69 protein-coding genes and 1 pseudogene (1 of these 70 running past the window's edge) are annotated in these 56633 nt (G+C 34.3%); 44 read left to right on the top strand and 26 right to left on the bottom strand.

The window, feature by feature from the left end; translation table 11 throughout:
* A protein-coding gene (locus KO515_RS11050; RefSeq protein WP_215936406.1) for a TolC family protein crosses the window boundary here: on the top strand, positions 1-643 show its 3' end. The gene continues 764 nt to the left of window position 1, outside the view; the window shows 643 of its 1407 coding nt (coding positions 765-1407); its start codon lies beyond the left edge, outside the window; it ends in the stop codon at positions 641-643.
* Between the two features lie 30 nt (positions 644-673).
* Entirely contained in the window at positions 674-2026 is a 1353-nt protein-coding gene (locus KO515_RS11045; RefSeq protein WP_215936405.1) for a UDP-N-acetylmuramate--L-alanine ligase, read from the top strand.
* Between the two features lie 7 nt (positions 2027-2033).
* On the opposite strand, the gene KO515_RS11040 is transcribed toward KO515_RS11045, so the two are convergent.
* The 16 genes from KO515_RS11040 to KO515_RS10965 form a co-directional block, all read right to left on the bottom strand.
* A complete protein-coding gene (locus KO515_RS11040) occupies positions 2034-2789 on the bottom strand; it encodes a LytR/AlgR family response regulator transcription factor (protein WP_215936404.1) in 756 nt (251 codons plus the stop codon).
* A complete protein-coding gene (locus KO515_RS11035; RefSeq protein ID WP_215936403.1) occupies positions 2789-3805 on the bottom strand; it encodes a sensor histidine kinase in 1017 nt (338 codons plus the stop codon). The genes KO515_RS11040 and KO515_RS11035 overlap by 1 nt, the downstream gene beginning before the upstream one ends.
* 11 nt (positions 3806-3816) lie before the next feature.
* Entirely contained in the window at positions 3817-4719 is a 903-nt protein-coding gene (locus tag KO515_RS11030) for a CPBP family intramembrane glutamic endopeptidase (RefSeq protein WP_215936402.1), read from the bottom strand.
* Between the two features lie 211 nt (positions 4720-4930).
* Entirely contained in the window at positions 4931-5620 is a 690-nt protein-coding gene (locus tag KO515_RS11025) for a haloacid dehalogenase type II (protein ID WP_215936401.1), read from the bottom strand.
* Between the two features lie 156 nt (positions 5621-5776).
* Complete coding sequence (locus KO515_RS11020) at positions 5777-6433, bottom strand: DsbA family oxidoreductase (RefSeq protein ID WP_215936400.1); 657 nt, start codon at positions 6431-6433, stop codon at positions 5777-5779.
* A gap of 1 nt (position 6434) precedes the next feature.
* Entirely contained in the window at positions 6435-6749 is a 315-nt protein-coding gene (locus tag KO515_RS11015) for an EthD family reductase (protein ID WP_215936399.1), read from the bottom strand.
* 84 nt (positions 6750-6833) lie between these two features.
* Positions 6834-7397 (bottom strand): carboxymuconolactone decarboxylase family protein, encoded by a 564-nt coding sequence (locus tag KO515_RS11010; protein WP_215936398.1) that lies wholly within the window; start codon positions 7395-7397, stop codon positions 6834-6836.
* A 75-nt stretch (positions 7398-7472) separates the two neighbouring features.
* A complete protein-coding gene (locus tag KO515_RS11005; RefSeq protein WP_215936397.1) occupies positions 7473-8036 on the bottom strand; it encodes a TetR/AcrR family transcriptional regulator in 564 nt (187 codons plus the stop codon).
* Positions 8037-8193: 157 nt separating this feature from the next.
* On the bottom strand, positions 8194-8496 hold the full coding sequence (locus tag KO515_RS11000; RefSeq protein WP_215936396.1) for an immunity 53 family protein: 303 nt from the start codon (positions 8494-8496) through the stop codon (positions 8194-8196).
* A gap of 129 nt (positions 8497-8625) precedes the next feature.
* Positions 8626-10470, bottom strand: coding sequence for a cystathionine beta-synthase (locus KO515_RS10995; protein WP_215936395.1), 1845 nt, complete (start codon positions 10468-10470; stop codon positions 8626-8628).
* Positions 10471-10605: 135 nt separating this feature from the next.
* On the bottom strand, positions 10606-11730 hold the full coding sequence (locus KO515_RS10990) for a Fic family protein (protein WP_215936394.1): 1125 nt from the start codon (positions 11728-11730) through the stop codon (positions 10606-10608).
* A 240-nt stretch (positions 11731-11970) separates the two neighbouring features.
* On the bottom strand, positions 11971-12414 hold the full coding sequence (locus KO515_RS10985; RefSeq protein WP_215936393.1) for a hypothetical protein: 444 nt from the start codon (positions 12412-12414) through the stop codon (positions 11971-11973).
* Positions 12411-12551 (bottom strand): hypothetical protein, encoded by a 141-nt coding sequence (locus tag KO515_RS10980; RefSeq protein ID WP_215936392.1) that lies wholly within the window; start codon positions 12549-12551, stop codon positions 12411-12413. The genes KO515_RS10985 and KO515_RS10980 overlap by 4 nt, the downstream gene beginning before the upstream one ends.
* Before the next feature lie 20 nt (positions 12552-12571).
* Positions 12572-15817, bottom strand: a complete 3246-nt coding sequence (locus KO515_RS10975) for a T9SS type B sorting domain-containing protein (RefSeq protein ID WP_252723845.1) — start codon at positions 15815-15817, stop codon at positions 12572-12574.
* Positions 15818-16001: 184 nt separating this feature from the next.
* On the bottom strand, positions 16002-16445 hold the full coding sequence (locus tag KO515_RS10970; RefSeq protein WP_215936391.1) for a hypothetical protein: 444 nt from the start codon (positions 16443-16445) through the stop codon (positions 16002-16004).
* Positions 16442-17002 (bottom strand): hypothetical protein, encoded by a 561-nt coding sequence (locus KO515_RS10965; RefSeq protein WP_215936390.1) that lies wholly within the window; start codon positions 17000-17002, stop codon positions 16442-16444. Before KO515_RS10965 ends, KO515_RS10970 begins: the two co-directional genes overlap by 4 nt.
* A 246-nt stretch (positions 17003-17248) precedes the next feature.
* Between KO515_RS10965 and KO515_RS10960 the strand changes: the two genes are divergently transcribed.
* Entirely contained in the window at positions 17249-18400 is a 1152-nt protein-coding gene (locus KO515_RS10960) for an MFS transporter (RefSeq protein WP_215936389.1), read from the top strand.
* A gap of 35 nt (positions 18401-18435) precedes the next feature.
* Positions 18436-19197, top strand: coding sequence for a helix-turn-helix domain-containing protein (locus KO515_RS10955; protein WP_215936388.1), 762 nt, complete (start codon positions 18436-18438; stop codon positions 19195-19197).
* Between the two features lie 45 nt (positions 19198-19242).
* Here KO515_RS10955 and KO515_RS10950 read toward each other — a convergent pair whose 3' ends face one another.
* The gene (locus KO515_RS10950; RefSeq protein WP_215936387.1) at positions 19243-21444 is read right to left on the bottom strand and encodes a B12-binding domain-containing radical SAM protein; all 2202 of its coding nucleotides are present in this window, start codon (positions 21442-21444) and stop codon (positions 19243-19245) included.
* Positions 21445-21647: 203 nt separating this feature from the next.
* Entirely contained in the window at positions 21648-22592 is a 945-nt protein-coding gene (locus KO515_RS10945) for a tRNA dihydrouridine synthase (RefSeq protein ID WP_215936386.1), read from the bottom strand.
* 175 nt (positions 22593-22767) lie between these two features.
* Between KO515_RS10945 and KO515_RS10940 the strand changes: the two genes are divergently transcribed.
* On the top strand, positions 22768-23412 hold the full coding sequence (locus tag KO515_RS10940) for a hypothetical protein (protein ID WP_215936385.1): 645 nt from the start codon (positions 22768-22770) through the stop codon (positions 23410-23412).
* A 175-nt stretch (positions 23413-23587) separates the two neighbouring features.
* Here KO515_RS10940 and KO515_RS10935 read toward each other — a convergent pair.
* The 4 genes and pseudogenes from KO515_RS10935 to KO515_RS10920 all read right to left on the bottom strand — a co-directional run.
* Positions 23588-23761: pseudogene (locus KO515_RS10935) on the bottom strand (tRNA-dihydrouridine synthase family protein); the annotation flags it as partial.
* Between the two features lie 86 nt (positions 23762-23847).
* The gene (locus KO515_RS10930) at positions 23848-24735 is read right to left on the bottom strand and encodes a dienelactone hydrolase family protein (protein WP_215936384.1); all 888 of its coding nucleotides are present in this window, start codon (positions 24733-24735) and stop codon (positions 23848-23850) included.
* A gap of 77 nt (positions 24736-24812) precedes the next feature.
* Entirely contained in the window at positions 24813-25220 is a 408-nt protein-coding gene (locus KO515_RS10925) for a hypothetical protein (protein ID WP_215936383.1), read from the bottom strand.
* A gap of 9 nt (positions 25221-25229) precedes the next feature.
* Positions 25230-25820: an FMN-binding negative transcriptional regulator gene (locus tag KO515_RS10920; protein ID WP_215936382.1), complete on the bottom strand. Its 591-nt coding sequence runs from the start codon at positions 25818-25820 to the stop codon at positions 25230-25232.
* Between the two features lie 87 nt (positions 25821-25907).
* Between KO515_RS10920 and radC the strand changes: the two genes are divergently transcribed.
* From radC to KO515_RS10900, 4 genes are all read left to right on the top strand, one after another.
* Positions 25908-26609, top strand: coding sequence for a RadC family protein (gene radC, locus KO515_RS10915; RefSeq protein WP_215936381.1), 702 nt, complete (start codon positions 25908-25910; stop codon positions 26607-26609).
* A gap of 65 nt (positions 26610-26674) precedes the next feature.
* A complete protein-coding gene (locus KO515_RS10910) occupies positions 26675-28012 on the top strand; it encodes a polysaccharide deacetylase family protein (protein ID WP_436800009.1) in 1338 nt (445 codons plus the stop codon).
* Positions 28009-28695, top strand: a complete 687-nt coding sequence (locus KO515_RS10905) for a YjjG family noncanonical pyrimidine nucleotidase (protein ID WP_215936380.1) — start codon at positions 28009-28011, stop codon at positions 28693-28695. The genes KO515_RS10910 and KO515_RS10905 overlap by 4 nt, the downstream gene beginning before the upstream one ends.
* 10 nt (positions 28696-28705) lie before the next feature.
* Positions 28706-29518 (top strand): hypothetical protein, encoded by an 813-nt coding sequence (locus tag KO515_RS10900; protein WP_215936379.1) that lies wholly within the window; start codon positions 28706-28708, stop codon positions 29516-29518.
* Between the two features lie 41 nt (positions 29519-29559).
* On the opposite strand, the gene KO515_RS10895 is transcribed toward KO515_RS10900, so the two are convergent.
* The gene (locus KO515_RS10895) at positions 29560-30837 is read right to left on the bottom strand and encodes a replication-associated recombination protein A (protein ID WP_215936378.1); all 1278 of its coding nucleotides are present in this window, start codon (positions 30835-30837) and stop codon (positions 29560-29562) included.
* A gap of 153 nt (positions 30838-30990) precedes the next feature.
* Between KO515_RS10895 and KO515_RS10890 the strand changes: the two genes are divergently transcribed.
* Positions 30991-31746 carry a rhomboid family intramembrane serine protease gene (locus tag KO515_RS10890; protein WP_215936377.1) on the top strand — a complete coding sequence of 252 codons (756 nt, stop codon included), beginning with the start codon at positions 30991-30993 and terminating at the stop codon, positions 31744-31746.
* 43 nt (positions 31747-31789) lie between these two features.
* On the opposite strand, the gene rlmB is transcribed toward KO515_RS10890, so the two are convergent.
* From rlmB to KO515_RS10875, 3 genes are all read right to left on the bottom strand, one after another.
* Positions 31790-32524 (bottom strand): 23S rRNA (guanosine(2251)-2'-O)-methyltransferase RlmB, encoded by a 735-nt coding sequence (gene rlmB / locus KO515_RS10885; protein ID WP_215936376.1) that lies wholly within the window; start codon positions 32522-32524, stop codon positions 31790-31792.
* Between the two features lie 132 nt (positions 32525-32656).
* On the bottom strand, positions 32657-34288 hold the full coding sequence (locus KO515_RS10880; RefSeq protein ID WP_215936375.1) for an aryl-sulfate sulfotransferase: 1632 nt from the start codon (positions 34286-34288) through the stop codon (positions 32657-32659).
* Between the two features lie 49 nt (positions 34289-34337).
* Positions 34338-35966: a POTRA domain-containing protein gene (locus KO515_RS10875; RefSeq protein ID WP_215936374.1), complete on the bottom strand. Its 1629-nt coding sequence runs from the start codon at positions 35964-35966 to the stop codon at positions 34338-34340.
* Between the two features lie 237 nt (positions 35967-36203).
* Here KO515_RS10875 and rpsL point away from each other — a divergent pair, with 237 nt between their 5' ends.
* The 34 genes from rpsL to eno all read left to right on the top strand — a co-directional run bounded on the left by rpsL (position 36204) and on the right by eno (position 56522).
* Positions 36204-36578, top strand: coding sequence for a 30S ribosomal protein S12 (rpsL, locus tag KO515_RS10870; protein ID WP_019386263.1), 375 nt, complete (start codon positions 36204-36206; stop codon positions 36576-36578).
* Between the two features lie 22 nt (positions 36579-36600).
* Positions 36601-37077 (top strand): 30S ribosomal protein S7, encoded by a 477-nt coding sequence (gene rpsG, locus KO515_RS10865; RefSeq protein WP_178984421.1) that lies wholly within the window; start codon positions 36601-36603, stop codon positions 37075-37077.
* Between the two features lie 3 nt (positions 37078-37080).
* Positions 37081-39207 (top strand): elongation factor G, encoded by a 2127-nt coding sequence (fusA, locus tag KO515_RS10860; RefSeq protein ID WP_215936373.1) that lies wholly within the window; start codon positions 37081-37083, stop codon positions 39205-39207.
* 11 nt (positions 39208-39218) lie between these two features.
* Entirely contained in the window at positions 39219-39524 is a 306-nt protein-coding gene (rpsJ, locus tag KO515_RS10855) for a 30S ribosomal protein S10 (protein WP_007650482.1), read from the top strand.
* A gap of 173 nt (positions 39525-39697) precedes the next feature.
* Positions 39698-40315, top strand: a complete 618-nt coding sequence (rplC, locus tag KO515_RS10850; RefSeq protein ID WP_115818556.1) for a 50S ribosomal protein L3 — start codon at positions 39698-39700, stop codon at positions 40313-40315.
* Positions 40315-40944 carry a 50S ribosomal protein L4 gene (rplD, locus tag KO515_RS10845; protein WP_215936372.1) on the top strand — a complete coding sequence of 210 codons (630 nt, stop codon included), beginning with the start codon at positions 40315-40317 and terminating at the stop codon, positions 40942-40944. Before rplC ends, rplD begins: the two co-directional genes overlap by 1 nt.
* A 5-nt stretch (positions 40945-40949) precedes the next feature.
* Positions 40950-41240 carry a 50S ribosomal protein L23 gene (gene rplW, locus KO515_RS10840; RefSeq protein WP_215936371.1) on the top strand — a complete coding sequence of 97 codons (291 nt, stop codon included), beginning with the start codon at positions 40950-40952 and terminating at the stop codon, positions 41238-41240.
* A gap of 12 nt (positions 41241-41252) precedes the next feature.
* The gene (gene rplB / locus KO515_RS10835) at positions 41253-42080 is read left to right on the top strand and encodes a 50S ribosomal protein L2 (RefSeq protein WP_215936370.1); all 828 of its coding nucleotides are present in this window, start codon (positions 41253-41255) and stop codon (positions 42078-42080) included.
* Between the two features lie 10 nt (positions 42081-42090).
* Positions 42091-42369 carry a 30S ribosomal protein S19 gene (rpsS, locus tag KO515_RS10830; protein ID WP_020897652.1) on the top strand — a complete coding sequence of 93 codons (279 nt, stop codon included), beginning with the start codon at positions 42091-42093 and terminating at the stop codon, positions 42367-42369.
* Between the two features lie 5 nt (positions 42370-42374).
* Entirely contained in the window at positions 42375-42782 is a 408-nt protein-coding gene (gene rplV, locus KO515_RS10825; protein WP_178984427.1) for a 50S ribosomal protein L22, read from the top strand.
* Positions 42783-42791: 9 nt separating this feature from the next.
* Positions 42792-43511, top strand: coding sequence for a 30S ribosomal protein S3 (gene rpsC / locus KO515_RS10820; RefSeq protein ID WP_092469496.1), 720 nt, complete (start codon positions 42792-42794; stop codon positions 43509-43511).
* Between the two features lie 20 nt (positions 43512-43531).
* Positions 43532-43951 (top strand): 50S ribosomal protein L16, encoded by a 420-nt coding sequence (rplP, locus tag KO515_RS10815; RefSeq protein WP_195871643.1) that lies wholly within the window; start codon positions 43532-43534, stop codon positions 43949-43951.
* A 12-nt stretch (positions 43952-43963) separates the two neighbouring features.
* A complete protein-coding gene (rpmC, locus tag KO515_RS10810; protein ID WP_215936369.1) occupies positions 43964-44155 on the top strand; it encodes a 50S ribosomal protein L29 in 192 nt (63 codons plus the stop codon).
* Positions 44156-44172: 17 nt separating this feature from the next.
* On the top strand, positions 44173-44430 hold the full coding sequence (gene rpsQ / locus KO515_RS10805) for a 30S ribosomal protein S17 (protein ID WP_040756784.1): 258 nt from the start codon (positions 44173-44175) through the stop codon (positions 44428-44430).
* Between the two features lie 2 nt (positions 44431-44432).
* Positions 44433-44801 (top strand): 50S ribosomal protein L14, encoded by a 369-nt coding sequence (gene rplN / locus KO515_RS10800; protein ID WP_092446808.1) that lies wholly within the window; start codon positions 44433-44435, stop codon positions 44799-44801.
* A gap of 12 nt (positions 44802-44813) precedes the next feature.
* Positions 44814-45125 carry a 50S ribosomal protein L24 gene (gene rplX, locus KO515_RS10795; RefSeq protein ID WP_092469505.1) on the top strand — a complete coding sequence of 104 codons (312 nt, stop codon included), beginning with the start codon at positions 44814-44816 and terminating at the stop codon, positions 45123-45125.
* 2 nt (positions 45126-45127) lie between these two features.
* Positions 45128-45679 carry a 50S ribosomal protein L5 gene (gene rplE, locus KO515_RS10790; RefSeq protein WP_092469507.1) on the top strand — a complete coding sequence of 184 codons (552 nt, stop codon included), beginning with the start codon at positions 45128-45130 and terminating at the stop codon, positions 45677-45679.
* Between the two features lie 3 nt (positions 45680-45682).
* On the top strand, positions 45683-45952 hold the full coding sequence (gene rpsN, locus KO515_RS10785) for a 30S ribosomal protein S14 (RefSeq protein ID WP_020897643.1): 270 nt from the start codon (positions 45683-45685) through the stop codon (positions 45950-45952).
* A 62-nt stretch (positions 45953-46014) separates the two neighbouring features.
* On the top strand, positions 46015-46413 hold the full coding sequence (gene rpsH, locus KO515_RS10780) for a 30S ribosomal protein S8 (RefSeq protein WP_215936368.1): 399 nt from the start codon (positions 46015-46017) through the stop codon (positions 46411-46413).
* Between the two features lie 12 nt (positions 46414-46425).
* A complete protein-coding gene (gene rplF / locus KO515_RS10775; protein ID WP_215936367.1) occupies positions 46426-46968 on the top strand; it encodes a 50S ribosomal protein L6 in 543 nt (180 codons plus the stop codon).
* A gap of 10 nt (positions 46969-46978) precedes the next feature.
* A complete protein-coding gene (gene rplR, locus KO515_RS10770) occupies positions 46979-47335 on the top strand; it encodes a 50S ribosomal protein L18 (RefSeq protein WP_215936366.1) in 357 nt (118 codons plus the stop codon).
* 6 nt (positions 47336-47341) lie between these two features.
* The gene (gene rpsE, locus KO515_RS10765; protein WP_215936365.1) at positions 47342-47866 is read left to right on the top strand and encodes a 30S ribosomal protein S5; all 525 of its coding nucleotides are present in this window, start codon (positions 47342-47344) and stop codon (positions 47864-47866) included.
* Between the two features lie 11 nt (positions 47867-47877).
* Positions 47878-48057 carry a 50S ribosomal protein L30 gene (gene rpmD, locus KO515_RS10760; RefSeq protein ID WP_215936364.1) on the top strand — a complete coding sequence of 60 codons (180 nt, stop codon included), beginning with the start codon at positions 47878-47880 and terminating at the stop codon, positions 48055-48057.
* Between the two features lie 15 nt (positions 48058-48072).
* Positions 48073-48525, top strand: a complete 453-nt coding sequence (rplO, locus tag KO515_RS10755) for a 50S ribosomal protein L15 (RefSeq protein ID WP_215936363.1) — start codon at positions 48073-48075, stop codon at positions 48523-48525.
* Positions 48526-48534: 9 nt separating this feature from the next.
* A complete protein-coding gene (gene secY / locus KO515_RS10750) occupies positions 48535-49896 on the top strand; it encodes a preprotein translocase subunit SecY (RefSeq protein WP_215936362.1) in 1362 nt (453 codons plus the stop codon).
* A gap of 9 nt (positions 49897-49905) precedes the next feature.
* Positions 49906-50121 carry a translation initiation factor IF-1 gene (infA, locus tag KO515_RS10745; protein ID WP_007094967.1) on the top strand — a complete coding sequence of 72 codons (216 nt, stop codon included), beginning with the start codon at positions 49906-49908 and terminating at the stop codon, positions 50119-50121.
* Positions 50122-50125: 4 nt separating this feature from the next.
* Positions 50126-50242: a type B 50S ribosomal protein L36 gene (gene ykgO, locus KO515_RS10740; RefSeq protein ID WP_008269159.1), complete on the top strand. Its 117-nt coding sequence runs from the start codon at positions 50126-50128 to the stop codon at positions 50240-50242.
* Positions 50243-50244: 2 nt separating this feature from the next.
* Entirely contained in the window at positions 50245-50619 is a 375-nt protein-coding gene (rpsM, locus tag KO515_RS10735) for a 30S ribosomal protein S13 (RefSeq protein ID WP_092446818.1), read from the top strand.
* 101 nt (positions 50620-50720) lie between these two features.
* Positions 50721-51104 (top strand): 30S ribosomal protein S11, encoded by a 384-nt coding sequence (gene rpsK / locus KO515_RS10730; protein ID WP_020897634.1) that lies wholly within the window; start codon positions 50721-50723, stop codon positions 51102-51104.
* Between the two features lie 216 nt (positions 51105-51320).
* Entirely contained in the window at positions 51321-51926 is a 606-nt protein-coding gene (rpsD, locus tag KO515_RS10725) for a 30S ribosomal protein S4 (RefSeq protein ID WP_215936361.1), read from the top strand.
* Positions 51927-52019: 93 nt separating this feature from the next.
* Positions 52020-53012 (top strand): DNA-directed RNA polymerase subunit alpha, encoded by a 993-nt coding sequence (locus KO515_RS10720; RefSeq protein ID WP_215936360.1) that lies wholly within the window; start codon positions 52020-52022, stop codon positions 53010-53012.
* A 116-nt stretch (positions 53013-53128) separates the two neighbouring features.
* Positions 53129-53608, top strand: a complete 480-nt coding sequence (gene rplQ / locus KO515_RS10715; protein WP_215936359.1) for a 50S ribosomal protein L17 — start codon at positions 53129-53131, stop codon at positions 53606-53608.
* Between the two features lie 328 nt (positions 53609-53936).
* Positions 53937-55040 (top strand): glutamine-hydrolyzing carbamoyl-phosphate synthase small subunit, encoded by a 1104-nt coding sequence (carA, locus tag KO515_RS10710; RefSeq protein ID WP_215936358.1) that lies wholly within the window; start codon positions 53937-53939, stop codon positions 55038-55040.
* A 186-nt stretch (positions 55041-55226) separates the two neighbouring features.
* Complete coding sequence (gene eno / locus KO515_RS10705; protein WP_215936357.1) at positions 55227-56522, top strand: phosphopyruvate hydratase; 1296 nt, start codon at positions 55227-55229, stop codon at positions 56520-56522.
* Positions 56523-56633: the final 111 nt, after the last annotated feature.

Below are 56633 nucleotides of genomic sequence, written 5' to 3'. Positions count from 1 at the left end.
TGTGGAGTTACAACCCAATATGATTCCGGATGTGAATACAGCACCAATAGTGAATGCTACTTTTAATATCAATCAATTACGGACTGCTGATATGCTATTAGAAACACATCCTAAAATGATGTCTTTAACCTATAAACGAGAAGGTTTAGAAGTGGATACTAAATTGAAAGCGAATAAATTGCTGCCAAAAATTAATGCGGAATATAATTTCTTAACCGAAGCACCCGATGTTGCAAGAACTTTTAATACTGCAGAATACAAAGGGGGATTAAATGTGAGTTTCCCCTTATTTTTAAGAAAAGAACGCGGTGATTTAAAATTGGCAAAATTAAAACAGCAAGATGTGGAGTTTGAGATTGATGCCACACGTGTTAATCTTCAAAATAAAATTTCAGCCTTAAAACAAGAATTAGAATCCTACAGCATTCAAACTGAAATTACTGTAGACATGGTTTCAGATTATCAGCTTATGTTGCAAGCTGAGGAACGTAAATTTCAACTTGGAGAAAGCTCGTTATTTCTTGTCAATTCAAGAGAGTCTAAACTTATTGATGGTCAGTTAAAAGCTATAGAAATTCAGAATAAATTCTTCAAGACAAAAGCAAAGCTTTTTAATAGTTTGGCTGTAAATCCTGAATTATAAATAGTATTTTTACGGTATACAAATTATACAATGAACGTACATTTTATAGCAATTGGTGGTGCGGCAATGCACAATTTAGCCTTGGCACTTCACAATAAAGGATATAAGGTCACAGGAAGTGATGATACCATTTTTGAACCTTCAAAATCGAGACTCGATGCTAAAGGGTTGTTGCCTGAGGCTTTTGGTTGGTATCCTGAAAAGATTACTTCAGATTTAGATGCTATCGTTTTAGGAATGCATGCCAAAGCTGATAATCCAGAATTGTTAAAAGCCCAAGAACTCGGTTTAAAAATCTACAGTTATCCTGAATTTTTATACGAACAAGCTAAAAACAAAACACGTGTGGTTATTGGAGGAAGTCATGGAAAGACGACGATTACCTCTATGATTTTACATGTAATGCATTACCACGATCGTGATGTGGATTATATGGTTGGCGCACAATTAGAAGGGTTTGATGTAATGGTAAAACTCACCGATGAGAATGATTTTATGGTGTTAGAAGGTGATGAATATTTGAGTTCACCGATTGACTTGCGACCAAAATTTCATTTGTATAAACCTAATATTGCCTTGTTAAGTGGCATTGCTTGGGATCATATTAATGTGTTTCCTACCTATGAAAATTATGTAGAACAGTTTAGCATTTTCGTTGATTCTATAGTTAGAGGCGGAAGTATCAATTATAACGAAGAAGATCCGGAAGTTAAACGTGTAGTGGAAGCTTCAGAAAATCAAATCAGAAAAATAGCCTATAAAACTCCTGAATATACAGTAGAAGACGGAGAAACGTTGTTGGAAACTCCAGAAGGGCCAATGCCAATTGAAGTCTTTGGAGCTCACAACTTAAATAACTTAGCTGGTGCCAAATGGATTTGCCAACATATGGGCATTGATGAAGATGATTTCTATGAAGCTATTTCTACGTTTAAAGGAGCCAGCAAACGTTTAGAGAAAATTGCGGAATCTAAGACAAGCGTCGCGTATAAAGATTTTGCACATTCGCCGAGTAAAGTAGAAGCGACGACCAAAGCGGTAAAAGAACAATACAGCGACAGAACTTTAGTCGCCTGTTTAGAATTACATACCTATAGCAGCTTAAATGCCGAATTCCTTAAAGAGTATAAAGGAGCTTTGGATGCCGCAGATGTCGCTGTGGTGTTTTATTCTCCACATGCTGTAGAAATTAAGAAACTAGAGGAAGTTACAAAAGACCAAATTGCTAATGCTTTTGAGCGCGATGATTTAATTATTTATACCAATCCAGAGGAGTTCAAAGATTTCTTGTTCAAACAGAATTTTGACAACAAGTCATTGTTATTGATGAGTTCAGGTAATTATGGTGGTTTGGATTTTGATGAGGTGAAAGCACTTTTTTAGAACATAGTTATCTATCCATCCAACTTTTAAAGTGTGCAGACTTTTCTCTACTCACAAAAACATCATCATTAAATTTTGGTGTGAGTTGTAATTTTAATTTCCCTTTAAACCAAAGTGTGATTTTAGATATGGCATTTATACTGACAATAATTTGACGATTAATTCTATAGAATTTTACAGGATTTAATAACTCAATAAGTTGCTCTAATGTAAATTTTATAGGGTAGCGATTGCCATTCTCTAATACAATATATGTATCGTTGTCTTTATAGAAATAAGAAATGTCCGTGGTTAAAATGATAACTAACTCATCTCCTTTATTAACTAAAAAGCGCTCTTTGTAATTGGGTGTATTGGAGATGTTTTTTAAATCCTCAATCAGTTTATCATAAGGATTTGAATTGCTCTTTATACGCGTATTAAACTTAGCCAAAGACGTTTCTATATTCTTTTGGGTAATTGGTTTTAGTACGTAATCAATACTATTTAATTCGAATGCTTTTATGGCAAATTCATCAAACGCAGTTGTAAATATTATAGGGCAAGACACTTGTACGGATTCAAAAATTTTAAAGCTTAAATCATCACTTAAATGAATGTCTAAAAAGATGAGGTCTGGGGACGTATTAGAATTAAACCATTCGATAGATTGCTCAACACTTTGCAACCACGAGACAATGTTGATGGATGGATCAATTTCTAATAAAATGTGCTTCAAGTTTTTATAAGCACGTTCTTCATCTTCTATTATGAGTACAGTCATCATTTAATTTTTAATAATGGTAACTTAACTAAAAATACATTGTTTGTGTTACAGATGTTAATTGTTCGCTTTGTGAGAAACTTATATTGCTCTGCTAAAATATGCAATCCTTTATTTGTGGAATCGACATTACTTTTTAAGTTGATTTTATTTTCAACACATAACCAATCTTCGGTTTGCTTAATCGTAAAGTTCATGGGGTGAGTATCATCAATCCTATTATGCTTTACAATGTTTTCTAACAATAAATGTAAAGAGACTGGAGGAAGCATATAATTTAAATCATTGACTTCGATTGCATATTTAAAATTTTTACCAAAGCGTTTTTTTAGTAAATAACTATAGTTATTAGCAAATTGAATCTCATCGTTTAGTGGCACAACTTCTTTGTCGGTTGTTTTTAAGATGTACCGATACATGTCAGACATTTCTTTGAGAAAATCATTTGCGATGGATTGATCTTCTTGTATTAGGCCAGATAATGTGTTTAAGTTATTAAATAAAAAATGAGGGTTCAGTTGACTTTTTAAAGCTCTATTTTCAAGTTCTAGCTCATTTCTTTTTAAGCGTTCGTTTTCTTGATATTCAATTTTCCAACGTTTAAAAAAATTAAGACTAAACAACATACTAAGGATTATAATTCCTTTTAAAAACCCTTCGAGCGTACTTAGAGAAAGCATAAATGTGCTGAATATTGGGAATTCAGGAAAATAAAAAGAAACATAAATAGTTCTTAGTAAAAAGTAAAGACAGTTGTTTAAAATTACGATAGCAAGGACTCCGAAAATAAATAATTTCAGATTCATTTGCCAACCTTTTTTTAGAAGGCTGTTAAGCGAGAATTGTGCAATTAACCAGATTATGCCAAATTGAATCGAGATTATTAATACAACAAACCAATCGAAACCATAGCTTGAATCCATCGTTTTACTCATCATATAAAACGTAGCGTAGTAGATTAACCCTATTAATGGTATAAAAAATAAAGGATAAATTCTGAGTACATTATTCTTCATGATACGGAAAGTTACTTTAATGTATTCGGAATTTCATTTGTTTTAGGAAAATGTTTTCTAAAGAAGCCTTTCTTCTTTAAAAATAGTACTAATAGTAAAAATGTAATATAAATAAATACATTCACATATTCAACGATCCAATTTGCAACATCAGAGATTGCGATGTTACAAAGTGTTCCTAGTTCCCAATTTGTTCCAAAAAATGAAAATCCTACCCAATTAGTTCCACTATGTATTCCAACGACTAACCAAATAGAACCGGAGTAATAATATAGTAATGAAAAAATGTATGAAGTCATAAAGAGACTTATGAAATAACCTATGCTGAAATCATGTAAGAAAAAGTGAAAAACAGTGAATATAAGTCCCATGATTGTGAAAACAATATGTGGATTCATATGTTTTTTTAATTTTTGAATAGGATATGCGCGCATTCCTAATTCTTCAATAAATGAATTCCAAAAAATAAAACCGAAGAAGAAATATAAATAGTATCCTATATAGGTAATTAGTGATACATCTTCTGGAATAACGCTAGTATAGTTGACGTTCTCTGCGTTTACTATGAGTATAAAATATCTTGTAGCGGCTAATGTGACTCCGATTATGAAGCCGATTAAGGATGGTAACCAGATTTTCCTTTGTAAACCAAGTTCAGATAATGGTTTTTTATGAATGTATTTTTGTGCTAACCAAATGATGGAGATAGAACATACACCAAATAAAAAGAAAAAGAAGACATTACCGAATTCAACTTTGGAATTTAAACCTGCATTCTCCCTAATATTGATTCCAAATAATTCAGCAATCTTTACTAAGGGCAACATTATAGCTACCGATAATAATACGATTATAATTACGGTTACTATTTTTAACCATAAATGCTTTTCATATAATTTTCTGAATTTTCCCATTATTATCTTGAATTTTAAATACAATTCTAGATGAATTTTAATTCAGAAAAAGGTAAAAAATACTGAAGCAGTATTAATTGAGTTTGAAGCTGTAATAAATGAAGCTAAAAACGTTTTAGGAATTGGGAAGGTTAAGATTTATAAGCAACAAAGGAGCTTAATTGAAGCTCCTTTGTCATTTAGTCTATATTTTTCTTTTTCAATTCATGCTTTATTTATAAGTCACCAAAATATCAGCCACCTTTTGTAAATCTGATTCTATAATTTCTGTTTTTGGTGCTAATGGAAATAACTGTTGACCAGGTCTGCTGATAAAGGCAGCTCTCCATCCTGCCCACATAGCACCAGCCACATCCCAACCATGTGCGGCGATGAGCATACAGTCTTCTGGTTTTGTATTCAATTTGCGAGCAGCCCAAGCGTAGGCGTCGGTAAAGGGTTTGAATTTACCAACATCTTCTATACTTAAACGTTCATCAAAAAATGAGGTTAATCCAGCACTTTCAAATTGTTGTTTCACTCCTGCGTTAGATGAATTGGTGAACGACACCAATGTATAGCCTTCCGCTTTTAATTGTGTTAAGGCAACTTTAACTTCAGGATGTGCAGGTAAACCTCTTAATGAATTTACAATGACGTCTCTAGCTTCATCTTCCGAAATTGAAATGCCATTATTAGCGACTACCATTTGTAATGCTGCAGCTCCTATATGTCCAAAGTGTTCATAGTGTCCACTAGCTGTGGTGACTAAAGAATATTGTAACATCGTTGTAAACCAAAGCGATAATAAATCTTCTCGTCCGTTTAATGCTTTCCCAACTTGTTTTTTCATTTTAGTGAGATCCAAAAGGGTTTCGTTAACATCAAAAAATAAGACTTTAGGTCGTGTTGTGTTTGTCATAATAGTGTTGTTTTTTTTTGTTTCCTAAAACTAAATTCGGCATTAATAATTCGGAAGTTGCTTTAGTGCCTATATGCTAATGATATTTTTGCTGTTGTATGTCATTATAAAACTTTAGACTGTCTATAGCATAAGTTGAGCATTCTAATAGCTGAATTATAGGTCTGGTTGTTCTGCTATTAATTCAGAAAGCACTTGCTTAAAAGTATCCACAGGTTGCGCTCCAGTAACGGCACTTTTTCGATTAAATATTATCGTAGGAACCGAGTTTACACCCATGTGTTTCCAGTAATCTTGTTGACGTCTTACAGCGTCACGTGTCTCTTTATCGTCTAATGTCTTTAAGGCATCATCTGCATTTAAGCCAACTTCTAAAAGGGCTTCTTTTAAAACTGATTTTTTAGAGACGTCTTTACGGTCACTAAAAAAGGCTTTAGTCAATGCCATTTTTAGTTCCGTTTGCTTGTTGAATTCTTTAGCATATTCTAATAATACATGAGCATCAAAAGTATTCACCATACGCATGTCATCAAAATAATCGAATTTAAAACCGAGTTCTGCACCTGCATCAGTCATCATTTGTTGTGATTGCTTTTGCTGTTCTAATGTAGAACCGTATTTTTCAGTAATATGCTCGGTAACATTCTGGCCTTCGGTTGGCATATTTGGGTTTAACTCAAAAGGTTGCCATTCTATATTAATTTGGTCTTCTAGGCCTAATTCTGAAATTGCCTTTTCTAGACGTTTGTAACCAATGGTACACCATGGACATACGACATCTGAAACAATATCAATTTTTAGTTTCTCTTTCATATTAAAAGGGTATTAATTCGCTCATTTGTAATTCTGCCTGCACATTACTGTAGTTTTTTACATCTTCAGCAAAGGTCGCTGCGTGTGGACCAAATGCTTCTTGAAATGAAGCAACATCGTCAAATACTAAATGCGCAATGGCGACATAAGGTGCAGATTTATCAGGCACTTTACTTGCCATACCTAAATCTAATTCTAATCGTTTTAAGGCGCTACCAACGAGTTTTGCTACCATTGGTAAATGCTTATTCTGATAATAATGTGTATCAAACTGTACATCTTTGCCGTTCGGATACATTACAGATACTTTAATCACAATTCTAAATTTTTAAAGTTAATAAACCTTCCGAAAAAACGGAAGGTTTATTGCTATCAATCAATATGTGGTTTTTTATAGGGATTATTTTACCACATTCTCTTTAGACCATTCAAATTTTTGGAATGGCGCGTCAACAGGTGTATGTGCAATATGGTTGACATAGTTACTTATTGTTTTTTGAGATAAGCCTAAGATGATTTCTAAGACTTGTGCTTCACCATAACCGGCAGCATAAAATGCATCAAGATCATCTTGTGTTACATTACCGCGATTTCTAACAATAGTTAATGTCATCGTACGTAATGCTTCTAATTTTGAGTTTTCAAGGGGCTCCTCGTTACGCAAGGCTTCTGTAATGGCATCATCAACTTTCATCATTTTGGCAATACCTGTATGTGCAGGTACACAATAATGACAAGCGTGTTCTACATTAATGGTTTGCCATACGACTGTTAATTCGTCTTCGTTAAATGACGAGTCTACAAATAATTGGTGTAAAGTTTGGTACGCCTCTAATATTTTTGGTGCTCCAGCTAAAACTCCATGTAATCCTGGTATCATACCAAATGATTTTTGAGAGTTTTCTAAAAGTGATTTGCTCCCTTCTGGTGCAGATTCAATGTCGTGAATTTTTAAAGTTGTCATATATTTTGTTTTTAATTATGATTAAATGTTAATTATTTCTAAACGTTCGTTTAGTTATTGTGTAAAAAAATAGGGTTATAAATTTTTGAAGGTCATTTCAATATAATCTTCAATTTCTTCTGCTGTATTAATACGAGAAGCAGCTGCTAAGCCATGCTTTGCTAATAATAAATAATTGGCTTGTTTCATTATGGTGGCGTCGTCTTTTGATGGATCCATTTTGAGCTTCTCGATAATAATGGATTTTAAATTGTTCATAAAAGCATCCATCTGTTCTTTGATGAGTTGGTCTTCATGTTCCGAAAATTCGTTATACGTGTTGGTTACAAAACAGCCTTTTTGACTACCAGGTTTAAAATTTGAATTTACAGAGTCGTAAAAAAACTGCTTAATGTCTTCAACTCCTTGTGTGCCGTTTTTAAATTTTTCTAACGTAGCCTGTATATTAGACTTGTACTGCTTTAAACTTTCAAGAAACAGTCCGTGTTTATTGCCAAAACTAGAATATATCGAAAACTTATTTATGCCCATTTCTTTTTCGAGCATTTGCATAGACGTCGTTTCATAACCATTTTTCCAAAAAAGGTTCATAGCTTTTTCTACGACCTCGTCTTCGTTATATTGTTTTTTACGTGCCATTACATCTAATTACAATACAAAACTAAACAATCGGTTAGAAACTAAAAAATTTTTAACGTTTTATTAGAATTAGTATATCGTATTTCACAAGGTTATTTTGCTTGTATGACTTTGAAAAACAGTTGGAAACGGGGAGTGGTAGTCTTTAGTTTATGAACTACTCATTCTCAATTTTATCAATCATTTCTCTAAAAAGATTCAAGAGAAACGTTAATTTACTTGCATCACCAGCAGCTCTAAACCGTTGATTTTGAATTTTTACACCATACCAATCTTTTTTCCCGTTTTCGTTGAGAATCCATTTGATATCGAGATTAGCGATAGATGTTTTTGAAATATCAATTTCAACATCCCAACCCAACGGACTGTCAATAGTGGTAATTTGAATGGCATCCCCTTTTTCCCATTCGCCATCGGCATTCTCTGCAAGCCAATCTTGTATCCATTCTAAAATTTCCATTGTGTTAGCTTATTATATGATGTCATTCTGAGAGCAGCGAAGAATCTCAATGATCTAAAGTATTTTGAATACATATAGATTCTTCGGTCATGCTTCCCTCAGAATGACAACTGGTAAATTATTAAAATTTTAAATCTCAGAAACAAATTCCAAAAACACCGCTTTATGCTTTTCTAAATCCATGTCTGGAGATAACGAAACTCGTGCAATATAATCTTTATCTCCTTCTTTTGTGGTGCCTTGTGTTGAGGTTGCAGGAATCGTCCAATAACAGCCTTTTAATTGGCCGTAACTCACGCAATACTTGCTTTCATTAGGGATTTCGGTAATCATTAAATTAATTAATCTATGATTTAAAGCACGTTTGTAGGTTTCTTTCTCTTCAGGAGTATTTCCTTTTGTAGGAAGATCTAATGAAAATACCGAAGGTGTAAATCCTTGAGCAGCTAATTCTTCAGATACAAAATTGATTTTTGCTTCTGGTAAAGTGTCATGAATAAAATTCACAAACTCACGTGTATTTTTATACGCCTCCGCAATACGTTGATTCATAGAAGGCAATTGCTTGGCCAAAATCTCATATTGAAGCGCCGTCGCTTCGTTATCGCAAAGCGTCAAATGCAATGCTATTTTGCTCATTAAAGCATCTGCTTTTGCATTTCCTGCAATATAACCCGCTGTACATTTTCCTCCACTCGGGAATTTAGAACCACTAGCATAAGAGATGGTTCGCATAGTAGATAATATTTCACCATCTCCTAAAAAGTGCACATTAGGACAAAAGGTTTGATCTAATATAAACACAGGATCTATCGCGATGTCTCCAGAAGCCGTTTTACGTTCTTCGCTTAAGGCATCTTTTAATTTTTGTAAATCCGGAACTTCAACGCGTGGATTGGTTGGGATTTCAGCAATGATATAAGGAATGGCATCGTCGTGCGCAATTTTGTCTAAAACGGTATGGATACTTTGCACCATATCATTATCACCATCTACAGGTAAATCTACCACTTCCACATTCTCTAAACAAGCCGCCGCACGTCTGGCTTGGTCATTAGTGCCGCCATAACAATTTGGAGGTACCACAAATTTAATCGCTTTGCCTTTATGGTGTTCTAAGGCATAGTCCACCAAGCCCATCATAATAGCATACTGAACCGATAATCCGCTAGAACCCACTAAAGGCTGAGACGTTGTGCCATTAATCTCCTTAATGGAGTTTAAAACACTTGCTTTATTGGCTTCAAAATGACTATCTATATTAGTAGTCGGAGTATGTTCTGTTAACGCTTTTAAAGCGATTAAACAATTCGATGGAGTCATCGCAATCGTTTCACGACGTCTCACATGCTGAATGTCTGAAATATAATGATCGTTGTGACTGCCATTAACGATAAGTACACTCCCAAGGTGTCCATGAAGATTGATATAAAAATCAATATTGACATTGTCCTCGAGATGTGAAATGTCTTCTTGCTGCGAGATAAAAACGGTACTGCCATTAAACTCTAAAATAGCATCTGCATTATCCACTTTAATTAAATCGAAATCATAACCATAGACCTGCTTGATGATCTCAGCATCGAAAAATTCTGGAAGGTCTCCTGTATATACAATTTGGGTCTTTTTGTTTTCTAATAAATTAGTTCTTAAAATAGACAATACAGGAACTGTTTGTGACGAAAAACTAATCACGTTGTCTGCTTTAATATCATTTAAATTCGCAATTCCCCATTCTAAAATACAAGATAACGGATGCCCTAAACGAATATAATCGTAAGCGGTTGGTAATTCGCTTAATGCTGAAGGATCTGAATTATTGTTTTTATATAGGTTCTCAAACGCATCTAAAAACTGTGTTTTAGCTAACTTTTCGGTGTAAATATCTAAACGATGTGTGGTTAGGTTTAACCAGTCTTTAGGCCTATTTTTTAGAACGTCTTTTATATAATTTAGGGTTTTATTGTTTTGCATGATTCTCAATTTTCAATATGCAAAAATATGGATTAATTGGATGGATGAAGAAGGTTTAACATGACGTTTTGATATGGCGTTTTAAAGTTATATTAAGTTTTTGTGAGATGATTCTTTTCAAGTGTTTGCATGAGATTACTTAAATAGTTTTGTGTATTCTCTGAACAAATATATCTTTCCTCTTTTAGCACCAGTGATTTCAGTTAATATTTCAAGCTTTTCAAGTGCTTCAATTAACTTATAAACGGAAGGGGAAGACAAGCCAGTTAATTCTTTAGCTTTTTGAGCATCTACAATTGGTTTTTGAAAAAGATGATTTAAAATTAATTGTGCATTGTTTGAACGACTTCCCAGTGTTTGTAATTTTACTTCAACTTCTTTTTGTAATTTTAAAATACTATCAAATGTGTTTATTCCATTTTTTGCAGTTTCTATAACTCCAACTAAAAAGAATTTTAACCATTGGTTTAAATCGCTTTTTTCTCTAACTCTTGTTAGATTGTCATAGTATAACGTTCTGTTTCTTTCAAAAAAATCAGAAAGATAAAGTATAGGTTTTTTTAATATTCCTTTTTCTACCAAATACAATGTAATCATAAGCCTACCAACTCTTCCATTTCCATCAAGAAAAGGGTGAACTGTTTCAAATTGATAATGTATTAATGCAATTTTAAGCAAGTCAGGGAAAAAGGCTTCTGTGTTATGGGCGAAATTCTCTAAGTCTCCCATATATTCGTTAACACTTGTGTGAATAGGGGGAATAAATGTGGCATCATTAATGCTCGCTCCGCCTATCCAGTTTTGACTACTTCTGAACTCTCCAGGCAGTTTATGTTTTCCTCTTACTCCTTGTAGTAATATTTTATGAGTTTCTCTTATCAGCCGCGAAGAGAAAGGTAACTTTTCTAAACTTTTGATAGCAGAGTTTAAAGCTTCTATATAATTTTGTACTTCTTCCCAATCATCCTTTTTTTCATCATTTACATCTTCTTTGTCTAATAAAGCATCTTCTATATTTGTCTTTGTTCCCTCTATTTTACTTGATTGTGTTGCTTCTTTTAACACGTGCATACTGATAAATAAATCAATGTTTGGAATGTACTCTGAATACATATCAAGTCTTCCAAGTTGTCTGTCTGCTTGACTTAAAAGACTTAATACCTCCATGTCTTCAATTGCCCATTTTTGATTTATTTTGGTGGGTTGAAAACTTTTATAAGTTCCTTGATTTATATAATTACCAGCGTTGAATGCTTTCATTTCTTTTAATATTCTTAAACAAAAGTACTCCTTATTTAAGAATATTGAAAAAAAATTAATTAAGGATGTTGTTAAATTAAATATATATATGAAATCTTAATTAGTAAAGATTGCTGTTTAATGTGATTTAACTCAATTATATAAAGACCTATATCCTATATATGAGATTCTCTTAAAATTTTTAGAAAGTCAAACCTTACAACAATTAATGTAAGATTTTAATATATAGAGATTTAAGTCCTATTTTCCAGAGCCAAAAACCTTTTCCCAAACCAAAACAACCTTACTCCTAATTTTAGCAGAATTCGATACCACAAAAGCAAAACCCATAGTAGTAACCAAAGCAATAAACGCAAGTGCGCCAAGTGCACCTCCATAACCATCAAAGACATGGCTTTTCGTAATGTAAATCCCAGTAAATAGCGTTCCTGCTATGGCAAGCAAGGTGTAGCTTTTCAAGGTTTTAGCAGAGACCATCCCAATAAACGAGGTGCCAACAAATACAATAGGGAGATGTTCGGTTAAATAGCCATTGAGTACGTTAGGAAAGGCATAAAAAAATAATCCTACAATAAGCGATAGTAACGCAGAGGCTTTTACAGCGCCAAAGCGTAAGTGTTCGCTAACAAAGTGGGTGAGTGTGGCGCCTAAAATTCCGGTGATGATGAGGATACATGTATTCATACCAATAACGCATACATTAGAGTTGCTGTGATGACACCTGCAAATGCCATGGTGCCTAATTTTCCGCCAACACCAAGAAATAAGTTTTTAAGAGGTAAATTGTAGCGCGCAAATTTAGAATTAAAGGTAACTAACATACATAATGTTTACTCTGTTGTTAGCGCTTTAAAGAAAAATGACCTGTAAAAGTTTTACCATTACCTAGATGAGCGATAAACCAATAATCGCTAGTTGGTAATGCTTTTCTATTATATGTTCCATCCCAACCAGATTCATTTGCAGATAGTTGTGTTAATAATTTACCGTATCTATTATAGATTAAGACTTTAGCATTGGGGTAATTATTAATACCTTTTATTTGCCAATAGTCGTTTTTTGTATCGTGATTAGGGGTAAAGAACTTAGGGTAATCGATTATGGTTACATTTTGTGAATCTGCACCACATCCTTCCTTTTCTCTGACATAGACAGTATATGTTCCTCCTGTTACATTAGGGAAATAATTACTGTCTTGGTAGTTTATTTCATCTATAGAATATTCAAAGTTACCATCACCTGAAGCTATGATTTCAATAAAATTATTACCAAGTTCGCCATATTTTACGTCTTCAATCTCAGGTAATTCAGAACGTATTAAATAAAAAGAATAAGTGTTTTCGCAGCTTATACCATTTTCTAATTTAGTTATGGTTAAGGTGTACTGACCTTCATCTATGACTAGAGCATTATACGAGGTTGAAATTATCGTGCCATCCTCATAGGTCCACGTGTAAGCGTTAAAGTTATTGGGCACTGATAAATTAAGATGTGGTTCTAAATCACACAAGGTATAGGTATCTTCCAAATCAACCTCAGGTAATGGATTTACAATTAAATTAAAGGAGGTTTCAGAATAACATAAAGGGTTTGATGAGTCTTCAACCGTAACATTAATGGTTTGCGAGAAAGGATTTGTATTTTGGAGTAAAGCCGGTAAAGGACTAGGAAGTGAATTACCATTGGTGTCAAAATATAATACTGTTAACCCTGTCTGATTTCCTATCAGTTGTGTTTCGATATCAGAAGTGTCAAATTCGGAATAACCATCTCCTTGGTCGCAGGCATATAAATTAAGAGGTTGGCTAATATTTGGTTGTGTTATTGTTTGTAATTGCAAAACTGTTTCAGCATAACAACGTGTTCCCGTATCAGTAACTCTTACTGTTATATTTTGATTGAAAGGCTCTGTGTTTGTCAAGGGGTTAGGCAATGGACTCAGTAATTCAAATCCGTTTTCGGTATAATAAGTAATGCTCATACCAGATTGAGCACCTAAAACTTGATTCTCGATATTAGAGGTTTCAAAATATTCTGAAAAACCATCATTGTTATCATCACAGCCGTATAGGATTTGTAACTGGTTGGCTATAGGATTTTCATTGACTAAAATAGTAATAGTCTTTTCAGAATAACAACCCGTTACTGAATTGGTTAATACAGCTGTAATATAATCTTGTTGAGGTGTTAGATTTGTGAAGCTAGAATAATCAGAAGTTGATATTGAAATATTTTGACTGTCAAATAATTCAACGGTTACATCAGGTTGACCATTGATAATAGTATTAGGTATATTACTTATATCAAAAGTGCTATAACCATTACTTGTTTCACTACAAGAAATGAGGTCTTCAACGTCATTAATTTGAGGAGAAGGTAATACTATAATATCAAAAGAAGCTTCGGAATAGCAACAAGGTGTATCTTCATGTGCAACTCTTACAATTATAGTTTCTATATCTCTTATAGTGTTTGTGAAAGGATTCGGTAATTGGGTATATTCATTATAACTCCCATCAATATAAGTGATTATTTTATCGGTTTGCCCACCTAAAACCTGTTGTGTAATCATAGATACATCAATAGAAGATGAAATACCTGAATCAAAAACATCTTCGCATGCGTAAATATTATTTATAGCATAAGCCGTTGGTGGTTCATTGACATCTATCGTTTCACTTAGAGTTTCAACACTCCCATTATTAGTAGTAACGGTAGCAGTTATGGTATAGATTCCGTCTTCTGAAAAATCATGAAAAGGTGATGTGTCTAAAGAGGTGTTTTCAATACCTGAAGCAGGATCTCCAAAATCCCAGATTACAGATGTTATATTTGTATCGTTTTCAATACTAAATTCCTTTAGAAATTCGGAACAAATATTTGAAATATTCATTGAATAGTTATTAGTAAGATGGTTTACGTTACCAGTTACGTTGATATAGAAATTAGCATCTGGCCTCCCTAAATCTACGGTAGAAACATATTCATCAGATCCATATGAAGGACCGCCTGCTAAATTTGTACAACCTCTTTGCCAAGACAAATCATTATCATAGGTTGAGCCAGAGATAAAAGCTAAAGCACTTCCGTAAGCAATACCTTTGTGGACTTCTACCAATATTCTTTCCACATCAGCCGGTATTACTACAGGCGTGTTAAAGTCTATTTGAATAATTTCAGAGTCATCATTAATAACAGCATTAAGCTGTTGGTATTGACTACTTCCAATAAGATTTGTTTCTGAGAACGAATCTGGAAAATTATCGTCTATTTCGTAAATGTTAAAGCTTATTTCTGGTGACCAACCGACATTATTAATACCGACTTGACCAGAAGTAATGACAAACTCTTCGTTAGTTGAAATACCAAAGTTTGCGAGTGTAAATGTTCTTGCCCAATAGATATAAGATGAGCTACAGGAATGTATATCTGTTTGAATAATATCATCGCAAACATTGTGAGACAATCGCGTTGTAGATCCTGAACTTTGAATGTTAAGAACATCTCCTGTTACATTTATGTAAAAATTTGCATTAGGTACAGGAGTTGTTAAATTTGTAGTGGGGGTAATGCCGAAGTTGTCTTGACATCCTGAATAATATGACACCCCAGTGTCATTTGCAGTACCAGCAATGTAAACCTCTGCAGATGCGGGGTTATAGATTTCTACAGTTTTCTGAACTGTAACTAAGATTCTTTCAGTGCCTGCTGGGACTATTATTGGGTTTTCAAAGTCTGTTTGTATAATCTCAGGTGCACCATTAATAATTGGAGATTGCCCAATACCTCGTCGACCTAATAAATGAAAATTATCATCAATATTCATAACTCTAAATTCTAAAATTGCACCATCACTAGATTGACTAAATGCAACTTGACCTGATCTTATAATAAATTGTTCATTAGCTGCAATTCCAAAATCAGCGAGATTAAAAATACGTGACCATGTTTCAAAATCTTCACAAGAAAACATGTCTGTTTCAATCGGTGTAGTGCCTATATTATGAGATAAAGTAATTTGAGCATTGGAGTAATGATTCCAATTTAAAAATAGAATAAGTAATGTTAATCGTTGTAGGTTTTTCATTTCTATATCAGGTCTTTATCGAAGGGTATTTAATATAGGGAAAACGAAGAACGGTGAAATAATTTAAAAATTCAAATCTTTCAATAGATAATACATTGTTTTTTAAAAGAGTATAATAATAACACTAATAAGTCAGAATCTCTCAAAAGATTTATCGGTCTAATACCCCAAAACAATCAAAACCCTATTCCCCAATACCAAAAACCGTCTGACAAACCAAAACAACCTTACGCCTAATTTTAGCAGAATTCGATACCACAAAAGCAAAACCCATAGTGGTCACTAAAGCAATAAACGCAAGTGCTCCAAGTGCACCTCCATAACCATCAAAGACATGGCTTTTCGTAATGTAAATCCCAGTAAATAGCGCTCCTGCTATGGCAAGCAAGGGGTAACTTTTTAAGGTTTTAGCAGAGACCATCCCAATAAACGAGGTACCAACAAATACAATAGGGAGGTGTTCGGTTAAATAGCCATTGAGTACGTTAGGAAAGGCATAACAAAACAAACCGACTATTAGCGATAGTAACGCAGAGGCTTTTACAGCGCCAAGGCGTAAGTATTCGCTAACAAAGTGGGTGACTGTGGCGCCTAAAATTCCGGTGATAATGAGTATAAATGGATTCATACTAATAACGCATACATTAGAGTTGCTGTGATGACACCTGCAAATGCCATGGTGCCTAATTTTCCGCCAACACCAAGAAATAAGTTTTTAGACATCATAAAAAACAGACCTGCAAGTGTGCCTGCAGCAAGTGCAAAACCTAGGGAAGGGCTAGTTTCTGCACTAGACATGCCAACAAAAGCACCACAATAAATGCTTGCTGGTAGTTGTTGTAAGTAATTCGATTTTTTATTTGAAGATGGTAAAAATGACGCTAATGTTCCCACAATGCCCATGGCTAAAATGGGGCCTAAACCACCAGGAACATTTAAGAGGTAACACAATACGGCTCCAATTGGCACCCAAATCACGACGGATATTTTTTCGTAGGCGTAATCTTCGTGGTGTAAATCTAAGTAGCGATAGCCAAAAACGATGGTAAGTATAATAACAAGTGCGGCTATAATTATGGCTGCGTTGGTTTCGTAATGCGCGTTTACAATCATGGTTAAAAAGGTAACCTGCGTAAATAAAACAGTAGCGACCATTAAAAATCGAATGGCTTTATGTTTTCTCATTAAGAAATTTTTGAAGTTTTGCCTTTGGCTGGGTATAATCACTCAGTTTTAGATCTTACAAAGGTCTAAGAAAATTTTTAAGCGGCAAATTGTAGGGTGGAAATTTAGAACAGCTTACCCATTTAAATCCAGATGATCATCATCTAAACCTTAATCGCAAATTAAAAACGAACCGATTTCCATTTTTGCACAGTTTTTTAGAAAACGCGTTATTACATTTTGAGAGATTAGTTTGAATTTTGCAGTATGAAACACATCTCAAAGTTCGGAATTTTCACATTGCTATTGGTGAGCAGTTTAACCATCATGGTTGGGACTGTTATCGCTCCGTCATTATCAAGCATCGTTGCACATAACGATTTAGGCTTTTCGCCCAGTTGGTTAATTACGCTACCTTCATTAGGTGTCGTGCTTTTTGCTCCTTTAATTGGTCGTTTGTTACATAAACTTGGAACGCTAAAATTACTAAGTTTAGGTCTTGTGCCTTATGCTGTTTTGGGTGTAGTCGGAGCTTTTATATCCAATGATGTGTTTTTAATTTTAGACCGGATTTTATTAGGAGCCGCAACAGTTGCTATTCAGGTGTCGGTGACGGCTTATATTGCGGAATTTTTTGTTGGTGAAGATCGAATGAAAATGATTGCCTATCAAGGTATGTCCATAGAATTAGGTGGAGTTGTCTTTTTGGCTATTGGTGGTATTTTGGGTGAATTGCATTGGCAATTTCCATTTTATATTTATTTGGTCGCTTTATTGTGTTTGTTGTTAGTGGCAAAAACCTTACCCAAACCAGAAAAGAAAGAGACGACGGAAGCACAGGCAACTTCCGAAAATGACAAAAGCAAAACCAAGGTAAGGCTCATTTTTATAGCATCGCTATTTGCCATGATGTTGTTTTTTGTAGGATTTGTAACCTTGCCAATATACTTACCTGAAACCTTTGGTTTTAGTGAATCGCAAACCGGATATTTAATGGCGTTTATATCTTTGATTGCGATTATAACCGCGAGTCAGATGCCAAAAATGGTGAAGCTTTTGGGTGATGGGAAAACCGTTGCTCTCGGATTTCTATTTTTTATGTTGGGTTATTTGGTGTTGGCAATTACAGCGAGTTTACCGTTCTTGGTCCTCACAGCGATTTTTATAGGCATTGGTTTTGGATTTACCATTCCGTTGTTAAACCACATGATGCTTGAAGCAAGTACACCGCAAAACCAAGGAAAAAATTTAGGCTTGTTTTCTATGGCTGTTTTCGGTGGTCAGTTTTTATCTACGTTTATTGAGTTTATTTCTAAAAATCATATGGCTATTTATGCGATTGCTTCGGGTTTAGCTTTAGTGATTGGAGCTGTACTTTATGTTCGTTTTCAAAAGTTGACTAAGAATGAACTTGACTAAATTCTTCTTACTTTTGAGGGAGACCTTAAAAGACGATGCACAGAACAGATTGGAAACATAAATTTCAAATTAGTAATAATTTTGAAACTATTGAAGGAATACTCTCTGGTAATTCTATGGGCATTTGCTTTGAATTTAAGCAAGATGCTAGTTTATGTGTTCATTTTAAACCTTTGAATGAAACGTTTAAAGTCGATATCCATAAGCTTGAAAACGCGACCTTATTAAATTTTGAACGCGATCTTATTGACGAAGACGATATTGAGTATGCGTTGGATATTATGACGCTGTTTAATAAATATCCACAATGGGTTGTAACAAACACGTCGGAAATTGAGCAACTAAAAAAAGTCATTCATTTACTTGAAGACGAGTACCAAAGTGACGCAGCATCGTATATTATGCTCAAAACGTTGTTGAAGGTTTTGATGTTGCATCTAATCCGTTATCAAAACGATGGATTTTTAGAACAAGATTTAAATCAGAAGCGTGTCTTTCAGTTTTTAGAATTAATGGAAACACATTTTCTAAACGAAACGAATAGCAGCTTTTATGCGGAAACTATCGGTGTGAGTTCGAAACGTTTGAATCAAATTTTAAAAGAAAAACTCAATTTAACAGCGAAACAGATTATTCAACAACGCCAAATCACCGAAGCCAAAAGACGACTTGTTAGAAGTGAAATTTCTCCAAAAGAATTGGCTTTTGAGCTTGGTTTTGATTCTCAAAGTAGCTTTTCACGGTTTTTTAAAAAGAATGTCGGAGTGAGTCCTTCAACATTTAAGAAACATCACTGATTTTTGGTGTTTAGTGTCGTTTGATTCGTGCTAAGGCGCTAGATATTATAATACTAGTAAACCAGAACCTCTCAAAATATCAATAGGTTTCGAATGCCAAAACACTTCAAAATCTTCAAAATGAGTTTCAAAACTGGTTTTTAATTGCTTAAATGATTGTGGCTTGTGTTGCGGTGATATTTGTTCCAAGCAATCTAAAAGCCAAAGGCCTTTTTCTTTTTCTAGTGTAATCTGAAAGCTGTCTGCCGTATCATGAAAGGTGAATTCTAAGAAGTCTTTAGTGGTTCCTTTTTTCGTTTTAGAAAATTCAGCCACCAAAGGCATGCTGCCTAACCACACAATTTTTGCGGTTGGTTTAATGTTGAAAACAGGTTCTTGTGCTAAGGAATTATAGATAAAATCAGGATCGATTTCGGTGTCAGGAATATCAAAGTCGAACCAATCTTGTAAAGGACTATCAAACCCAATACCATGCATAAAATTGAAAAGTGATTTTTTTAACCCGTAACTAAATTGCGAATGGTCAATACCAGTTGAATCCGTAAAATCAACATCATTATTGGCAAAACTTATGTTTTTATAATTTGGAGTAATGCCATAATCACTAGGATTTAATCCCACAGGACTGTGCGCTGTTAAAGCAAATTGATGCCAAAAGCCCGATTGTAACACACCAACTTCAAATAGCTGACGTACCATTTCTAAACTATCTATCGTTTCTTGAACCGTTTGGGTTGGGTAACCATACATTAAGTACGAATGCACCATAATATTCGCTTCGGTAAAATTGCGAGTCACTTGCGCCACTTGCTCAACGGTGACACCTTTGTCAATCAATTTTAACAAACGATCTGACGCGACTTCCAGTCCACCAGAAACGGCAATACAACCAGAGGCCTTTAATAAAATACAAAGATCTTGAGTAAAGTTTTTCTCGAATCTAATATTGGTCCACCAAGTGACGCTGAGGTTACGTTTTAGGATTTCGAGCGCTAAAGCTTTCATCAACGATGGAGGAGCGGCTTCATCGACATAGTGAAACCCAGTTTCGCCAGTTTGCGCAATGAGTGTTTCCATGCGGTCGACTAAAAGCGATGCCGCAACAGGCTCATAAATTTTTATATAGTCTAAGGATATATCGCAAAAGGTGCATTTTCCCCAATAACAACCGTGCGCCATGGTGAGTTTGTTCCATCTGCCATCGCTCCATAAACTGTGCATAGGGTTGGCGATCTCTATAACAGAGATATATTGATCTAATAATAAATCTGAATAATCTGGCGTACCAACATCGGCTTGTTTGTAATCTGGAGAGCTGCTGTTATTTTTATAGACGATGGTTCCGTTTTCTAGGACAAAGGTGCGTTTGTATTCCATTTCTGAGATTCTTCGCTTTGGCTCAGAATGACAAACGTTTTCATAGAGTAACTCAATTGGTAATTCGCCATCATCTAAAGTGATAAAATCGAAAAATTCAAAAACCCTGACATCTGTAACAGACCGTAATTCGGTATTTGGAAATCCACCACCCATCGCGATTTTTATCTCAGGATAATTGGCTTTTATAAATTGTGCACAACGAAAAGCACTGTATAAATTTCCAGGAAACGGTACCGAAAAGCAAATGAGTTTGGGTTGTGTGTCTTTAATCCGAGTCTCTAATAATTCTAATGTGATTTGATCGATGTAGGTTTCATCATCTTGAAGCTGTGCATAAAGTTCATCAAAGGAGTTGGCACTTTGCCCTAAACGTTCCGCATACCGACTGAATCCAAAATCGGGATCAATACATTCGACGATGAAATCGGATAAATCTTCAATATAAAGTGTGGCTAAATGTTTGGCTTTGTCTTGCATTCCCATGGCACCAAATGCAAAATCCATATCGTCTAATTGTGCAAAACGCGAGGCTTGCGGCAAAAAGTTGGTGGTGCAAATCTGTCTGGCAAAGGTTTGATTTTTGCCTTGAAGAAATAAGATGATATCATCTAAAGATTTTAAATAATGTTCTTTCAAAGCATAAATACGTTCACAGTTTTCAGTTTGAATACGATCGTTTTCAAAAGCCAATTGAAAAATTTCTTCGAAGGTTTCTTTTTTGAACAACTCTAAAATCACTTCAATACCCAAATCCATTTGAAACGCGTCAATCCCTTTGGTATTCAAAAAACCTTTAAGATAGGCGGTTCCAGGATACGGAGTGTTTAATTGGGTAAATGGAGGTGTTATGAGTAAGAGGTCTTTCACTGGTTGAAGTTGAAAATGAAAATGAAATTGATGATTGCAAATATAGTTGTAAAATGATTGGTTTTTTGAGATTCTTCGGTCATGCTTCACTCAGAATGACAGTTCGGTTTGTCATTCTGAACAAGGTACGAAGTGAAGAATCTTTTAACTAATAATTACTTTTTTTTAGAGATTCTTCGCATTGCTCAGAATGACAATAAGTTTTACCCATTCCTCAAAATCTCAGTAACCGCTTGCTGATATGCTCTTGGATTGTTGGCCTTTTTAATTTTCTTAAAGGTCTTCCGTGGATCTGAAAACGACTGTGCAAAGTATTCCCAAAAGCCTTGCATTTTCATTTTTATCGGAGTTGGTCCAGATAAGGCTTCATCGTACTGCTGATAAATGGTATCATGGAATTCTCTAAAAATGTCCCATCGGTTTTTTGGATAGTCTGTCGTGTTGTTTTTAATCATGCTTGGTAAAAACGGATCTGCAATGAGTCCTCTACCAATCATAAAATGATCAATACTTGGAAAACGCGTTTGCATTTCTTTCAACTTTGTAACAGAAGTAATATCACCGTTGTAATACAATTTGTGTTTGGTGCTTTCTATACATTTTTCAAAAGCATCAAGATTTACTCCGCCTTTGTACAATTGTTTTCCAATACGTGCGTGAATGGCAATATTTTTAAGCGGATAAGCGTCTAGAATAGGGAAAGTGTCTAAAATTTCTTCTGGGTTTTCGTAACCCATGCGCATTTTCATAGACACCACAATGTCCGTTTCTTTATGAACGCGCTCTAAAATATGATTGATTTTTTCCGGATCGCAAATGAGTCCAGAACCCATACCACGATTCGTCACCATGGGATAGGGACAACCTAAATTCCAGTTCAACTCTTTATAACCTAATTCTTGGATATAATCGACTACGAATAAAAACTCATCAGCGCTATTGGTCATGATTTGTGGAATGACTTCTAATGTTGAATTGTTTTCGAGCTGTAAATCGAGTTTATAAGAATTTTTAATAATCAACTTATTATTAAATCGAATGTAAGGAGCATAAAACGTGTCAATGCCACCAAAATAGTGGTTAAACGTATTCCGAAATCGGAAATCGGTAAACCCTTGTAATGGTGATGATAAAAGTGTAATTGGCATTTCGTTTTATGTTTTATAAGTCCTATAAAACGAAGGTGGTATATTTTTTTAAGAAAGTCAAATCTTATGGGTTGAATATAATATATTATATATTTAATCGTTAAAGGAATAACCAACCAAAACCACAATACATAAAGCATAATTACATTTCAATTATTAATCAATCTCAAAAATTATGAAACGAATTATTTATGTATGCTTTATTGCCATGTTATTATCATCTTGTACAACTTCAGATAATAACCAAGATCTAGATTCTAATTTTTATGCACTTACTGTAGGTAATCAGTGGCACTATAGGTGGTATAGTGTTAATAATGAAGGAGTCGAAAGCCCAAGGGACGTACAGGAGTCTATTTCTATTGTTGGAACAGAAGAAATAAATGGGAGTATATATTATAGATTTAACCGAATCATTTCTGGGAATGAAAATGGGAATTATTTATTTGCACCAGAGAATGGCGAACATTTTGAATACTATAGGGATTCATTGGGCTATTTAGTTAACCAAGATGGATATATTAAATTTTCTAATAATTCAGATGAACCATTCTTTATTGGTAGTATTGATATTAGTGAATTTGAAGTTACAATGTTAGGTGAACTTCAAAGTGAAAATCTTTTTTACTCTACAGAAGCGGGTTCATTTGATTGTTTGGAAGTAATTGCCACCTACACGCGTGAAGATGGATATATTTATCTTGCAACTAATAATTCTTACTATTCCGATGGTATTGGATTAATAAAAGACGAACAAGTTCTTTTAGCATCTGAAAACGCTGGTTATCTTAGGAAATTAATATCTTATAATGTTCAATAGGCTAGAAGAAGTATAATTAAATGACTAATCTAAAACTCACTACTATATAAAACAGAGTCAGATTTGAATTATTTACTTAACACGTTTGAGAATAATAGAATTATCTCCAAACTCAGTAGGTCTTTCATCATCAAAATTTAAAATATTCTTATCTGTAAATGCTGTGAAACCAATAATTTTCTTCGAGTTGTAAATCGAGTTTATAAGAGTTTTTAATAATCAACTTATTATTAAACCGAATGTATGGAGCATAAAACGTATCAATGCCACCAAAATAGTGGTTAAACGCATTCCGAAATCGGAAATCGGTAAACCCTTGTAATGGCGGTGATAACAGCGTAATTGGCATTTCGTTTTAAGTTTTTATGTTGATTTTTTTGCAACCGCTAAATAACAAAAAACTAATGTATTATTCTGATGAATGAGTAGGGATTGTTATTTTAAATGTTTCTTAAAAAAAGCAATAGTGCGTTCCCATGATAGCGTGGCTGCCGCTTTATCATATCGTGGTGTGGTATTATTGTGAAAACCATGATTCACTTCAGGATAAATATAAGCTGTATATTCTATATTATTAGCTTTCAGAATTTTTTCAAATGCTGGCCAACCAGCATTGACTCTTGTGTCTAATTCACCATATTGGAGTAGAAGAGGTGCTTTAATTTTTACAGCATCTTCAGCTTCTGGTTGTCTGCCGTAATAAGGTACTGCGGCTCCTAAATCTGGTAAACGCACAGCCATCATATTAGAAATCCAGCCTCCAAAGCAGAAACCAACGACGCCAACATTTCCATCGCAGTTCTCGTGATTTTTGAGATGATGGTAAGCGGCAATAAAATCTTCGAGCATTTCTTGTTGGTTACGCTCTTTTTGCATCGTTCTACCGTCGTCATCATTACCTGGATAACCACCCAATGGACTTAAGGCATCTGGTGCTAAAGAAATAAAACCTTCTTTTGCTGTGCGTCGTCCGACATCTTCAATATAAGGATTTAAACCTCTATTTTCATGTACTACAATAACTCCAGGTAATTTGGTTTTGTTGTCCTTAGGTTGGGATAATAGCCCATTTATGGTGCCACCTCCTTTTGGAGATTCATAAGTAATATAATCTGAATCTAAGGTTGGGTCATCTGGTTTAACCATTAAATTGGTAATGTAATCAGGTGACATAAAACTCATTAAAGAAGACAATGTGATACCACCAACAGCATAGACTCCAAGTTTCTCTACAAACTGTCTTCTGTTAAGTTTGTTGTGCGCATAGTCATCGTATAAATCAAAAACTTCTTGTTTAATATCTTCTTTTTTTAAGTCTTTCATTACTGTCAGGTTTTAGTGATTAAAAAATCTAATGCGTTAAGTTATAAATAATAATAAAGTAAATTTTAAATTTATAATTATTTAACACGTTCTAGTAAAATGGTATGATCACCAAATTCGGTTGGTCGTTTGGCATCAAAATCCAATGCAAATCTCATGGTGTCGTTATCTATGAATTCTGCGATGCCTAATATTTTTTTCGATTCTTTAGATGCTATTTTTGTAACAATGAAGTCTACTTCTATTGGTGTTGTGTCATAGTTAATAGAATAAGACATTTTGCCTTTTTTGCCATTCATTGTAAATTCTTTTCCACCTATAATTTGTCCTTGTATTTCAAAAGTAGCGTAGCCTTCATTATCGAAAGTGATATAACCGATTTCACTTTGGTCGTCTCCTTTCCATTTGCCTAAGACATCTTCTTTTTTAGGATTTGAAGTGAATACAAATAGCGGAATGATAAAAAGTGTCATTAAATGTTTCATACGTTTTATTTAAAATATTTGGTCTAAAAAATGAGTAATACGCTGTGTGTTCGCTTTCATTAATTCTTTACGAGCCGCTTTAATATCACTTGGTTTTTTGTCTTGTGATAATTTGAATTTGCCTACCCAATCTGTAATAGTGATTTCAAACATTTCAATATACCCTAAGTTTTTATCTAAACGCGGATTGTCTGACTCTAACGTATAGTTATGATCAGGCGCTTCTAAAAATTCAGTCATTGTAATTAAGGATTGCTTTAAAGCTGCTTTACTTTCAATGGCCTTTACTGTTCCTTTGAGATGCACTTTAACATAATTCCAAGTTGGTAATTGCGTGGTGGAATAAATGCTTGGTGAAATATAACATTCTGGGCCTGCAAAAATAAGAGTAACATCCTTATTATCTTTTAACAATTCAGCTTGCGGATTGTGTTTATCAATATGACCAATCAGTTTTCCATTCTCGTAAATTAACGGTAGATGTGTTATTAAGGGCTGATTATGATGTACAGAAATTACAGTCGCTAAAGGATACGTTTTTATCACTTCAATTAAATGATTTTTATCGTTATCTTGATGGTGCTGTGGAGGGTAATTCATTTATTATTAACCTAATTGGGTTCGGGTATTACTAATTTAATGCCAATTTAATGACCCTCTAAATTTACAATTTTTTATCTTTAGAGCATGGCAGACAAACCAACTTCATTTTCAATTAAAAATTGGTCACAAGATGATCAGCCACGAGAAAAACTAAGAGACAAAGGAAAAACGACCCTTAGTGATGCTGAATTAATAGCTATTTTAATCGGCTCAGGCAATAGAGATGAAAGTGCTGTGGCCCTCTGTAAGCGTATCTTTGGGAGTGTTGATCACAATTTAAATGCTCTTGGAAAATTGACTATCGCACAATTAATGGAGTTTAAAGGCATTGGTGAAGCTAAGGCAATATCAATTGTTGCTGCTTTAGAGTTGGGACGTCGAAGACGGTTAGAAGATGCCCTACAGTTAGATAAAATTACATCGAGTCGTTCGGTGTTTAACGTTATGCAACCGATTATTGGAGATTTGCCACATGAAGAGTTTTGGATATTATATCTTAACAATTCCAATAAAGTCATTAAGAAAAACCAATTGAGTAAAGGTGGCATTACAGGGACTTTAGTCGATGTGCGTTTGGTGCTAAAAAACGCCTTAGAAGTTGGAGCGATTGCGTTGATCTTATGTCACAATCACCCATCAGGAACTTTAAAACCTAGCCAAGCCGATAAGGACATTACTAAAAAATTAAAAGTTGCTGCTCAGAGTTTAGATATTTCTGTTTTAGATCATCTCATTATTACAGAAAATGCATATTTCAGTTTTGCGGACGAAAACCTCATGGGTTAATTTCTAAAAATTCAAAACCCATAAAATTCAATAGATAACTACTCCTAGAATTTGAGCTTTTACAGTTGGAATTTGTTATTTTTAACTTTTCGGAACTTAACGAACAGATGCTATTAGTTTATACACATAAAATCACACCACGCGTTACCTACACGTTTAGGCATATATGCAAACGTATTTTGGGGATCGAGGTTCGTTTTACTTCTAAAGTTGAAGATTTTATTGCACACGATAGTCTTAAAATGTCTTATGCGAAACAACCTTTAAGTAATGAGTTATTTATAAGAAGTAACGAGCTATTGTTTGAAACCGGTTTGTCCGATATTGATATTAACGTGCAGGGATGGGAAGATACCAAAGGGTTTTTTGCAACTGGAGAACGCAGTGATTTACCCTTCGATATATTTGCTTCATCTTTTTATTTACTGAGTAGATATGAAGAGTATTTGCCACATGTAAAGGATGATTATGGACGATTTTTGGCATCCGAAAGTATAGCCTTTGAAAATGATTTTTTACAACAACCCGTTGTGGATATTTGGGCATACAAACTTAAAAATGTATTAGCAGAACGCTTTCCTAATTATGAGTTTCCGATTAGAAATTATAGTATTCAACCGGTCATAGATGTGCCAATGGCATATTACTTCAAAAACAAAGGATTTTTAAGAACGATAGGAGGGACATTAAATGATCTGAGACGTCTGCGATTAAAACAATTATATTTTAGATATTCCGTGCTTTTTGGGTTTAAACGCGATCCGTATGATACGTTTAAATGGATCATCAGAAAACAAAAACAAAACAAATTTAAATTTGTAGTACTGTTCTTAATAGGGGATTATTCAACCTATGATAAAAATATAAATACAAATAAAAAGGACTTTATTTCACTTATAAAGTCCGTAGCCGATTATTGTGATGTGGGCTTAAAAGCATCCTACTTTTCCTTAAGTGATATAACTATTCTCAAAAAGGAAAAAACCAAAATGGAATCTATTACGCATACCGATCTAAAAGCGGTACGTCACTCGTTTTCGAAATTGAATTTACCAACATCCTACCGGAACTTGGTAGAGTTAGAAATTCATCAAGATTATACTATGGGGTATATAAATACGTTAGGGTTTAGAGCAGGTACGTGTACGCCTTTTCAATTTTACGATTTGGATTATGAAGTACAGACACCATTGCAAATTAATCCTTACCATTGTTTGGATTTTGGATTGTTAAAATATAATTCGCAATTAGACAAAACAGAACATTTGCAAAAGATAATTAGAGAAGTAAAAGCCGTGAATGGTACTTTTATACCGATATTTCATAATTATAGTTTGAGTGATTTAGATCGTTGGAAAGGGGTTAGGTCGCTATTTAATTTAATATTAGAATCTACGGAATGAAAAGCCAAATAAAACATGTTTTTTTCGACTTAGATCATACACTTTGGGATTTTGATAAAAACTCGGGTTTAACTTTTGAAAAGATTTTTATTCAGAATAATATAGATGTCGATCTCAAGGATTTTTTGATGGTCTATGAACCTATAAATTTTGAATATTGGAAATTGTACAGAGAAGAAAAGGTTACAAAGTCAGCTTTACGTTACGGGAGACTAAAGCAATCTTTTGAAAAAATAGGAGTTACTGTTGAAGATGATGTTATTCACCTTTTGTCAGAAGCTTATATTGATCAGTTATCAACATTCAACCATGTGTTTGATAGAACATTTGAAATTTTAGATTACTTGAAAGGGAAGTATCAATTACATATTATAACTAACGGATTTGAAGAAGCTCAAGAGAAGAAGATGGTGACTTCAAAAATTAAGCAGTATTTTCAGACGGTTACAAATTCGGAAATGGTAGGTGTTAAGAAACCTAACCCTAAAATTTTTAACTTTGCATTAGAGTTAGCTAAAGCAAAAGCAAACGAAAGTTTAATGATTGGGGATAATATTGAGGCCGATATTGAAGGTGCTCATAGCGTTGGGATGGATACCATTCATTTTGATTATAAAGATGTTCACAACAATCATAGTTTTAAACGAATTACACATTTAAAAATGCTTATAAATCACCTTTAAAAATTAAATAATGTTTAAGAAAATAGTTTTTGCCGTTTCATTTTGTCTTCTAAGTCTTTTTGGATATGCACAAAATAATATCAATGATTATAAATATATAATTATACCAAAAGCGTTTGAGTTCTCTAAAAGCGACGATCAGTACCAATTAAATTCAATGCTTGAGTTTTTTTTTAATAAGTATGGATACGAAGCTTATTTTGTTGATGAATTGTCAAGTGATTTAAAAAAAGACCCGTGTTTAGCATTAACAGCTGGTGTATCTAACGATAAAGGTGGTATGTTTAAAACGAAGCTAGAAATCATTTTAAAAGATTGTTATGATGTGGAGATTATGAGATCTAAAATAGGGGAATCGCGATTAAAAGATTTTGATAAAGCTTATAGTCAAGCTTTGCGAGAGGCGTTTGAAACCTTTCAAAATATGGACTATAAGTTTGTTGGGAAGGAAAAGGTTGTAGCCCAACCTGAAGCCATACAACCTAAAATTGCAAAGCAACCTGTAAAGGAAATCGTAAAAATTGAAGAGGTCGCTGTGATTAAAGAAACTAAAGAGCAACCAAAAGAAAAGGTCACAGCACTTCCTGTAAAAGCAAAGGAAAACACAAAACCAGAACTTTATTATGCTCAAGCTATTTCAAATGGTTTTCAGTTGGTGAATTCGGAGCCAAAAGTGATCATGATTTTATTGAACTCTTCTGCAAAGGATATCTTTATAGTTAAAGACAAAAATGCAATCGTTTTTAAGAAAGATGACCAATGGATCTATTCAGAAAATACTGGTACGTCTGCAACAGAAAACATTTTAAATATTAAATTCTAACCAACAACCAACAACCAACAACCAACAACCAACAACAAATATTAATACCCATACTTATCCTTCCAAAGCATTTTTAAATGATTTCTTTGGGCTTGTTCTCTGGCATTATTTCCTGGGTCATATAGTTTGGTGTTTACTATTTCTTTAGGAAGGAATTCTTGTGCTACAAAATTGTTTTCGTAGTTGTGCGAATATTTGTAATTATCCCCATAACCCAATTCTTTCATGAGTTTTGTTGGAGCATTTCGCATGGCAATAGGTACTGATAAATCTCCTGTATCTCTCACTAATTGTTGTGCTTTTCCAATAGCTTCGTAAGCCGCATTACTTTTTGGGGAGCTCGCTAAATAGGTTGCACATTGGCTTAGAATAATTCGTGATTCAGGATTACCAATTACCGATACCGCATGAAACGTATTATTCGCAATGACTAAAGCCGTCGGATTGGCATTACCAATATCTTCACTTGCTGAAATTAGTAAACGCCTTGCAATAAATTTGACATCCTCACCACCTTCAATCATTCGAGCTAAATAATAGACGGCCGCATTTGGGTCACTACCACGAATCGATTTTATAAAGGCTGAAATAATATCGTAGTGTTGTTCTCCTGTTTTGTCATAACGAGCGGCTTGATTTTGGACTTGTTTTGTGACTAAATCATTAGTGATCACAATTTGATCACCTTCAAAAGAGGCGACCAGCAATTCAAAAATATTAAGTAGTTTTCTAGCATCTCCACCTGATAAGCGTAATAGAGCTTCAGTCTCTTTTAATTCAATATTTAATTTAGAGAGTTTGATGTCTTCCGTGATAGCACGTTGTAATAAATCTTCTAAATCTGTTTTGCTAAACGCATTTAAAGTGTACACTTGACACCGTGATAATAACGCCGAAATAACCTCGAAACTTGGGTTTTCTGTAGTGGCTCCTATTAAAGTTACCCAACCTTTTTCTACCGCTTCTAATAATGAGTCTTGTTGTGATTTGCTAAATCTGTGAATTTCATCTATGAATAAAATCGGATTTTTTGCGGTGAATAATCCACCACTTTTCTTAGCTTTATCAATAACCTCTCTAATATCTTTTACACCAGAATTTATCGCACTTAATTTAAAAAACGGACGATCAGATTCATGCGCAATAATGTTTGCTAAAGTGGTTTTTCCAATGCCTGGAGGCCCCCAAAATATCATGGAAGGAATTACTCCACTTTTAATTTGCTGATACAGCATGCCGTTTTTACCCACTAAATGTTGTTGACTTAAGTAGTCGTCTAATGTATTTGGTCGTAAACGTTCTGCTAATGGTGTATTCATATTTCAAAATTACGAAATGCTTTTGTGATGGATTAATGAAATCCGTGAAATTGATATTAAAAAATAAAGAGCGTAACGTCTGTGATGCTGCCATTATTTCAGACAACTGCATTTTGGCTACAAATTTGAAAGACTTTCTTTAAATTTGAATATATGAGCAAACCACAACACTTTAAATATTCTAACAATATTATTATTTATCCCTTAATGATAATGTTTGCTAATTGGTTAGTGTTTTGGTATCAGGTTCGGATAGATAGCGGAATAAAAGCTTTTGGTATTAGACCTCAAACACTAGAGGGACTTTTAGGGATTGTTACAAGTCCGTTTTTGCATGGAGATATCAATCATATCTACAATAATTCAATTCCTCTCTTTGTACTCACAGTAGCCTTATTTTATTTCTATAACAACATAGCATGGAAAGTGATTGGCTTTGGAATTTTACTTTCAGGATTCATGACTTGGCTTATTGCGAGTTCAGGGAATCATATTGGAGCTAGTGGCTTAGTATATGTGTTAGTTAGCTTTATCTTTTTCAAAGGGATATTTGCAAAACACTACCGACTTATAGCCTTGTCGTTAGTTGTTATTTTTCTCTATGGAAGCATGATATGGTATGTGTTTCCTATAAAAAGTGGGATGTCTTGGGAAGGCCATTTAAGCGGCTTAATTACGGGATTGGTATTCGCTTTAATATTTAGAAAACAAGTCGCTAAACCAGAACGCTATAAATGGGAAGAACCCGATTATAATGAGGACGATGATCCATTTATGAAACATTTTGATGAAGACGGAAACTTTATAGAATTTGAGCCCGAAGAAGAAATTGAATCTGAACTCGAAATTGAATCTGAAACAATACAAGCTCAAAAAATCAACTACATTTTTAAGAAAAAGGAAGATTAGAATGTTTTAATTGCACTTCACACTTCACAAATTTTACTTAAAATTAGCTACGTTGTCTCACCGCTTCATATAAAAACGCACCACACGCTACAGAAACATTTAAGGATTCAATCTCTCCTAAAATAGGAAGTTTCGCTTTATCATCTGCCACTTTTAAAACAGAAGGATTAATTCCTCTGCCTTCAGATCCCATAATGATGGCACATGGTTCTTTAAACGACACATCGTACAAAAAGTGCTCTGCTTTTTCCGTTGCAGCTATAACTCGTATGCCCGAAGATTGCATGTGAAAAACCGCATCTTTTATATGATCTACTTTACAAATTGGCATTTTAAATATGGCTCCAGCACTTGTTTTAATTGTATCACCGTTAATAGGAGCTCCTCCTTTTTTCTGAATAATTATACCATTTACACCAGTGCATTCTGCTGTTCTAACAATAGCTCCAAAATTTCTAACATCACTTAATTGGTCTAGTAAAAGGAATAATGGAGTTTTTCCAGATTCAATAACGCGCATTACTAAATCGTCAATATCATGAAATTCAATTGGTGAAATTTGAGCTACAGCACCTTGATGATTTCCTTTTGTTAATCGATTTAATTTTTCAACGGGAACATAAGATGAATTAATACCTCCTGAACGGATGGCTTGCTCCAATTCTTTAAACAAGTCGCCATTCAGCCCTTTTTGCATAAAAACCTTATCTATAGTTTCGTTAGATTTTATGGCTTCAATAATAGCTCTAATTCCAAAAATGGTAGTTTCGTTCTTCATACTGCAAAGTTATGTAAAGAATTCATTAATAAATAAAATATATACAGTTTAAGATGATAGGTATTCAAATAAAAATCTCGAACAATATATTTACCATTCGAGATTTATAATTATTTATTAAATATGTCCTCATTAATTTTTAATCAGCTTTTTACTTATGATGCCGGCATCAGTATATAATCTTAAAAAAAAGATGCCATCTACGTGTTGCGATAAATCGAAGGTGCCTAAGATGGTTGTATACACTTTTTCCCCTATTAGATTATACACTTCCACTTTATTAATTGTGGTATTTGATACTAGTGTTATCTTTCCTTTAGTGGGATTGGGATATACTGTAATTGATGCGGTTTCATAATTTGCAACACTTAAGTTTTTACATAGAGTTAAATTTGGATCGAATTCAATTGGGTCACGTGGTGTTATGTCTCTGCCTGAAAATGCAGGATAATCAACATCATATTTTAATGCCCTAAAACTAACATTAGGATATGAAGACGGACTACTGCCTTGAGTTGCAATAACTCCATTAGATGAATTTACAGGACTACTATATTTCCAAACAATACCTTCATAAGGGTTTATCTCGAAAAACAGTCCATTAATTCCTTCGCAAATTAATGTGTTACCATTTGGTAAACGCTGGGCACTACTTAATATTCCAGAGAAAAATCGTGAAGGTTCTATAGGGTATTTATAGATGTAATGTGGGGATATTGGGCTATATGCAGTGCCGGCTTGGTATGAGTACACACCAGATCCGTCTGTTTCTGGGTTAATAATAAAAACTTCAGAAAACATAGGGGTTCTATCTCTACCATTGTTAAAGAGCATTATTTTATTTTCATCAACAAGTCCTGGTTCAATGACATATGGAGAATGCTGGCCGTAAAGTTTTCTGTCAGATTCTGTGCCTTGGTCGTAAGATTGTGGGTTTCCCCATCGGTATAGAAAATCACCGCCTTTATTGTATATTCCACCAGTATCTGAAGCAGATTCTTCAGTTGTTGTAGAATGGTCTATTATATAAATTTCGCTTAAGTTTCTAGAGCTTATGACAATTTGATCTAAAACCGGGTTATAGAAAATGGAATTAAAATGAAGCCAATTAGCATCTCCATCTCTATTATTTAAAAAGTTAATATTTAATTTTTCAGGACTTAAACTTACGTCACCATAATTGTCTTTAGAAGCGTCAAAATCTTGAACAAGATGATCTTTAACATTCCACTCCCAAACGATAGTGGCTTGATTGTTACCCACTGGTGTTACTTCAACAATTTGTTCATTGTATAATTCATTTTCGGATATAAGCATAGGATCTCGTCCTAATTGAATGGCTTCAGAAGTTGACATTTTTGTTGCGGCAAGTATAAGTACGTTACCGTTTGGCATAGGGAACACATCGTGGTGTTGTCGCTTGGTGGGAGTATCATAGTAATATTGCCAAGTGAGATTGCCATCCCAATCAAAAATTTCAATAACACCACCTTGTCCACCAAAAGTTATGTCTACACTTGCAGTTCTTCCAGCTCTTAATATACTGCCATTCTCTAATAAATACACGGCGTTACCAGGTGGGAAATTGCTAGACCATTGATTAATAACTTCGCCACAATTATTAATAAGATAGGTTTCTGTATGTGACGTGAATAGTGTAAAGCCTTCATATACACCATCAGAGATATGGGTAGTGCCAATGGTATTCTGAGAGTAAGTAAGATTAATTGTAATTAATAGTAAATAAAGTAAATTTCTAACCAAAACATTTTTCTTTTAAGAATTACAAACTTACCGTTAAAAATTGTAATTATTAAAAAGTAGCTGTTAAACTAAGGTGGACCTTGGAGTCTGATAATTTAAATGAGGTGCTCTCAGTTTTTCCGCTGGAATAATTTAAACGGAATAAACCAGCGTTTGTAAGTAGTCCTAGTCCAAAACCAAATCCAAAGAGTTTTTCTTTATTATTAGTGAGTTGGTTTTCAAAATATGCAGCATCCAAAACAGAATGTACGAATATAGTAGAGCTTAAGCGGTAGCGATACTCTGTATTAAGTACTCCAAATAAATTAGCGACGAGACTGTTTTCTTCAAATCCACGGATAGAGTTAATACCTCCGAATCGGAATAATTCATTATCTAAATAATTATCTGAAGCAAGTAGAGCTCCATTCAATCTTGTATAAATGCTATTCCTATTATTAAGGTTGAAAATTTTATAAGTTTCTAATTCGAATACATTTTGTTTTTGAGTACTAATGTCATCGGTTCTATCTCCCAACCCTGCAGAAAAATCGAACCAAAAATTTATAGGAAATAAGGGGTCGTATAACTGTGGCTTTGTATAATTATAATGTACAGTATAGTAGCTAGACTTATAATCATTCAAAATGTCGGTGTCATTTTCTAATAAATTTGTTGAAGTAGTTGAAGTGATACCAACTCCCACTTTATGTTGGGCATTAATTTGATAATTAATTTTGGCATATTGTTCAGCATTCAAAAAAGTAGAATCCTTTCTAAAAATATTAAGCCCAACTTGAAGTCCAATTGGTGTCCCAAATAAATAGGGTAAATCAGCATCGACATTAAAGGTTTGTTGGTCTATTTCATCACTTTTATAAAAGAGATTTAAGGTTTCACCATAATTAAGGTTGTTAATGAGTCGTAAATCCATATACCCATCAAATTCAATTTTATTGGTGTCCTCATTTGTGCCAAAACCTAAAAAGCCATCAAAATTATTAGTTCTACTTTTTTCTACATATATATATAGTGTCGTAGAGTCTTTTGTAAATAATACTTCGGGTTCTTTAATTTTGGAAGCAAAACGTAAGTCGTTTAGTAATTCAATTTTAGCTTTGATGTCATTTAAGTTAAAGGATTTTCCCGTTTTAAGTTTTAAAAAGTGTTTTACATAAGACTTTGGAAACTTTTCATATCCTTTAATGATAATTTTATCGATGCGTCTTTTTTGATGAGTTACAACTTTTAAATCTGCAGAAATTAATGTTGAAGTTGATTTAGAGATATTAATAAGTTGTAATGTTGAAAACGGGTCACCTTGTTCTGCAATTGTAGAGTTTAAGGTTTTCAAATATGTTTCTAGCTCTGTTATATGAAGCTCGAAGAAACCTTCGGTGGAATTGAAGCTCAGAGATTCTAGTAAATCGCTATTAAAAGTTGAGTCATAATAGATTCTAATGGTCTCTATTCTATTTCCTAATATGAGTTGTGCTTCAAAAAGTGAATCATTTTGCCTAGTAATTTTAGATATACTTGTATCAATAAAACCACGCTTGGTTAGTTTATCTTTTAAGGATGTGATTTCTGTTTGTAAACGATTGTAATTCTTATAGGTTTTTAGATAGCCAATAGAGTCAATAATTTGAGTAGAAGCCTCATTCTCTCCTCTAATTTTTAAATTAATGGTTTGAGCCATGCCCTGATTTAAAAAAATCAGAAGAACTATAAAAAAAATAACTCTGTTGTAAAACGGCATGTAAACAATATATAATAGGTCTTATGTTAACGTAAAAATAAGTGATATTATATACTGAAAAAATTAAAGTTTATAAATCTTTTGAAAATTAATTCTCAAGTATTTGAATTATAGATATAAATTACTACATTTGCACCCCTCAAAAGTGAGGATTAATAAATTTTTATATAGAAATATATGCCAACAATTTCACAATTAGTACGAAAAGGAAGAGCCAAAATAACCAAGAAGAGTAAATCGGCTGCTTTAGATTCGTGTCCTCAAAGACGTGGTGTATGTACTCGTGTTTATACAACGACACCTAAAAAACCTAACTCAGCAATGCGTAAGGTAGCAAGGGTTCGTTTAACAAACGGAAACGAAGTAAATGCATACATTGGTGGAGAAGGTCACAATTTACAAGAGCACTCGATAGTATTGGTTAGAGGTGGAAGGGTAAAAGATTTACCAGGAGTTAGATATCACATCGTTCGTGGTGCTTTAGATACAGCAGGTGTATCAGGAAGAACACAACGTAGATCTAAGTATGGTGCAAAACGCCCTAAGAAGTAATTAAAAACTTTAAGAAGAAGACATGAGAAAAAGAGCAGCAAAAAAGAGACCGCTTTTACCAGATCCAAGATTTAATGATCAGTTAGTAACACGTTTTGTTAATATGATGATGTGGGATGGTAAGAAGTCTGTAGCTTTTAAAGTATTCTACGATGCAATTGATATTGTTGAAGAGAAAAAAAATGATGACGAAAAAACAGCTTTAGAAATTTGGAAAGAAGCTTTATCTAATGTAATGCCTCACGTAGAAGTACGTAGTCGTCGTGTTGGTGGTGCTACATTCCAGATTCCAATGCAAATTCGTCCAGATCGTAAGGTTTCAACTGCGATGAAATGGTTAATTAGCTTTTCACGTAAAAGAAACGAAAAATCTATGGCGCAACGTTTAGCTGCAGAAGTTTTAGCAGCAGCTAAAGAAGAAGGAGCGGCAGTTAAGAAAAGAACTGATACGCATAAGATGGCAGAAGCAAATAAAGCATTCTCACACTTTAGATTTTAAGAAATGGCAAGAGATTTAAAATTAACAAGAAATATAGGAATTGCTGCTCATATTGATGCTGGTAAAACAACAACAACAGAGCGTATTCTTTTTTATACGGGAGTTTCACACAAAATTGGTGAAGTACATGATGGTGCTTCTACAATGGACTGGATGGAGCAAGAAGCAGAAAGAGGTATTACAATTACGTCTGCTGCAACGACTTGTGACTGGACTTTCCCTAAAGAAAATGGTGAACCAACAGCTGATGCTAAAGATTACCATTTTAACATTATTGATACACCTGGTCACGTAGATTTTACGGTTGAAGTAAACCGTTCATTACGTGTATTAGATGGTTTAGTATTCTTATTTAGTGCGGTTGATGGTGTTGAGCCACAGTCTGAAACTAACTGGAGACTAGCAGATAATTATAAGGTTCCAAGAATTGGTTTCGTTAATAAAATGGACCGTCAAGGATCTGACTTCTTAGGAGTTTGTCAGCAAGTAAAAGACATGTTAAAGTCTAATGCTGTGCCAATCGTTTTAAACATTGGTGATGAAGATGAATTTAAAGGTATAATCGATTTAGTTAAAAACAGAGCTATTGTATGGCATGATGATAACTATGGTTCTACTTTTGATGTTATTGAGATTCCTGATAATTTAAAAGAAGAAGCTCGTAAATACCGTGCATTACTTATTGAAGAAGTAGCAGGTTATGATGAGAACTTATTAGAGAAATTCATGGAAGATGAAGATTCTATTACAGAAGATGAAGTGCACGCTGCACTTAGAGCTGCTGTAATGGATATGGCTATTATACCAATGGTATGTGGTTCTTCATTCAAAAATAAAGGGGTTCAGTTCTTATTAGATGCTGTTTGTCGTTATTTACCATCTCCATTAGATAGAGAAAGTGTTGTAGGAACAAATCCTGATACAGATAAAGAAGAGCGTAGAAAGCCAAGTGTAAGTGAGCCATTTTCAGCTTTAGCATTTAAGATTGCTACAGATCCTTTCGTAGGACGTTTAGCATTTTTCCGCGCCTATTCTGGTCGTTTAGATGCAGGTTCATATATCTTGAATAACCGTTCAGGTAAAAAAGAACGTATCTCTCGTATCTATCAAATGCACTCTAATAAACAAAATGCTATCGATTTTATTGAAGCGGGAGATATTGGAGCAGCTGTAGGATTTAAAGATATTAAGACTGGTGATACTATGTCTGATGAAAAACATCCTATCGTTTTAGAATCTATGGACTTCCCTGATCCAGTAATTGGTATTGCAGTTGAGCCTAAGACTAAAGCAGATGTTGATAAGTTAGGTATGGCTTTAGCTAAATTAGCTGAAGAAGATCCAACGTTTACAGCAAGAACTGATGAAGCTTCAGGACAGACTATTATTTCTGGAATGGGTGAGCTGCACTTAGATATTATTGTAGATCGTTTAAAAAGAGAATTTAAAGTTGAGGTTAATCAAGGTCAGCCACAAGTTGAATATAAAGAAGCTATTACACAATCTGCTGATCATAGAGAAGTTTATAAGAAACAATCTGGTGGTCGTGGTAAATTTGCTGACATCGTATTTACGATTGAGCCAGCTGATGAAGGTGTTGTAGGTCTTCAATTTGAATCTGTAATTAAAGGTGGTAACGTTCCTAAAGAATTTATCCCTTCAATTGAAAAAGGATTTAAAATGGCAATGGCAAATGGACCATTAGCTGGATTCGAAGTAGACGCTATGAAAGTGACATTGAAAGATGGATCTTATCATGATGTCGATTCAGATCAATTATCTTTCGAATTAGCGGCTAAACTTGGATTTAAAAATTCAGCGAGAGCAGCTAAGGCCGTTATAATGGAACCAATCATGAAACTTGAGGTGATTACACCAGAAGAAAACATGGGTGATATTGTAGGTGATTTGAACAGAAGAAGAGGTCAAATGACAAGTATGGGAGATAGAGCTGGTGCAAAAACAGTTAAAGCTACTGTACCATTATCGGAAATGTTTGGTTATGTAACTACGTTAAGAACATTATCTTCAGGTAGAGCAACATCAACAATGGAATTTTCACACTATGCGGAAACACCTAAGAATGTTTCAGAAGAAGTAATTGCAGCAGCTAAAGGCGTTGAATCGTAAATCTTAATAAAATGAGTCAAAAAATCAGAATAAAATTAAAATCTTACGATCACAACTTAGTGGACAAGTCTGCTGATAAGATTGTAAAAACAGTAAAAAGTACAGGTGCAGTAGTAACAGGACCTATTCCTTTACCAACACACAAGAAGATTTTCACTGTATTACGTTCACCACACGTAAATAAGAAGTCTAGAGAACAATTTCAATTAAGCTCTTACAAGCGTTTATTAGATATTTACTCTTCATCTTCTAAGACAATTGATGCTTTAATGAAACTTGAATTACCAAGTGGAGTAGAAGTTGAGATTAAAGTGTAATTACACAATAACATGTCCTAAGCTGCGTGCGAGGGAAAAACGGTAAAAATACAATTCAAGGCTGAAACGTATTTTCGGCCTTGAATTTTATATACACATGGACAATTCGCGAGTTGTCCCGAAAAAAACAAAATATGACAATTCGCGAGTTGTCACAATAAAAACAAAAATTTATGTCTGGGTTAATTGGAAAAAAAATCGGTATGACCAGCATTTTCGATGAAAATGGGAAGAACATTCCTTGTACAGTAATCGAAGCTGGACCATGTATCGTTACCCAAGTCAGAACTGAAGAAGTGGATGGTTATTCAGCCCTTCAATTAGGTTTCGATGACGCGACAGAAAAAAGCGCTACTAAAGCTGACTTAGGTCATGCTAAAAAAGCGGGTACTTCTGTAAAACGCAAAGTTGTTGAATTCAAAGGTTTTGATAAGGAGTACAAATTAGGTGATGCTATTACAGTAGAACAATTTATTGAAGGGGAATTTGTGGATATCGCAGGTACTTCTAAAGGTAAAGGTTTTCAAGGTGTAGTAAAACGTCACGGATTTGGTGGTGTAGGTCAAGCAACGCATGGTCAACATAACCGTTTAAGAGCTCCAGGTTCTATTGGTGCAGCATCTTATCCTGCGAGAGTATTCAAAGGAATGAAGATGGCCGGAAGAATGGGTGGCGAAACAGTAAAAGTTCAAAATTTAAGAATTTACAAAGTAGTTGCTGAAAAGAACTTACTTGTGGTAAAAGGATGTGTTCCTGGTCACAAAAATTCTTATGTAATCATTGAGAAGTAATGGAGATAGCAGTTTTAGATATAAACGGAAAAGATACGGGTAGACAAGCTAAGCTTTCTAAAGACGTATTCGCTATAGAGCCTAATAATCACGCTGTCTATTTAGATGTTAAGCAATACTTAGCAAATCAAAGACAAGGAACTCATAAGGCAAAAGAAAGAGCAGATATCTCTGGTAGTACACGTAAGATAAAGAAACAGAAAGGTACTGGTACTGCAAGAGCAGGTAGTATTAAGTCTGGTGTATTTAGAGGTGGTGGTCGTATGTTTGGTCCTAGACCAAGAAATTACGGTTTTAAATTAAATAAAAACCTAAAACGATTAGCACGTAAATCTGCATTAAGTATTAAAGCAAATGACAAGTCAATTTTAGTATTAGAAGACTTCAATTTCGAAGCTCCAAAAACTAAAAATTTCTTGAATGTTTTAAAGGCTTTAGAGGTTGAAAACAAAAAATCTCTTATTGTGTTGGGTGGTACAAATAATAATGTATATTTGTCCTCACGCAATTTTAAAGGTTCAGAAGTGATAACAGCCTCTGAATTAAGTACTTATAAAATTATGAATGCGAATAAAGTTATTCTAATTGAAAGTGCATTAGAAGGAATTGAAACGAATTTAAGTAAATAGAACAGATGAGTATCTTAAAAAAACCTATAATCACAGAAAAGGCGACCATGCAAAGTGAGTCGTTAAATGCATTTGCATTTGAAGTGAATCCTAAGGCGAACAAGGTAGAAATCAAAAAAGCGGTGGAAGCTGCTTATGGAGTTTCTGTTGAAAAAGTTCGTACAATAAATGTCCGTCCAGATCGTAAGACCAAGTTTACAAAAACTGGTGTTCAACATGGTAAAACAAATGCTGTTAAAAAAGCAATTGTACAACTGGCGGAAGGTGAAACAATAGATTTATACACTAACATGTAATTTTAGACATTAATGTCAGTAAGAAAATTAAAACCGATCACATCAGGTCAGCGATTTAGAGTAGTAAATGGATTCGATGCCATTACTACTGATAAGCCGGAGAAAAGCTTGCTTGCTCCGAAAAAGAGATCTGGTGGTAGAAACAATCGAGGAAAAATGACAATTCGCCAAGTAGGTGGTGGTCATAAGAAGAGGTATCGTATTATCGATTTCAAACGTAACAAAACTGGTGTACCTGGTGAAGTTAAGTCAATTGAATACGATCCAAACAGAACAGCATTTATTGCGCTATTAAATTACCAAGATGGTGAGAAACGTTATGTTATCGCTCAAAATGGTTTACAAGTAGGGCAAAATATAGTGTCTGGTGAAACTGGTATCGCTCCAGAAATTGGAAATGCAATGCCTTTAAGTGAAATACCATTAGGAACAATTATTTCTTGTATTGAGTTACGTCCTGGTCAAGGTGCTGTAATGGCGCGTAGTGCAGGAGCATTTGCTCAGTTAATGGCAAGAGGTGATAAATTTGCTACTGTGAAATTACCGTCTGGTGAAACTAGAATGATTCTAGTAACGTGTATGGCGACAATTGGAGCGATTTCAAATTCAGATCATCAATTACTAGTATCTGGTAAAGCAGGTAGAAGTAGATGGTTAGGTAGACGTCCAAGAGTTAGACCAGTAGTGATGAACCCAGTCGATCACCCAATGGGTGGTGGTGAAGGTAAATCTTCAGGTGGTCATCCTAGAAATAGAAACGGTGTTCCTGCTAAAGGATTTAGAACACGTTCTAAGACTAAGTCGAGTAATAAGTATATTGTAGAACGTAGAAAGAAATAATTAAGATAGTATGGCACGTTCATTAAAAAAAGGACCTTATATCCACTATAAATTAGATAAGAAAGTTGCAGAAAATGTAGCTTCAAACAAAAAGACGGTAATCAAAACCTGGTCTAGAGCTTCAATGATTTCTCCGGATTTCGTTGGGCAAACTATAGCAGTTCACAATGGTCGTCAATTTGTTCCAGTATTTGTTACTGAAAATATGGTAGGTCATAAATTAGGAGAATTTTCACCAACACGATCGTTTAGAGGTCATGCAGGTGCTAAGAATAAAGGTAAAAAATAAGAATCATGGGAAGTCGTAAAAAACAAATGGCGGAAGCTATTAAAGCCGAGAAAAAGCAGGTTGCTTTTGCAAAGCTAAATAACTGTCCTACATCTCCAAGAAAAATGCGTTTAGTTGCGGATTTGGTTAGAGGTCAAAAGGCAGAGAAAGCTCTTCAGATTCTTAGATTTAGTCAAAAAGAAGCGTCTCGTCGTTTAGAGAAATTGGTTATGTCTGCAATTGCAAACTGGCAAGCAAAAAACGAAGATGCTGATGTTGAAGAGGCTAAATTGTTTATCAAAGAAATTAGAGTAGATGGTGGTTCTATGTTAAAGAGATTGCGTCCAGCACCTCAAGGTAGAGCACATAGAATTAGAAAAAGATCTAACCACGTAACTGTGGTAGTAGATGCAATCAATAAAACACAAAGCTAAGACAGAGATATGGGACAAAAGACAAATCCAATCGGGAATCGCTTAGGAATTATCAGAGGATGGGAATCTAACTGGTACGGAGGAAACGATTATGGTGATAAACTTGCCGAAGACGATAAGATTAGAAAGTATATTCATGCTCGTCTATCTAAAGCTAGTGTAAGTAGAGTAATTATTGAGCGTACGCTTAAACTTGTAACCGTTACTATAACTACTGCTAGACCTGGTATTATTATCGGAAAAGGTGGCCAAGAAGTAGATAAGTTAAAAGAAGAGCTTAAGAAAATTACTGGCAAAGAAGTTCAATTGAATATCTTTGAAATTAAAAGACCTGAACTAGATGCATTTTTAGTAGCAGCAAGTGTTGCTCGTCAAATTGAAAGCCGAATTTCATACAGACGTGCAATTAAAATGGCTATTGCCGCTGCCATCCGTATGAATGCTGAAGGAATTAAAATTCAGATTAGTGGTCGTTTAAATGGTGCTGAAATGGCACGATCAGAACACTATAAAGAAGGACGTATTCCTTTGTCTACTTTTAGAGCAGATATTGATTATGCTTTAGTAGAAGCACATACTACTTATGGTAGATTGGGCATCAAAGTTTGGATAATGAAAGGCGAAGTATATGGAAAAAGAGAACTTTCTCCATTAGTCGGTTTATCTAAACAACAAAAAGGTAAAGGTGGACGTGGTGGAAACAAGAACCAATCTCGTCGTAGAAAGTAATTTTTTAAAGAAAAGACAAAATGTTACAGCCTAAAAGAACAAAATTTCGTAAGCAGCAAAAAGGACGTATGAAAGGAAATGCGGGAAGAGGTCATTTGTTATCAAATGGTACTTTCGGTATTAAATCATTAGACGCGTCATTTATCACTGCACGTCAAATAGAAGCAGCGCGTATTGCAGCTACTCGTTACATGAAAAGAGAAGGATCGTTATGGATTAAAATATTTCCAGACAAGCCTATTACAAAGAAACCTCTTGAAGTACGTATGGGTAAAGGTAAAGGTGCCGTTGAATATTGGGCAGCAGTTGTAAAACCAGGACGTATGTTATTTGAAATAAGTGGAGTGCCATTAGAAACAGCTCAAGAAGCGCTTCGATTAGCAGCTCAAAAACTTCCTGTAAAAACTAAGTTTATCATAGCTAGAGATTACGAAGCTTAATAGAAAGATATTATGAAGCAATCAGAAATTAAACAGCTTTCAATAGCTGAGTTACAAGAGAAACTTAGTGAATCTAAAAAGAGTTATACGGACCTAAAAATGGCTCATACTATTTCTCCTTTAGATAACCCAATTCAGTTACGAGCTGCACGTCGCACAGTAGCTAGAGTGGCAACAGAATTAACTAAAAGAGACGTACAATAATCGTATTCTGCTGAAAGATGGAAAAAAGAAACTTAAGAAAAGAACGTATAGGGATCGTAACTAGTAACAAAATGGAGAAATCTATTGTTGTTTCAGAGGTTAAGAAAGTAAAACACCCTATGTATGGAAAATTCGTGTTAAAGACTAAGAAATATGTCGCGCACGATGAGACAAATGACTGCAACGAAGGAGATACAGTAAAGATCATGGAAACACGACCTTTAAGTAAATCTAAATGTTGGAGATTAGTAGAAATAATTGAAAGAGCGAAGTAATTATGTTACAACAAGAATCAAGATTAAAAGTAGCTGATAACACTGGTGCAAAGGAAGTTTTAACTATCCGTGTATTAGGTGGAACTAAAAGAAGATATGCTTCTGTAGGAGACAAAATTGTAGTATCTGTTAAAGATGCAACTCCAAATGGACAAATCAAAAAAGGTGCTGTATCTACGGCAGTTGTAGTTCGTACGGCTAAAGAAGTAAGACGTCCAGATGGCTCTTACATTAGATTTGACGACAATGCATGTGTTTTATTAAATCCTCAAGGGGAAATGAGAGGAACTCGTGTATTTGGACCTGTAGCTAGAGAACTTCGTGATAAACAATTCATGAAAATTGTATCATTAGCACCAGAAGTGCTTTAATTGATAAATAAAATGACAAAGCTTAAAATAAAATCAGGAGATACAGTAAAAGTAATTGCTGGAGATCATAAAGGATCGGAAGGTAAAGTACTTAAAGTATTAATAGATAAGAACAAAGCCATCGTAGAAGGTGTGAACATGGTTAAGAAACATACTAAACCAAGTGCACAAAGCCCTCAAGGTGGAATTGTAGAGAAAGAAGCATCTATTCATATTTCTAATTTATCGTTGTTAACTTCAAAAGGAGAAACAACTAGAGTTGGTTATAAAATGGATGGAGATAATAAAGTGAGATTTTCTAAAAAATCTAATGAAGTAATTTAATTATGGCTTACGTTGCAAGATTAAAACAAGAGTATAAGGACAAAATTGTTTCTGCTCTTACGGAAGAATTTGGATATAAAAATGTAATGCAAGTACCTAAACTTACTAAGATAGTAATATCTAAAGGTGTTGGTGCAGCTGTTGCGGATAAGAAATTAATCGATCACGCAGTAGAAGAACTTACAAAAATATCTGGACAGAAAGCTATACACACAATGTCTAAGAAGGATGTTGCTTCATTTAAGTTACGTAAAGGGATGCCAATTGGTGCCAAAGTAACTTTAAGAGGTGAACAAATGTATGAATTCTTAGATCGTTTGGTGACTTCAGCTTTACCACGTGTTAGAGATTTTAACGGTATTAAAGCTACAGGTTTTGATGGACGTGGAAACTATAACTTAGGTGTTACAGAACAAATCATATTTCCAGAAATAGATATTGATAAAGTCAATAAAATTTCAGGAATGGATATTACATTTGTGACTTCTGCTGAAACCGATAAGGAAGCGAAGTCATTATTAACAGAACTAGGATTACCTTTTAAAAAGAATTAAATTATGGCTAAAGAATCAATGAAAGCCCGTGAGGTTAAGCGTTCTAAAACGGTAGCTAAATATGCAGAAAAACGTAAAGCTTTAAAAGAAGCTGGCGATTATGAAGCATTACAAAAGTTACCAAAAAATGCTTCACCAATACGTCAGCACAACCGTTGTAAACTTACAGGTAGACCTAAAGGTTACATGAGACAATTTGGTATTTCTCGTGTAATGTTTAGAGAAATGGCTAACCAAGGTTTAATTCCTGGGGTTAGAAAAGCAAGTTGGTAAAATTATAAATTGGTTTCAGGTTTGACAATAGTGTCGAAAACCGCTACCGCAAATTAATACATATGAACACAGATCCAATAGCGGATTATTTAACGCGAGTTAGAAACGCAGTTAAGGCAAATCACAGAGTGGTTGAAATTCCTGCATCTAACTTAAAAAAAGAAATGACTAAGATTTTATTCGATCAAGGATTTATCTTAAGTTATAAGTTTGACGATTCTACAGTACAAGGTACTATCAAAATTGCTTTGAAGTACAATAAAGATACTAAAGAGTCAGTCATCAAAAAAATTCAAAGAATTAGTAAACCAGGTTTACGTAAATATGCTTCTTCTAACGAGATGCCAAGAATCCTTAACGGATTAGGTATTGCAATCGTTTCTACGTCTCACGGTGTGATGACAGGTAAACAAGCGCAGAGAGAAAATGTTGGTGGTGAAGTTTTATGTTACGTATACTAAAAACAGGAAATTATGTCAAGAATAGGTAAAAACCCAATAACAGTTCCTGAAGGTGTAACAGTTGAGATTAAAGATAACGTAATTACTGCTAAAGGTAAATTAGGTGAATTAACTCAAGAATATTCGGAAATTGAAGTAAAATTAGAAGATGGTACTATTACATTAGAGCGTTCTTCTGATAAAAAAGATTTAAGAGCAAAACATGGTCTTTATAGAGCATTAATTGCTAATATGATAGAAGGTGTTTCTAAAGGTTGGACCAAAGAACTAGAGTTAGTTGGTGTAGGTTATAGAGCATCTAATCAAGGACAAAAATTAGATTTAGCCGTAGGATTTTCTCATAACATTGTTATGGATATCGCACCAGAAGTGTCTATTGAGACTATTTCTGAAAAAGGTAAAAATCCAAGAGTAAAATTAACGTCTTTTGACAAACAATTAGTTGGCCAAGTTGCTGCAAAGATTCGTGGTTTTAGAAAGCCAGAGCCTTACAAAGGAAAAGGGATCAAGTTTGTTGGTGAAGAAATTAGAAGAAAAGCAGGTAAATCAGCTTAATAATTAAGTTATGGCATTGACAAAGAACGAAAGAAGATTAAGAATAAAAAACAGAATCCGTAAGGTAGTATCTGGTACGGCAACAAAACCAAGATTAGCTGTTTTTAGAAGTAATAAAGAAATTTATGCTCAGATCGTAGATGATGTAACTGGTAAAACTTTAGCTGCTGCATCTTCAAGAGACAAGGACATTGTAAAGTCTGAAGGGAATAAATCAGAGATAGCTACTTTAGTAGGTAAATCTGTAGCAGAAAAAGCTATTAAGGCTGGTGTTGAAACTATTTCTTTTGATAGAGGTGGTTACTTATATCATGGAAGAGTAAAATCATTAGCAGAAGGTGCTAGAGAAGGAGGACTTAAATTTTAAGACATTATGTATCAAAAATATAAAAACGCAGAGCTTGTTAAACCAAGCGGATTAGAATTAAAAGATCGCTTAGTTGGCGTGCAGCGTGTAACCAAAGTAACAAAAGGTGGTAGAGCATTTGGTTTTTCTGCAATTGTTGTTGTAGGTGACGAAACAAATGTTGTAGGTCAAGGTTTAGGTAAATCTAAGGATGTAGCTACTGCAATTGCAAAAGCAATTGAAGATGCTAAGAAAAACTTAGTAAGAATTCCTATTCTTAAAGGTACTATTCCACATGAACAAAAAGGTAAATATGGTGGTGCTAGAGTTAACATTATTCCAGCTGCACCTGGTACAGGTGTTATTGCAGGTGGTGCGGTAAGAGTTGTTCTTGAAGCAGTAGGTGTACATGATGTATTATCTAAATCACAAGGATCTTCTAACCCTCACAACGTGGTAAAAGCAACTTTTGACGCTTTATTACAATTGAGAGATGCTAAGTCTGTGGCTAAAGAGCGTGGAATTTCACTTGAAAAAGTATTTAACGGATAATCAAGGACAAGATGGCAAAGATTAAAGTAACTAAAGTAAAAAGTGCAATCAATCGTACTAAAAGACAAAAGCTAACATTAGAAGCTTTAGGTTTAAATAAGATTGGTCAAACAAAAGAGCACGAAGCTACATCAAGTATTCTTGGTATGGTTAGAAAAGTTGAACACTTAGTTTCTGTAGAAGAAGCTTAATAATATAACTTAACAATGGATTTAAGTAATTTAAAACCTGCAGAAGGTTCAGTAAAAAATCAAGGAAAGCGTATTGGACGTGGACAAGGTTCTGGTAAAGGTGGTACTGCTACTCGTGGTCACAAAGGAGCAAAGTCACGTTCAGGTTATTCTAAGAAATTAGGATTTGAAGGTGGTCAAATGCCATTACAAAGACGTGTTCCTAAATTTGGATTTACAAATATTAACAGAGTAGAGTATCAAGGTATTAACTTAGATACTTTACAGAAGTTAGTAGATGAAAAAGTAATTAAGGATGGTGTTGATTTTGAAACGCTATTATCTTTAGGTTTAGTTGGTAAAAACGAACTTGTGAAAATCTTAGGTAGAGGTGAGTTAAAATCAAAATTAACAGTAACTGCTCATAAATTTACTGCTACGGCAAAGGCTGCTATTGAAGCTGCTGGTGGTGAAGCTGTAACTTTATAAGATTATAGGATGAAAATAATAGAAACATTAAAAAACGTTTGGAAGATCACAGAGCTTAAGGATAGAATTCTCTTAACCTTAGGTTTGTTATTAGTGTATCGTTTTGGTGCTCAGGTTGTGTTACCTGGTATTAATATTGATGCATTAGGTGGTCTACAAGCTGGTATGGACGGTGGTATATTAGGATTGTTAAATGCATTTACAGGTGGAGCTTTTGCGAATGCCTCAGTATTTGCGTTGGGTATTATGCCTTACATTTCTGCATCCATTGTTGTTCAATTAATGGGTATTGCGATTCCTTATTTACAGAAACTCCAGAAAGAAGGAGCTAGTGGTCAGAAGAAAATTACTCAAATTACACGTTGGTTAACAATTGGTATTTGTTTAGTGCAAGCGCCAGGTTATTTAGCTAGTATCCCTAGTTTATCTGGTTCAACTTCAATGAGTGCTATGCTTGTTCCTGGTTTTAGTGAAAATATGTTCTATTTCTCTTCAGTGATTATTTTGGTAACAGGTTGTGTTTTCGCAATGTGGTTAGGTGAAAAAATTACAGATAAGGGAATTGGAAATGGTATTTCATTATTAATTATGGTTGGTATTATTGCTACGTTACCACAATCATTTATTCAAAATGCAGCTTCTAGATTAGAAGGTAATGGTGGATTTATGATGATCCTTATCGAAATGGTAATTTGGTTACTCATTATCTTAGCATCTATATTCTTAGTAATGGCGGTTAGAAAAATTGCGGTTCAGTATGCACGAAGAACAGCTACTGGAGGTTACGAAAAGAATGTATTTGGATCACGTCAGTTTTTACCATTAAAGCTTAACGCCTCTGGTGTAATGCCAATTATCTTCGCACAAGCAATTATGTTTGTACCTAGTTTAATCGGTGGTTCTACATGGTTAAAAGATACAAGTACTGGAGCATGGATGCAAACGAACTTCCAAGATATGTTTGGGTTTTGGTATAATTTAATGTTTGCTTTATTAATTATAGTGTTTACTTATTTTTATACGGCAATTACGGTACCAACAAACAAAATGGCTGATGATTTAAAACGTAGTGGAGGATTTATTCCAGGTATACGTCCAGGATCAGAAACATCTGAGTACTTAGACAAAATTATGTCACAAATAACCTTACCAGGTTCTATATTTCTAGCTTTAGTGGCTGTTTTTCCAGCATTTGTTATGAAATTAATGAACGTTCAAGCAGGTTGGGCATTATTCTTTGGTGGTACATCATTACTAATTATGGTAGGTGTTGCTATAGATACAATGCAACAGATTAATTCTTATTTATTGAATAAGCATTATGATGGTTTGATGAAAACTGGTAAGAACAGAAAAGCAGTGGCGCAATAAGATATTATTATGGCAAAACAAGCAGCAATAGAACAAGATGGAACAATTATAGAAGCATTATCAAATGCTATGTTTCGTGTTGAATTAGAAAATGGTCATATAGTGACCGCACATATCTCTGGTAAAATGCGTATGCATTATATTAAGTTGTTACCAGGTGATAAAGTGAAATTAGAAATGAGTCCTTACGATTTAACGAAGGCTCGCATAACATATAGATACTAAAACGATGAAAGTTAGAGCATCAGTAAAGAAAAGAAGCGCAGACTGTAAGTTGGTGCGCAGAAAAGGTAGACTTTACGTCATTAACAAAAAGAATCCTAGATTCAAACAAAGACAAGGGTAATTATGGCAAGAATTGCAGGTGTAGACATACCAAAACAGAAAAGAGGTGTTATCTCTTTAACTTATATCTACGGAGTAGGTAGAAGTAGAGCAAAAGAAATTTTAGCTGCTGCTAAAGTTGACGAGAACACAAAAGTACAAGATTGGACTGACGATGAAATTGGAGCGATCCGTGAAACTGTTGGTACTTTTAAAATCGAAGGTGAATTACGTTCTGAGACTCAGATGAACATTAAGCGATTAATGGATATAGGATGTTACAGAGGTATTCGTCATAGAGTTGGGCTTCCATTGAGAGGACAACGTACTAAGAATAACTCGCGTACAAGAAAAGGAAGACGTAAAACAGTTGCTAACAAGAAGAAAGTAACTAAGTAATAAATAGTCTTTAGTCTATTAGACGTTGGAAAGAATCTGTTTGAAATTTAACGGTTTAGGATTCTAGCGACTATAAACTAATACTAAAAGCTAAAAATATAATGGCAAAAGCAAGTACTAAAAAACGTAAAGTTATAGTTGATGCAATAGGAGAAGCTCATATCACTGCATCTTTTAACAACATCATTATCTCTTTAACAAACAAAAAAGGTGACGTTATTTCATGGTCATCAGCTGGTAAAATGGGCTTTAGAGGTTCTAAAAAGAATACTCCATACGCTGCACAGTTAGCTGCAGAAGATGCATCAGCAGTAGCTAAAGAAGCTGGTTTAAAGAAAGTGAAAGTATACGTTAAAGGACCTGGTAACGGTAGAGAATCTGCAATCAGATCTATACACAATGCAGGTATTGAAGTTTCAGAAATTATTGATGTAACTCCATTACCACATAACGGTTGTCGTCCACCAAAAAGACGTAGAGTTTAATCTGAATTCTATTTAGATTTCTGACAAATAACCGTTAGAAAACATACTCATATTTATTAATAAACTAATATCTCACATTTATGTGCTGATATTAGTTTATTTTGTATAAATTTGCAAACTGAAAAATTATTAACAAGTATCAACAAGAGATCAACGATTTTTGAAGGATAAGATTAAGACCTTAATTCATTTATCACTCTTAAAAAACAATTTAAAATGGCAAGATATACTGGTCCTAAAACTAAAATAGCCCGTAAATTCGGACAAGCTATCTTCGGAGACGACAAAGCCTTCGAAAAAAGAAATTATCCACCAGGACAACACGGTAACAACCGTCGTCGTGGTAAAAAATCTGAATACTCAATTCAGTTAATGGAGAAGCAAAAAGCTAAATATACTTATGGTATATTAGAAAAGCAATTCAGAAACATGTTTAAAAGAGCAACTTCTGCTAAAGGAATTACAGGTGAAGTATTACTTCAATTATGTGAGTCTCGTTTAGACAACGTTGTATTTAGAATGGGGATCTCTCCTTCAAGAAGTGGAGCTAGACAATTAGTATCGCACAGACACATTACAGTAAATGGTGAAAAGGTAAACATTCCTTCTTACCAATTAAAAGCTGGAGATGTTGTTGGTGTTAGAGAGAAATCTAAATCATTAGAAGCGATTCAAAATTCATTATCGAATTCTAGTAATGTTTACGAATGGATTACATGGAATACAGGATCAATGGAAGGTACTTATGTTGCTGTTCCTGCTAGAATTCAAATTCCAGAACAAATCAACGAGCAGTTAATCGTTGAACTTTACTCTAAATAATAAATTAATCATATTGGTATTTGGCCAAAGGGTTTATAGTCTTCTTCATACTTATAAACCGCGCAACTAAATAACAATTAAAACGAAGAACATATGGCAATATTAAATTTTCAAAAGCCCGATAAGGTAATTATGATTGATTCTACTGATTTCGAAGGTAAATTCGAATTCAGACCACTAGAACCAGGTTACGGATTAACAGTTGGTAATGCTTTACGAAGAGTATTATTATCTTCTTTAGAAGGTTTTGCAATAACATCAGTGAGAATAGAAGGTGTAGATCACGAGTTTTCTACTATCGCAGGTGTTGTAGAAGATGTTACTGAAATGATTTTGAACTTAAAGCAAGTAAACTTTAAGCGTCAAATTGATGAAGTTGATAACGAAACTGTTACAATTTCTATCTCAGGACAAAATCAAATTACAGCTGGTGACTTCCAGAAGTTTATCTCAGGTTTCCAAGTGTTAAATACAGATTTAGTAATCTGTAACTTAGATCCTAAAGTAAACATTAATATGGAATTGACTATTGAAAAAGGAAGAGGTTACGTACCTGCAGAAGAAAACAAAAAGTCTTCAGCTGCAATCGGAACTATCTTTACAGATTCAATTTTTACACCAATCCAGAATGTAAAATATGCTATCGAAAACTTCCGTGTTGAGCAAAAAACGGATTACGAAAAATTAGTTTTTGAAATCAGAACTGATGGCTCTATCAATCCTAAAGATGCTTTAACAGAAGCGGCTAAAATATTAATTCACCACTTCATGTTATTCTCTGATGAGCGTATCACTTTAGAAGCTGATGAAATTGCACAGACTGAAACTTATGATGAAGAATCACTTCACATGAGACAACTATTGAAAACTAAATTAGTTGATATGGACCTTTCTGTACGTGCGCTTAACTGTTTGAAAGCAGCAGAAGTAGATACTTTAGGTGATTTAGTATCTTTCAACAAAAATGATTTAATGAAATTCAGAAACTTCGGTAAGAAGTCTTTAACAGAGCTAGAAGAACTAGTAAATGTTAAAGGTTTAAACTTCGGAATGGATTTAAGTAAATATAAATTAGATAAAGACTAAATATAGTATGCCATTCCTGTTTTTATGGGAATGGCATTCATATTTAAAATAATTATTATTAATCATATTTTGCTCCTCAAAAAAGAGTTTGGTAGCAAGATGATAAAACAAGAGTCATGAGACACGGAAAAAAATTCAACCACTTAGGTAGACAAACAGCACACAGAAAAGCAATGTTAGCTAATATGGCTTGTTCTTTAATAGAGCACAAACGTATTAACACAACAGTTGCAAAAGCGAAAGCTTTAAAGCAGTTTGTAGAGCCAATGATTACAAAATCTAAATCAGATACAACACACAACAGACGTATTGTTATGGCTAAGCTTAGACAAACGGATGCGGTTGCTGAATTGTTTAGAGATGTAGCACCAAAAATTGGTGATCGTCCAGGTGGATATACAAGAATCATCAAATTAGGAAATAGACTTGGTGATAACGCTGATATGGCAATGATAGAGTTAGTTGATTACAACGAAATCTACAACGCTGGTAAAGCACCTAAGAAAACAACACGTAGAAGTAGAAGAGGTGGAAGTAAGGCTGCTGCAACAGCACCAGCTGCTACTGAAACTAAAGCTTCAAACGAAGAAGAATAGTAAAAATGCTAACGAAAGTACTAGAAGATTTCAAATTCAATATGAATAAAAATTTCGCACTAGCTTTCGCATTATTCAAATCTCGATTATTGAGTGTTAATAAGCATTTATAAATATAAAGGATAGACTGTTTCAGTTTATCCTTTTTTTTTGGACTTTTGCAAATATATTGATTGATCATTTGGGCGTTACCCAATTAGTTTTTTAGAAAACTAATTCCGTCGCGCTTTCACTACTCGCTCTCTGCGAGGAGCTCAAACAAATCGTTCAATCACTAACGCAGTGAAATCAACAACATAATAGTAGAGTTAAGTTACACACAACACACATGAAATATCAACAAAGAAAAAAAGCGCTTATCTTATTGGCAGACGGAACCATCTTTCATGGTAAGTCTATAGGTAAAGAAGGTTCTGCTTTTGGTGAAGTATGTTTTAATACAGGTACAACAGGGTATCAAGAAATCTTTACAGACCCTTCGTATTACGGACAATTAATGGTAACGACCAATGCACATATTGGTAATTACGGAACCAAAGAAGATGAAGTAGAATCTGATGCTGTTAAAATAGCAGGTTTAATATGTAAGAACTTTAGCTTTAATTATAGTAGGCCAGCAGCTGATAGTTCTCTAGAAGAATTCTTTGAAAAGCATAATACTTTAGCCATTGCAGATGTGGATACGAGAGCATTGGTAAGTTACATTAGAGATAATGGTGCTATGAATGCTGTAATTACAACTGAGGTTGATAATATTGAAGCGCTTAAAAAGCAACTTGTAGAATTTCCATCAATGAAAGGTTTAGAATTGGCATCTAAAGTGTCAACCACGGAACCTTATTTTGTTGGTGATGAAAATGCGACGTATAAAATTGCAGCATTAGACATTGGTATTAAGAAAAATATTCTTAGAAATTTGGCTAAGCGCGATGCTTACATCAAGGTATTTCCGTACAATGCAAAGTTTGAAGACTTAGAAGCATTTAATCCAGATGGGTATTTCTTATCTAATGGCCCTGGTGATCCAGAACCGTTATCAGATGCTATCAGTTTAGCTAAAGACATCATAGCGCACAACAAACCCTTATTCGGGATTTGTTTAGGACACCAAGTCATCGCGTTGGCAAATGGCATTTCAACATATAAAATGCACAATGGTCACCGTGGTATTAATCATCCTGTTAAAAATTTAGTAACGGGTAAAGGTGAAATCACATCGCAGAATCATGGTTTTGCCATTAATAGAGAAGAAACGGAAGCGAATGCCAATGTTGAAATAACACATGTGCATTTAAATGATCACACCGTTGCTGGAATTAAAATAAAAGACAAAAACTGCTTTTCAGTACAGTACCATCCTGAAGCGAGTCCTGGACCAAATGATTCCCTATATCTGTTTGACCAGTTTATAGAGAATATTAAAAATAGATAATACCAAAAACGCAATAAAACACCAATTTTATTGCGTTTTTTTAGTTACGAAATCATTATCGTAAGCAATTATCATAAATATGATTTTTGTCAAGTTTCGCGCCATAGATTTTCGTAAATTTGGGTAAATTATTAGGTGTAATAACCTTGTAACTTTAAAATTATAGATAACTTAAATTAAGAAATAATGAGCATTATTATCAATGTACACGCAAGACAAATTTTAGATTCCAGAGGAAACCCAACTGTAGAAGTTGACGTGACCACAGAAAACGGTATAATGGGAAGAGCAGCTGTGCCATCTGGTGCATCTACTGGGGAACATGAAGCTGTTGAATTAAGAGATGGTGGAGATACTTACATGGGTAAGGGAGTTTTAAAAGCAGTTGAAAATGTAAATTCTACAATTGCTCAAGAATTAATGGGTGTTTCTGTTTTTGAACAAAATGCTATCGATCAAATGATGATTGAATTAGATGGTACTCCAAACAAATCAAAATTAGGTGCTAATGCTATTTTAGGAGTGTCTTTAGCGGTTGCTAAAGCAGCAGCTAATGAATTAGGGATGCCATTATACAGATATGTTGGTGGCGTTTCAGCAAATACGTTACCATTACCAATGATGAACATTATTAATGGTGGTTCTCATAGTGATGCGCCAATCGCGTTTCAAGAGTTTATGATTATGCCTGTAAAAGCGAAGAACTTTACACATGCGATGCAAATGGGAACTGAGATTTTCCATAATCTTAAAAAAGTATTACACGATAGAGATTTAAGTACAGCTGTTGGTGATGAAGGTGGTTTTGCACCAAACTTACCAGGTGGAACAGAAGATGCATTAGATACGATTGCTAAAGCAGTAGCAAATGCTGGGTATAAATTTGGTGATGAAGTAAAAATCGCTTTAGATTGTGCAGCTGCTGAATTCTTTACTGATGGTAAGTACGATTACAAGAAATTTGAAGGTGATTCTGGTGTAATCAGAACAAGTAAAGAGCAAGCTGAATACTTAGCTGAATTAGCTGGTAAATATCCTATTATTTCTATAGAAGATGGTATGGATGAAAACGACTGGGAAGGTTTTAAATATTTAACGGAATTAATTGGAGATAAAGTACAATTAGTGGGTGATGATTTATTTGTAACTAATGTAGAGCGTTTAGAAAGAGGGATTAATGAAGGTATTGCTAACTCTATTTTAATTAAAGTGAATCAAATTGGTACGTTGACTGAAACGATTGCAGCAGTAAACATGGCACATAATGCAGGCTACACGTCTGTAATGTCTCACAGATCTGGTGAAACAGAAGATAATACTATTGCAGATTTAGCAGTAGCATTAAACTGTGGACAGATTAAAACAGGTTCTGCGTCTCGTAGTGATCGTATGGCAAAATACAACCAATTATTACGTATTGAAGAAGAATTAGGAAGTGTTGCCTATTTTCCTGGAGAAAATGCTTTTAAGGTGAAAGCATAATTAAAAGAGCTTTTTATACTACTGTCACATTGAGCGCAGTCGAAATGTCTTAATTATACAAAACCATCTAAAATATTTATTTTTAGATGGTTTTTTTATGGATTAAAGTTA

The organism is Winogradskyella psychrotolerans, assembly GCF_018860545.1.
Lineage (GTDB): Bacteria > Bacteroidota > Bacteroidia > Flavobacteriales > Flavobacteriaceae > Winogradskyella > Winogradskyella psychrotolerans_A.
The sequence above is the reverse complement of the archived record's forward strand: the minus strand, read 5'-3'. Positions and strand labels throughout refer to the sequence as shown.

Bases quoted from the DNA above. Each gene is read 5' to 3' on its own strand.
- rpsM (WP_092446818.1), top strand. From the start codon at position 50,245: ATGGCAAGAATTGCAGGTGTAGACATACCAAAACAGAAAAGAGGTGTT.
- KO515_RS11045 (WP_215936405.1), top strand. From the start codon at position 674: ATGAACGTACATTTTATAGCAATTGGTGGTGCGGCAATGCACAATTTA.
- rpmC (WP_215936369.1), top strand. From the start codon at position 43,964: ATGAAGCAATCAGAAATTAAACAGCTTTCAATAGCTGAGTTACAAGAG.
- rplW (WP_215936371.1), top strand. From the start codon at position 40,950: ATGAGTATCTTAAAAAAACCTATAATCACAGAAAAGGCGACCATGCAA.
- KO515_RS10980 (WP_215936392.1), bottom strand. From the start codon at position 12,551: ATGTTAGTTACCTTTAATTCTAAATTTGCGCGCTACAATTTACCTCTT.
- eno (WP_215936357.1), top strand. From the start codon at position 55,227: ATGAGCATTATTATCAATGTACACGCAAGACAAATTTTAGATTCCAGA.
- KO515_RS10955 (WP_215936388.1), top strand. From the start codon at position 18,436: ATGCACAGAACAGATTGGAAACATAAATTTCAAATTAGTAATAATTTT.
- rplQ (WP_215936359.1), top strand. From the start codon at position 53,129: ATGAGACACGGAAAAAAATTCAACCACTTAGGTAGACAAACAGCACAC.
- KO515_RS10875 (WP_215936374.1), bottom strand. From the start codon at position 35,966: ATGGCTCAAACCATTAATTTAAAAATTAGAGGAGAGAATGAGGCTTCT.
- KO515_RS10905 (WP_215936380.1), top strand. From the start codon at position 28,009: ATGAAAAGCCAAATAAAACATGTTTTTTTCGACTTAGATCATACACTT.
- KO515_RS11030 (WP_215936402.1), bottom strand. From the start codon at position 4,719: ATGGGAAAATTCAGAAAATTATATGAAAAGCATTTATGGTTAAAAATA.
- rpsJ (WP_007650482.1), top strand. From the start codon at position 39,219: ATGAGTCAAAAAATCAGAATAAAATTAAAATCTTACGATCACAACTTA.
- rpsS (WP_020897652.1), top strand. From the start codon at position 42,091: ATGGCACGTTCATTAAAAAAAGGACCTTATATCCACTATAAATTAGAT.
- KO515_RS10960 (WP_215936389.1), top strand. From the start codon at position 17,249: ATGAAACACATCTCAAAGTTCGGAATTTTCACATTGCTATTGGTGAGC.
- KO515_RS10895 (WP_215936378.1), bottom strand. From the start codon at position 30,837: ATGAATACACCATTAGCAGAACGTTTACGACCAAATACATTAGACGAC.
- rplD (WP_215936372.1), top strand. From the start codon at position 40,315: ATGGAGATAGCAGTTTTAGATATAAACGGAAAAGATACGGGTAGACAA.
- KO515_RS11025 (WP_215936401.1), bottom strand. From the start codon at position 5,620: ATGACAAACACAACACGACCTAAAGTCTTATTTTTTGATGTTAACGAA.
- KO515_RS10925 (WP_215936383.1), bottom strand. From the start codon at position 25,220: ATGAAACATTTAATGACACTTTTTATCATTCCGCTATTTGTATTCACT.
- infA (WP_007094967.1), top strand. From the start codon at position 49,906: ATGGCAAAACAAGCAGCAATAGAACAAGATGGAACAATTATAGAAGCA.
- KO515_RS11010 (WP_215936398.1), bottom strand. From the start codon at position 7,397: ATGACAACTTTAAAAATTCACGACATTGAATCTGCACCAGAAGGGAGC.
- rpsK (WP_020897634.1), top strand. From the start codon at position 50,721: ATGGCAAAAGCAAGTACTAAAAAACGTAAAGTTATAGTTGATGCAATA.
- KO515_RS10890 (WP_215936377.1), top strand. From the start codon at position 30,991: ATGAGCAAACCACAACACTTTAAATATTCTAACAATATTATTATTTAT.
- rpsC (WP_092469496.1), top strand. From the start codon at position 42,792: ATGGGACAAAAGACAAATCCAATCGGGAATCGCTTAGGAATTATCAGA.
- rpsD (WP_215936361.1), top strand. From the start codon at position 51,321: ATGGCAAGATATACTGGTCCTAAAACTAAAATAGCCCGTAAATTCGGA.
- rplX (WP_092469505.1), top strand. From the start codon at position 44,814: ATGACAAAGCTTAAAATAAAATCAGGAGATACAGTAAAAGTAATTGCT.
- fusA (WP_215936373.1), top strand. From the start codon at position 37,081: ATGGCAAGAGATTTAAAATTAACAAGAAATATAGGAATTGCTGCTCAT.
- rpsH (WP_215936368.1), top strand. From the start codon at position 46,015: ATGAACACAGATCCAATAGCGGATTATTTAACGCGAGTTAGAAACGCA.
- rlmB (WP_215936376.1), bottom strand. From the start codon at position 32,524: ATGAAGAACGAAACTACCATTTTTGGAATTAGAGCTATTATTGAAGCC.
- rplF (WP_215936367.1), top strand. From the start codon at position 46,426: ATGTCAAGAATAGGTAAAAACCCAATAACAGTTCCTGAAGGTGTAACA.
- rpsG (WP_178984421.1), top strand. From the start codon at position 36,601: ATGAGAAAAAGAGCAGCAAAAAAGAGACCGCTTTTACCAGATCCAAGA.
- KO515_RS11020 (WP_215936400.1), bottom strand. From the start codon at position 6,433: ATGAAAGAGAAACTAAAAATTGATATTGTTTCAGATGTCGTATGTCCA.
- KO515_RS10940 (WP_215936385.1), top strand. From the start codon at position 22,768: ATGAAACGAATTATTTATGTATGCTTTATTGCCATGTTATTATCATCT.
- KO515_RS10975 (WP_252723845.1), bottom strand. From the start codon at position 15,817: ATGAAAAACCTACAACGATTAACATTACTTATTCTATTTTTAAATTGG.
- rpsE (WP_215936365.1), top strand. From the start codon at position 47,342: ATGTATCAAAAATATAAAAACGCAGAGCTTGTTAAACCAAGCGGATTA.
- rplC (WP_115818556.1), top strand. From the start codon at position 39,698: ATGTCTGGGTTAATTGGAAAAAAAATCGGTATGACCAGCATTTTCGAT.
- KO515_RS11000 (WP_215936396.1), bottom strand. From the start codon at position 8,496: ATGGAAATTTTAGAATGGATACAAGATTGGCTTGCAGAGAATGCCGAT.
- KO515_RS10920 (WP_215936382.1), bottom strand. From the start codon at position 25,820: ATGAATTACCCTCCACAGCACCATCAAGATAACGATAAAAATCATTTA.
- KO515_RS10945 (WP_215936386.1), bottom strand. From the start codon at position 22,592: ATGCCAATTACACTTTTATCATCACCATTACAAGGGTTTACCGATTTC.
- KO515_RS10930 (WP_215936384.1), bottom strand. From the start codon at position 24,735: ATGAAAGACTTAAAAAAAGAAGATATTAAACAAGAAGTTTTTGATTTA.
- rplO (WP_215936363.1), top strand. From the start codon at position 48,073: ATGGATTTAAGTAATTTAAAACCTGCAGAAGGTTCAGTAAAAAATCAA.
- rplV (WP_178984427.1), top strand. From the start codon at position 42,375: ATGGGAAGTCGTAAAAAACAAATGGCGGAAGCTATTAAAGCCGAGAAA.
- rplP (WP_195871643.1), top strand. From the start codon at position 43,532: ATGTTACAGCCTAAAAGAACAAAATTTCGTAAGCAGCAAAAAGGACGT.
- KO515_RS11035 (WP_215936403.1), bottom strand. From the start codon at position 3,805: ATGAAGAATAATGTACTCAGAATTTATCCTTTATTTTTTATACCATTA.
- KO515_RS10990 (WP_215936394.1), bottom strand. From the start codon at position 11,730: ATGAAAGCATTCAACGCTGGTAATTATATAAATCAAGGAACTTATAAA.
- ykgO (WP_008269159.1), top strand. From the start codon at position 50,126: ATGAAAGTTAGAGCATCAGTAAAGAAAAGAAGCGCAGACTGTAAGTTG.
- KO515_RS10985 (WP_215936393.1), bottom strand. From the start codon at position 12,414: ATGAATACATGTATCCTCATCATCACCGGAATTTTAGGCGCCACACTC.
- KO515_RS10995 (WP_215936395.1), bottom strand. From the start codon at position 10,470: ATGCAAAACAATAAAACCCTAAATTATATAAAAGACGTTCTAAAAAAT.
- secY (WP_215936362.1), top strand. From the start codon at position 48,535: ATGAAAATAATAGAAACATTAAAAAACGTTTGGAAGATCACAGAGCTT.
- rpmD (WP_215936364.1), top strand. From the start codon at position 47,878: ATGGCAAAGATTAAAGTAACTAAAGTAAAAAGTGCAATCAATCGTACT.
- rpsN (WP_020897643.1), top strand. From the start codon at position 45,683: ATGGCTAAAGAATCAATGAAAGCCCGTGAGGTTAAGCGTTCTAAAACG.
- rpsL (WP_019386263.1), top strand. From the start codon at position 36,204: ATGCCAACAATTTCACAATTAGTACGAAAAGGAAGAGCCAAAATAACC.
- carA (WP_215936358.1), top strand. From the start codon at position 53,937: ATGAAATATCAACAAAGAAAAAAAGCGCTTATCTTATTGGCAGACGGA.
- rplR (WP_215936366.1), top strand. From the start codon at position 46,979: ATGGCATTGACAAAGAACGAAAGAAGATTAAGAATAAAAAACAGAATC.
- KO515_RS11040 (WP_215936404.1), bottom strand. From the start codon at position 2,789: ATGACTGTACTCATAATAGAAGATGAAGAACGTGCTTATAAAAACTTG.
- radC (WP_215936381.1), top strand. From the start codon at position 25,908: ATGGCAGACAAACCAACTTCATTTTCAATTAAAAATTGGTCACAAGAT.
- rpsQ (WP_040756784.1), top strand. From the start codon at position 44,173: ATGGAAAAAAGAAACTTAAGAAAAGAACGTATAGGGATCGTAACTAGT.
- KO515_RS10900 (WP_215936379.1), top strand. From the start codon at position 28,706: ATGTTTAAGAAAATAGTTTTTGCCGTTTCATTTTGTCTTCTAAGTCTT.
- KO515_RS10965 (WP_215936390.1), bottom strand. From the start codon at position 17,002: ATGAGAAAACATAAAGCCATTCGATTTTTAATGGTCGCTACTGTTTTA.
- KO515_RS10970 (WP_215936391.1), bottom strand. From the start codon at position 16,445: ATGAATCCATTTATACTCATTATCACCGGAATTTTAGGCGCCACAGTC.
- rplN (WP_092446808.1), top strand. From the start codon at position 44,433: ATGTTACAACAAGAATCAAGATTAAAAGTAGCTGATAACACTGGTGCA.
- rplB (WP_215936370.1), top strand. From the start codon at position 41,253: ATGTCAGTAAGAAAATTAAAACCGATCACATCAGGTCAGCGATTTAGA.
- KO515_RS11005 (WP_215936397.1), bottom strand. From the start codon at position 8,036: ATGGCACGTAAAAAACAATATAACGAAGACGAGGTCGTAGAAAAAGCT.
- KO515_RS10720 (WP_215936360.1), top strand. From the start codon at position 52,020: ATGGCAATATTAAATTTTCAAAAGCCCGATAAGGTAATTATGATTGAT.
- rplE (WP_092469507.1), top strand. From the start codon at position 45,128: ATGGCTTACGTTGCAAGATTAAAACAAGAGTATAAGGACAAAATTGTT.